Source organism: Prevotella bivia DSM 20514, assembly GCF_000262545.1.
Classification (GTDB): Bacteria; Bacteroidota; Bacteroidia; order Bacteroidales; family Bacteroidaceae; genus Prevotella; species Prevotella bivia.
In genome coordinates this window covers 512317-569987 of record NZ_JH660660.1, presented here as the reverse complement: position 1 = coordinate 569987, position 57671 = coordinate 512317, and the positions used below count along the sequence as shown (strand labels likewise).

Sequence of the window (57671 nt, the reverse complement as noted above, 5' to 3'; positions counted from 1 at the left end):
GTTGATAGTGGGCGGCTATGGGCTTGCTAAGTATCTAGTACCTATGATGATGTAGCTTTTTTTATTCATCTATTATATACCCATTCTGTTGCTTTATGTCCTCAATGAGTGAAGCAAAGAGTGGGTTTTGTTTTAATATAGCTTCGTTTCCTGTTAAAATCATTTGCTTGCGAGCACGCGTAATGGCTACATTCAATTTTCTATCAATAATGTGTTGATCGTTTTCTACAAACGAATTGGCTGTGAGAAACTCTAGTTGATAGGCGTTTTGAATGGTGAAAGAGTAGATAATTACATCGCGCTGACTACCTTGGTATCGTTCTACAGTGTCGATACTAATAGCTTCTAATGCGGGAATATTCAGCTTTTCTAGCTCCTTGCGTATCATTGCAATCTGGTTTCGGTAGGGAACAATTACTCCAACTGTCTTTTCGGCATCAAAGTTGGCTTTTGTTTGGTGGTAAATTCGCTCTAAAACATCTGCCACAATGCGTGCTTCCTCTATATTCGTTTTATCTGAATAATTGGGCTGTTTACAATATTTTGAAGGTATGAAAATCATGCGATGAGCCTTGATAAAGGTGTCTTTAGCATCACGGCTAGGCTCATAATATGGTAATTTTTCTTCTTTTTGATGTGCCAATGGTACACATTCTAGTTGCTCTTGGGCATAGAACATACGGTTAGGGAAACTTGCTATCTCTGGATGCATACGCCCTTGCTTGCGCAATGTGCCAATAAACTGTTGCCGTCCAGCCTTTCGTTCTGTCAATATGAGGCGTTCAAAGAGGGAATTTGCACAAGAGTAAAGCCCTATTTCTTGTAGTAGGGGGTTGTTTACCCTTGCATCTTGCTCGGGTTGTTGCACCACAGCAGGAAGCTGTTTATGGTCGCCAATGAGGATAAATTTCTTAATTGCAGAAGTTGAAAATTGAGAGTTGAGCGTTGAGCGTTGAGAATTATTGATGTGCCTTTGCTCCGATAAAATCCCAATAATGTTAGGTTCAAGGATCTGACTTGCCTCGTCAACAATGGCTAGATCGAAGCTTTTAAGGTTGAAAATATTGGTGTGAGAAGCAAGGGTCGAAGTGGTACAAACCATGATACGACTATTGATAATCGTATTTTTTATAGTTTCGAGTTGTGGATTTTGTGCAATCTTAGCCGCTAATAAATGGTTTTTAAATTGTGGATTACAGCTAAATTCGTTACCAATGCGGATATAATCAATATCGTTTTCTGAAAGCATACCGCAGATTTCGTCCACCGCACGATTGGTATAAGATAGCAAAAGGATATTGCTATCCTCCTTTTCCGCCAAAGTTTCTCGCACCAAAAACTGCAAAGCCATAGATGTTTTGCCTGTTCCCGGAGGTCCAATGAGGAGAAAATAGTCGTTGGCTTGTTTGGCTTTTAGTACGATCTCATCGTAAGTGGGGTGGTAGGAGCGAGTGAGTTGCTTTGTAAGGTCAGCCAATGGCTCGCATTGTCCTAGCAAAAGTGCTTTCCTTCTCTCGCTAGATGTTATGAAAGAGTACAACGAATGAAGGGCTGTAGTACCCATAATATCGCTTGAAGCATGCTCAATAGCAAAGAAATCGCCACTGATTATATCCTTGTTCTGTTGTCCATCGTTGAGGTGAATGGTAATTTCATCGGTGTGAATATCGGTCAACACGCCCTTAAAAAGGATGCTTTGCCGCACATCTGGTTCGTTTCCACGGCGGTAAGCATAAAGAAAAACCATGTCGCCACGGCGAAAGTTAGGGAGGAAATCTTCTGCTTGGGTGGGAATTTCCAATGTAATGGTGTCGTAACCATTAAAGATACCGCTCCTTTCTTTGCGTTTTATCTTCAGCTCTGTATAGATATTACCCGTATCTTTCTTGCTAGCAAGAGGCATATTCCATAAGTCGGCCGTGCTATTTCCTATCCCTTCTTGTAAACCTACTTTACTTATTACTTGCTCGCGAATAACAAAGGTAGCCATATTTGTAAAGTAGGCACGCTCTAAAGGTGTAAGTTTGTGGAGTGGGGCAAGCGTGTTAGTAAGCTCTGGTAGTTTGTATTCATAATAGAAACGATTAGCCATCTTCTCCACATTCAGTGTCTCGGGAGTAAACAGTGGTAGAAGTTTTGCAAATCCATTCTTTGCTATCCAAAACTCTGTGGCTACCACTTGATTGCGATATTTGATAGCTTCAAAGATGAGTTTTTGCAAAGGTTCAATCTCTATTAATCCGTCGGGTAGAGGATATTTTGAATAGAGCAAATGGATATTGGTCTTACGTGGGTTCAACTTAAAGTTGTATTGCAGAATGCCAAAGTAAAGTAATACCTGCACATAGTGTTTTTCTATGTGGATAGATCCATACTTATTACGCATTCCTTTGCGTTCTATGTAAGTATTTTTACCCGATTTTTGCTCCACTAACAGCTGCATATCTGTGGTCATTAGGTCAACACGTCCTTGCACACCGAGCTGCTCACAGACAAAAGAAGGTTCGAGAATAGCTTTCTCTCTATCGAAATGGGCGAAGAGATCCTCCACTATTTGTTGTATGTTCTTTACCTGTTGCTCTGCGTTTTGCTTAAATTCAGCACCATTAAAATCGGCTGCTGTCGCAAAGTCTAGGGCTTTATCGCGAAAGTTTGCACGAAAAGTGTCTGCAATATCAAAGTCAGATTTGTTGATAATATCGTCCAAAGCTGCGCCCGCAAAGTTACCTAAAATGGTGTATTTGTTACAGGGTTTTGCCTTCAAACGGTTCATCGTGTAGAGCAGTGGGTGATGTCCAAAGTATTCAAAGCAGTTGGCTATGGTGGAAATATCTAGGAGATAGTCAGGCTCTACCACGATGATACGGGGTAAAATCTTCTTTCCCTTTACCTCACAGTCTAGCAAATTGAGCTGCATACCTTCCCGAAGCAGCGTGGTAAGGTAGGCGAAATCTATATAATCGGGCGTATTCCTATAATCAATGGCTAAGAGTTCTTCCTCCGATTCCTGATTATGTACTAGAACATATATAAGTTTATCGTCCCACGAACGCACACTACAGCGAATATATTTATAGTTGGCAAGGGGCAAAGCAGTAGTAGCTTGCTGTGTGTTTGGTATCTTTCCTACAAGAAACGAAGGTATATCTTGGTGGAAAACGTAGGAAATAAAGAGTGCAAGCGCACGACAATCATATACTAAGTCATCGGGAAGAATAGGTGCCAACGTGTTGCTATGTCTCCGCATTCGTTGTATAGCAAGGGTGTCTTTAGCCGCGATATGATGATTGCGACATAATGCTTCCACTTGTGAAGATAGGTTTCCAAAGCTGTGATGCGTATCTTTCAGTCCTTCATGGCACACCAAGACGAGTGTTTCGTGTAGCAGTTTGTTTTGCAGTTGAGGCTCCACCTGCATTACTTCCAACACCTTTTTATATAGCTCTATTGCTTCCAACGGCTATTGTCCTCCTAGTCTTTCAAAGAAAGTTATTACCTCTTCCCATGTCTTAAACTCATCACTACCAAAAGGAATCGTTGTACCGAGGAAGTCTGTTTTATGGCTTGTGATGAGATAATCACCATAAAGCAAGTGCATTTGGTTGGTGTAAATCACACGGTTCCATGCTGGTGCGCTAAAAATATCTTCTATCCACGCTTGCGCTTTGCCTATAAATTCAAGGCTATTGGTAGGAGCTGGGACGGTAAAGAATACATTATAGTTTTCTAAAAGTATCTCATACGCTTTGTGAAGGCTCGACTTTGGTTTGCCATAATCGTCTGCTAAGGCACTTTGGTCTATGAAAATTGTTTTACGCTCTCTATCTTCTTGCTTGTCGTCAATCCATCTTATTACAGGTATAAGATAGTGATAGATCACCTTTTCAAGTAGCTGATGCCCACCATGAAAGTGGATTGCTTGTGAATAATGTTCTTGAAAGAGGTCGAAAGTGTGAACAACAGGATCGTTATCACCAAACAATCCATATACATGTGCCTGCTCTTCAGGGGTAATTTGTGCAAAACATAGTTCTGTAGTGTCGCGATATTCTTTTACAAGGCTCTTCGTTACAATAAATTCTTGTATTCCATCTTCACGTGGATTTTGAAAGGTTTGCTTGCCCATCATACTCTGTTCACCCATTGTAGAACCCATTTGGAAGGCTGGATTTACTAAGATACGGTCGTAACCATATAGCATTTCGGCATACATTCCTCCCATTGATGTACCTATAATGAGGTCGGGTTGCTCTGCTTTTACAAGGTTTCGGAGTAGCTCCATTGCATCGGCAGGGTGAATAGGGAGGTCGGGTGCTATTACGGTAGCATTTGGCATATACGTTCTTAGTATCACTGCCGTGTGTGTTGAGCCTGCCGATAGGAAGCCATGCACGTATAATATCTTCTTACCTGACATAAGGTCAGGGTATGTTTTCTTTTCCAATGTTTTTAAAGTTTGTAAGGTTTAAAAAGTATAAAGTAATATCTCAGAACCTCCAAGTTGTAACTCTCTACTCTCAACGTTTAACTTTCAATTCTCAACGCTCAATTCTCAACTCGTTAAATGATGGGCAAACTAATTCCATTTATCTTCTGATAGATGTCTAAAGCATAAATATCCGTCATTCCACTGATGTAATCGATTACTGCCATAATACGTGTTTCGAGGTCATTGCTTTGTATATCGTATTGTGAAGAGAAGCGTCTGATGAGCTGTTGGCTATGAAAATGATGAGGTTCAACGGCAGCTTCTATGAGCGACTCCATTAGCGTTTCCATTACCTTATATCCTGAAAGTTCAACATCTAGCACTGCTTTACTGCGGTAAATCTTCTTCACTGATACCTTGCTACACGCTTCGTAAGCCTTACGAGACAATTCTGGAATGTGCTTAATAAGCGATCCTTCGAATGTTCCTGCTAAAATATCTTCCTCGTTATCTACAAAAGCTTTCACACATTCCGACTCCAATTTACCCACAGCACATGCTCTGAAATATACCACTTGCTCATTTTCATCGGTAAGATCTTCGTCCTTTATGCGCTGAAGAATATCCATTTTTGTTTGTAAATCGAAAAAACCGAGTAGCAAGTCTTTGGTTTCTTCAAACGAAAGGAGTTTCAGTTTATGTGCATCTTCAATATCCATGATTTCGTAACAAATATCGTCTGCTGCCTCCATGAGGTAGACTAGGGGATGGCGAGCGTATGCCACACCGTCCTGATCGTCTTGTTTTTTGATGATACCCAGTTCGTTAGCAATGCGACGATAAATAGTTTCCTCTGTACTAAAGAAGCCAAACTTACCGTGCTTACCTGCCTTTGTCGCACTAAAAGGGTATTTCACGATGCTAGCAAGGGTGGCATAAGTCATCACAAAGCCACCTTCACGCCTGCCTAAAAATTTATGCGTAAGGAGTCGAAAAGCATTTGCATTTCCTTCAAAATGGGTAATATCTTCCCAAAAGCGCTTGCTAACTTTTTCTTGAATGGTCTTTCCACGCCCTTCAGTGAAGAATGTTTGTATGGCTTTCTCTCCGCTATGTCCAAACGGAGGGTTACCCATATCGTGGGCATAACATGCTGTTTGGACAATGGTACCTATCTCTTCAAACAGCGTGCCTATAAGTTCGGGATGCTTTTGTTTCAATATATGTGCCACATCATCGCCCAACGACTTTCCTAAACTTGCTACTTCTAGTGAGTGGGTCAATCGATTATGCACGAACACACTACCCGGAAGCGGAAAAACCTGTGTCTTATTCTGTAATCTTCTGAAAGGAGCCGAGAAGATAAGACGGTCAGAATCGCGCTTAAATTCTGAACGGTCATCTTTGCGCATGGTGTGTTTCACCTCTTGTCCAAGACGCTTATTCGATATAAGTTGTTGCCATTGCATACTATATTGCATATATTTCCTTCCTATTTTGTTTGTTTTTAAAGGGCAGAAAGCTCAATACAAAAGTAATTAAAATTGGCTAAAAATAGGGCTTTTTACTGCTTTAAATTCATTGTTTTGGGCTTTATTGCTTACTTTTGTATCTTACTAATAATGAAAAAGAGTATTCACAAAGAATATGATGAAAGTTAGAATTATCAATAAGGGGCATCATGCTTTGCCTGAATATGCCACCTCTCAGAGTGCAGGTTTAGATCTTCGTGCTAATATTGAATCACCTATTACGCTTCAGCCTATGGAGCGAAAACTTATCCCAACAGGATTGTTTATGGCTTTACCAGCAGGGTATGAAGCACAAGTTCGTCCTCGTAGTGGTTTGGCTTTGAAACATGGCATTACAGTTTTAAATACTCCCGGTACGATAGATGCCGACTATCGTGGCGAAATTATGGTCTTGCTTATCAATTTCTCAGCTGAGGATTTTATTATCAATGATGGTGAGCGTATAGCACAAATGGTGATTGCAAAACACGAACAAGTGGGCTTCGATGAAGTGGAAGTACTCGATGAGACTGAGCGAGGAGCAGGAGGCTATGGGCATACTGGAGTAAAGTAATAAGAAATTTAGGATTGAAAGCTGAAATGATAAAAAGGTTTTTTATAAATAAGATAATGTTAGTAGTGCTTCTTTTATGTGGTGTTACACCGATAAAAGCACAAACAGAAGACAGTTTGCTGCATGCTAGCTATTCCTTTTTAGAAGGTGTTCGCCAACAAGAAATGGGACATCTTAGTGCAGCTTTTGATCTTTATAATCGCGCTTTGGAACTAAATCCAAAGGGAGCAGAAACCTATTATAAACTGGCTGGATATTATTTCCATCTCAAAGATACTACATCCACACGAGAATATTTTGCTAAAGCAGCCGAGTTAAATCCCGATAACCCTGCTTATCAAGAAAAAATAGGGCAGATAAGTGCAGCTTCTAAAGATTACCCAAAGGCTATTGTAGCCTTTGAACGCCTTTATAATACCAGCAAAACACGCCAAGATATATTGCAAATGCTATTACAACTCTATGCGTTGACCAACAATTATACGATGATGATAGATGTTTTAAATCGTATGGAGGTACTCAACGGGTCGAGTGAGCAGATTTCTTTAAGTAAAATGCAAATCTATGAGCAAGCAGGCGATAAGAAAAAGGAGTATGAAGAATTGAAGACTTTGGTCGATAATCACCCTTTGGAGCTTAACTATAAGTTGATGATGGGCAATTGGCTTCTAAAAAAAGGTAAGAAAAAGGAGGCTTTAAAGCTCTACAATGAGGTGTTAAAGGAGGACGAAGAGAATGCTGCTGCAAAGCTATCTCTGCTTGATTATTATAAAGCCACTAACGATCAGAAGGCTATAGACCATCTGACGAGCGAACTATTGCGCTCTTCAAAGACAGAATTTGATACTAAATTAACAATTATTCGTCAAAATATAGCCACTTATCAATCGGCTAATATAAAAGACAGTAATAAGATATTCCGCCTCTTTAACGAAGCTCTCTCTGCTCCACAAGAGAATGCCGATATGTTGATGCTTAAAGCTGCATTTATGAATATGCTTAAAATGCCTGCCGATTCGCTTAACAAAGTATATATAGCAGCACTTAAAGTAGAGCCAGAAAACATCTCTGCACGTATCAACTTGATACAAAATGTGTGGATAGGACAAGACTTCGATCGTGTCATTGAGTTATGTAAACCAGCTCTGTTGTATAATCCAGAAGAGATTGCTTTCTATTATTTCCAAGGCTTTGCACAATTTCAAAAGCATCAAAACGATGCGGCTCTCGAAACCTTTAAGAAGGGAGTATCGAAAATTACATCGGAGAGCAACCCCGATATAGTGTCCGATTTCTATGCTATTATGGGCGACATCTTCCACGAAAAAGGATTAGATACTGAGGCTTTTGCAGCTTATGATAGCTGCTTACAGTGGAAACCAGAGAATTACCCTGCACTCAATAACTATGCTTACTACCTCAGTTTGCATAACAAAGACCTGCCACGTGCCGAGCAAATGAGCTATAAAACAGTGAAAGCAGAGCCTAAAAATAGCACTTACCTTGATACTTACGCATGGATTTTGTTTCAAGAAAAGCGTTATGAGGAGGCTAAAATATATATGGAGCAAGTGTTGTTATATGACAAATCGCCCGATAAAACCATACTAGAACATGCTGGTGACGTACATGCAATGGTAGGCGATATGGAAAAAGCCATCGGCTATTGGCGAAAGTCTCTTGAGAAAGGCAATACGAGTGAAGTGTTAAAGAAGAAATTACAAATAAGAAAATATATTGCAGAATGATAATTCGTAAATTATTTATAGTTAGTGTTGTTACACTAGCCTTTGCCGCTTGTGGTACACAAAAGAATGTTGTGAAGCCGACTTCTAGCGTGCCTTCAACTACCCCTTCTATATCAAAATCTACTTCAGATGCTAAGACCGCAAATACTGCAAAGCAACAATCGTTAGCTTTCCTACAGAAAGTTTACGATAAAGCACTTTATCAGAAGAACCTTGTTGCTGATCTTACCTTTACGCTTAACCGCAATGGTAGGAATATTTCGGTACCAGGCATACTTCACATGCGTAAAGATGAGGTTATTCGCTTGCAACTATTAATACCTTTATTGCGTAGCGAAGTAGGGCGCATCGAGTTTACAAAGGACTATGTTCTCTTTATCGACCGCATTCATAAGCAGTATGTTAAGGCTGCTTACAATGATGTAAGTTTCTTGCGGAATAATGGTATCGATTTCTATTCGCTTCAGGCTTTGTTCTGGAATGAATTCTTTGTGCCGGGGCAACAGGGCATAAATGAAGCGGCTTTGCAAAACTTTGATGTGAAGTTGGCTACACTTCAGGCGGGTCAGGTCAATGTGCCTGTAGTGTTAAAGGACAAGAGAATGACTTATACATGGCTTGTTTCAAATCCTGATAGCCAAATAAATAAGGCACAAGCAAGTTATGTTAGCACTAGTCATGGCACCTCTACGCTTATATGGGATTATGCTAATTTTAATAGCTTTGGCTCAAAACAATTCCCAGCCTTGCATGAAATCACAATAGAAACACAGGCTACAGCAGAGAAGAAGCGTATCAGAGCTAAGTTTGAGTTAAACGGATTTAGCGATCGATCAGACTGGGAAACTATTACTACACCCTCTAGCTCATACACAAAAGTGAGGGTAGAAGATATTCTTGGAAAACTAATGAATTTGTAAATGAGACGATATTTACTCTTAACGATTTGTTGTATAACAAGTGTTCTTACGTTGTTTGCTCAGCATACTAGCTCTGCAACAAAGCGTAAGACTACAACTACTAACGTACAAACAAAGACCACAAAGCGGATTGCTCCAGCAGCAAAGCCTACGGTAGAGCGTGTGCAAAACACTAATCAGCACACTCAAAAGGCAACTCCTAAGGCTGGCAAGAAGCCTCAACGTGTGGATCGTAAAGCACAACCAGCACAGCGTTCATCTAAAAAAGGTAAGAAAACAACTACTCCTATAAAGAGAAAAGCGGCTACTCCTAAGTATGTTACCACTTCTGCTATTAAGGATTTACAGAAGAAAAATCAGGAAATTCAAAAGGAAATATCCCAAAATGAAACGGAAGTCAAGGAAAAACAGAAAGATGTTGAGCAGCGTTTGCGAAAGATAATGCGGCTTGATACAGAAATAGGACAGCAACAGCAAACTATTAACCATATTGCCACTGATGTTAAAGGGCTAGACAATAATATAAGTATCTTGAAGGGACAACTGAAATCTCTCCAAGCACAATTAACCGAACGTCGTCGTCGCTTCATCTTGTCAATGCGCTATATGGCACGCCATCGCAGCATACAAGATAAGATGATGTTTATTTTCTCGGCAAAAAGTCTTTCACAGATGTACCGCCGTTTGCGCTTTGTGCGTGAATATGCTGCTTATCAACGTGCGCAGGGAGAACAATTAAAGGCAAAGCAGGCTCAAATAGATCATAAGCAAGTGCAGTTGCAGCAAGTACGTGTACAAAAGAGTACATTATTATATAAAGGGCGGCAAGCACATGCGCAGATGCAAAGCAAGCGTGTGGAACAACAGCAAGTGGTAAGTAGCCTTCAGAAGGATCAGCAGGCTTTGCAAGCGGTTATAGCACAGCGTCGCCAACAGCAACAAGCCATTAATGCACAAATCGACCGTCTAGTAACTATCGAAATACAAAAAGCACGTGCGCGTGCTCTTGCCGAAGCACGTGCGCAAGCAGCTGCTCGTGCTGCTGCAGCAAAGAAGCGTGCTGAGGAAATGGCACGTAAGCGTGCTGCTGCTATCAAGGCAGCACAAGAGAATGCTCGCCGTATTGCGGAAGCAAAAGCACGCGAGGCAAAGGCAAAAGCTGAGGCACAGGCTGCCGCTGCTGCTGCCGAGAAGGCTAAAAAAGAAGCGGCTGCTCGTGCAGAGGCTGCTCGTATAGCTGCTGAAAAGGCGCGTCAGGCTGCTGCTGCCGAGACTTCTTCTCGGAAAGAAGCAGCTCGTCGTAAGGCGGAAGCGGCAGAACGTAAGGCACGCGAAGCACAGCGAAAGGCAGAGGCAAAGGCTGCCGCCGATCGTGCGCGTGCCGATCAGTTGGCAAATGAGGCAGAAGCCAATCGTGTGGCAGCAGAGCGTAAAGCTGCTGCCGATCGAGAGCGTGCGGCTCGTGAGGCAGAGGCAGCGCGTAAGGCTGACGAGGTAGACAACAGTATGACCGCTGCCGACCGTGCTATGACGGGAAATTTTGCCAATAACAAGGGGCGTTTACCTATGCCTATGAGTGGCAGGATTGTAACTCATTTTGGTCAGTATAATGTAGCAGGAATGCACAATATTCGTCTCAATAGCGATGGTATAAATATTAAGGGTGCACCGGGAAGTCCTGTGCGTAGTGTTTTTATGGGTGAGGTAAGTGGTGTTTTCCATGCAGGTGGCTCTACGATCGTAATGGTGCGTCATGGTTTTTACATATCTGTTTATTGTAACCTTGCTGCGGTAAACGTGCATACTGGTCAGAAAGTGGGTACAGGTCAAACTCTCGGAACGGTTAATTCTACGGGTGTTCTCCAGTTCCAATTGCGCAACGAGCGAGCAAAACTTAATCCAGAGCAATGGCTTAGATAAGTGCTTAACCATTAGGCGTAGCACTCTTTAGAGGGCTTTAAGAATGGAGGTGATCTTTTGCAAGGAGCGGAGGATCACCTCTTTTTTATGGATAAGGCTGTCTTTGGAAGCATGTAAGCTCTTGCATAAACAGATACTCTTTTCGAGCTGCCACAGCCTTCACGATAATGTAAAATGGAAAAAGGGCATATTTAAAATAGATAAAGGTACGAAGAAAGTTCTCTTTCAAAAGAGTTATCGCAAAGTCTCAGCAGAAGTAAGTACATTCGACTTCCATATCCAAAGCTCGCCAACCTGAAATCGCACTTGTATTTTTGTACCAGCATCAATGAGAACATCGCCTCGCTCACCTTTCTGAAGCATAAACACTTCACCTGCATTGAGCTGTTTTATCAAGGTGGAGTCCTTTTTATTAATGGTTTGGGCAGTGGGTAACATATCTAAAGTTTCAGGATTTCTACTACCCAAACAGAATTCTTCTACCTTTACGTGCCTTAGTTTTCCTATAGAAAAGCCTGCATTATTTTCGTTTACTGCGCGAATACGCTCATCGCCATATTCATTTTGCTCTGCCCATATTACTTTTGTATTTGTAGTTTGGGCAGTATCCGATGTAGCTGAAGTTCCCATTTGTGATGACCGTTTTCCGCAACTATAAAGTGCTGTTATAAGTAAAGATATAAATAATATATTTCTCATCATAAACATTTTACCTGCCACAAATGTACAACTTTCTAATAAGATAATATGCCTTCGTTCATCTTTTTCGATATAGAGTTATGTGTATTTTAGATGATATGCGAGGAGTAATGCAATAGAATAGGTGCAAGGACAATAGTTACTATATAATAAAAAACGACCAAAACTATTTGACTTATATCAAAAAAATATTAAAACATAGAACTTTTCTTACCAAACTCTTGGATATGTGTGCGAACACACGTACCTTTGCATCATCAAAATAAAAGACATAGATTGTTCAGGTTAGTAGTAATATAGATTTAGGTTTTAGTTATTTAGGTAAAAGTAATTGATTGTTTTTAACATAATAGGAATTTAGTTATTAAGGATTTAGATTGTTACACAGGAATAACACACACAGAAGATTGTCTTCGGACAACCGAAAAAGGTGCACAACAAGGGATTTTTCCCTAAGTTGCGCACCTTTTTTTTATGACTAATATTTTGCTTTAAGCACGTATGTATATGGTTGCTTGAAAAAGCATTCTAAGATTTTTCAAAAAGGATATATATACTTTTAATCGTAAAAGCCATAACCAATCAACATAAAATAACAGCCATATTCACAATTATTTGGATTTTCAATTATCAACTATGTTGGTATTTCTGCCAAACTTCTTTTGTCTCATATTCTGAATAGTTTTTATTAATTACATCTGTGTGCAAAGGTAGAAAAAAGCTAGAAATGGGGGCAACTGAATAAAAAGTTACATGGATGAACAGAATTATTTGGTGTCATTTTATTGTTAGATTTATGTAGAAATAATTTGCAATATTCTCCTAAATTTACTTACTTTGCATCTGATCAAACTATTTTGATCAACAAAAAAATACCAATAGAGAATATTTAACATTAAATTATCACGGTGATAACTAAAAACATAAAGTATGGAAAAAGCAAGCAATGAAGCGTTAGTATGTGGTTTGAAAAGGGAAAATTTTCAGGCAAACATAGGTGGAAAAATGACCGACCTATATATCCTTCGTAATGCACACGGGTGCGAAGTGGCAGTAACCAACTATGGCGGAGCTATCGTAGCTATTATGATGCCAGACCGTGAAGGAAAGTTAGCAAATATCATTCAAGGACACGATAATATACATGATGTGGTGGCATCACCAGAACCTTATTTATCTACACTCGTAGGCAGGTATGGTAACCGCATTGCACGTGGGCGTTTTCAGCTAAATGGAAAAGAATATCATCTAGCCATCAATAACGGTCCAAACTCGCTGCACGGTGGTAAGAAGGGCTTTAACGCTAAGGTGTGGGATGCTAATCAAGTAAACGATCATGCTGTAGTACTAAAGTATATATCACCTTATGGTGAGGAAGGGTATAGAGGTGAGTTAGCAGTTTGGGTGGCTTATTCTCTCACCGATGACAATGAGCTAGTAATAAAATACTTGGCAAAGACCAATAAGAAAACCATCATCAACCTAACTAGTCATGGCTTCTTCTCATTAGCAGGAATAGCTAACCCTACTCCAACTATTGATGATTTAGAGTGTGAGATCAATGCTAACTTCTTTTTACCTATTGATGATACATCTATTCCTACGGGTGAGATATTAAAGGTAGAAGGCACACCATTCGACTTCCGCACCTCTAAACCAGTGGGTAGAGACATTGATGCTGATGATGAACAAATAAAGAATGGTGCAGGATATGATCATTGCTTTGTACTCAACAAGCAAGAAGAAGGCGAACTATCATTTGCAGCACGTATCAAAGAACCTAAGAGCGGACGTACAATGGAAGTATGGACTACCGAACCGGGCGTACAGGTATATACAGACAACTGGGCTGACGGTTATGTTGGTCAGCACGGAGCAACTTTCCCACGCCGCAGTGCTATTTGCTTCGAAGCACAACACTTCCCCGACTCTCCAAACCATCCTTATTTCCCATCTGTAGTACTCAATCCAAATGAAGAATATAAGCAAAAAACTATTTATAAATTTGGTGTAGAAAGATAAAATTAGTAATATTGCTTACGGAAATAGCGGCTTTGCCGGGATTAATGGCTAAAAGCATAGCTATAAACTATAAAAAGTAAGATTATAAATAACTCATTATTCGACAATAATAAATAAAATAAATAAAAACAAAAGATGAGTAACACAAAACAAAATGGTAGTATCATTGCAATCATCACGATGATGTTTCTGTATGCAATGATCTCGTTCGTAACAAACTTGGCTGCACCTATTGGTGTCATTTGGAAGAGTACGTTCACAGGTGATAGCGCAAACACTGTGGGTATGCTTGGTAATATGGCTAACTTCTTGGCTTACCTCTTTATGGGTATTCCTGCTGGTAAATTGCTAACAAAGATTGGTTACAAGAAAACTGCTCTTTTTGGTATTGGTATCGGTTTTATAGGCGTATTAATCCAATATCTTTCAGGTTTCTTTGGAAAAGGAGAGCCTGTAATAGGTTTTGCAGTTTACCTTCTTGGTGCTTTCATCGCAGGCTTCTGTGTATGTACCTTGAATACTGTAGTTAATCCAATGTTGAATTTGCTTGGTGGTGGTGGTAATCGTGGTAACCAGTTGAATATGATCGGTGGTACATTAAACTCTCTTTCTGGTACTTTAACACCTTTATTCGTAGGAGCTTTGATCGGTCAAGTAACAAAAGATACTGCTATTGCCAATGTTAATCCTGTGCTTTACATTGCTATGGGAGTATTCTTAGCAGCTTTCGTGATACTAACATTTATCCCAATCAAAGACCCTGAGATAGGAAAGACTACCGATAATACTGTTTTCGAGGCTAGTCCATGGGCTTTCCGCCATTTCGTTTTAGGTGCTATTGCTATCTTCATCTATGTGGGTGTAGAAGTAGGATTACCTGGAACGTTGATTTTCTATCTATCAGATGTAACCGAGAAGGGGGCTAACCTTGATCCAACCACTGCTACAAAGATAGCTGGAGCAGTAGCTGCAACCTATTGGTTTTGTATGTTGATTGGACGTTTTGTTGCTGGTTTCATTGCGGATAAGGTTTCCTCTAAAACCTTAATGACAGGTGTTACCGTTGTAGCAATGGCATTGCTTGTTGCTGCAATGATGCTTGGCAAGTCGTCAACCGTTACCATGCCAGTATTTACAGGTTCTGCATTCAATATGGTTAGCGTACCAGTAGCTGCACTATTGATTGTACTTTGCGGTCTTTGCACCTCTGTTATGTGGCCTTCTATCTTCAACCTTGCAACAGAAGGATTGGGTAAATACACTGCTGCTGCATCAGGTATCTTTATGATGATGGTAGTGGGCGGAGGTATCCTTCCATTGCTTCAGAACTTCATTGCTGACAACACAGCTTACTTAGTATCTTACATCGTACCGCTAGCAGGTATCGCTTACATGTGCTTCTATGCTCTTGTGGGTAGCAAGAATGTAAATAAGGATATTAAGGTAGATTAATAATAAACAAGCTATGCCCTCTTTTCACGAATATGGAAGGAGGGCTTTTTATATCTATATCTAATAACTAAACTACAAAAATCGTATGGACATAGAATTTGTACGCTCTCGTTTTATCAAGCATTTTGATGGTAAAACTGGTAATATCTATTTTTCACCTGGTCGTATAAACCTTATTGGCGAACACACCGATTATAACGGTGGCTTCGTATTTCCGGGTGCAGTAGATAAAGGTATTATGGCAGAAGTCAGACCAAATGGTACTGACACAGTAATGGCTTACTCTATCGACTTAAAAGATCGTGTAGAGTTTAAGGTAACCGACCCTGAAGGCCCTCGTGCTACATGGGCACGTTTCATCTATGGAATGGTGCGCGAGTTCCAAGCTTTAGGTGTTGATGTAAAAGGTTTCAATATTGCCTTTGCAGGTGATGTGCCATTGGGCGCAGGTATGTCGTCATCGGCTGCTATGGAGAGTTGCTTTGGTTGTGCGCTCAACGATCTCTTTGCTGACAACAAAATATCAAAGTGGGACATCGTTCTTGCTGGTCAGGCAACAGAGCATAAATACATTGGCGTGAACTGTGGTATTATGGATCAGTTTGCTAGCGTCTTTGGAGAAGAAGGCAAACTCATGCGCTTAGATTGCCGTAGCCGTGAATTTGAGTATTTCCCTTTCCACCCACAAGGCTACAAACTTGTATTGCTTAATTCTAAGGTAAAGCATGAACTAGTAGGCAGTCCTTACAACGATCGTCGCAAATCGTGCGAAAACGTTGTAGAAACTCTAGGCAAACACTTTCCTGAAAAGAAGTTTGAAACCCTTCGCGATGCCGAGATGAATGAGCTAGAAGCAGTAAAGGCAGAGGTAAGCGCAGAAGATTATCAGCGTGCCCACTTCGTTCTTGGCGAAAAAGAGCGTGTACTTACAGTTTGCAACGCTTTGGAAAAAGACGATTACGAAACAGTAGGTAAAATGATGTTCGCCACCCATTATGGGTTAAGCAAGGAGTATGAGGTAAGCTGCGAGGAACTAGACTACCTTGTAGAAATAGCTCAAGAATGTGGTGTAACTGGTTCACGCATCATGGGCGGAGGCTTTGGCGGATGCACTATCAACCTTGTAAAGGACGATCGTTATGATCAGTTTATCCACACTGCTACCGAGAAATTTACCACAAAATACGGTCATGTGCCTGAAGTTTATCCTGTAATTATCAGCCAAGGATCGCATAAGGTAATGTAAAGATTGAAAGTTGAGGGTCGAAAAAAAATCTTAGCTACTATCCTAGGCGTATACGGACAACTGTCAATGTTTAGTGTAAAAGTATCAATACACACTTTCATAAAGGTAAAGGATTTAGCGATTTCAAATGAGATTTTATATTTTCAACTCTCAACTTTCAACTAAAAAAACGCTCATTACCTATTGACACTTATGAATATTTTGTGTATTTTTGTAATCATTTTAATTTGCTATATTGTAAACAAGCGTCTTTATTTATAAGTCAAAGGTATGAAAATACTCTCTTTAATGATCTATATGCTCTGCATGATTGATATTTGCTGGAGCTTTGGTGCTGTTTTGCGCTGCCTTATGGAAGGAGATTTTAAGCATCTCTTCTTTCATTTTCTACTTACTATGATAGGAATCATCATACTGATAGGCTTTCAATATTTATATTAGCAGGAAAGTTTTATAGATAAAATATTGTATTATTTCCTAAAAGAAATTAATTTATTGAATAAAACTGATACGACATTATTTTTTTTCCGTAATATTGCATCAGACAATTAAAAGGCATTCCAAATAGTTATTGGTTTGGTAAATGATTGTTTTAGGTATTTATTAAAAATAAAAGAATTATGAAGAAATTATTTTTAGCCATTATGGCAATGGGAGTGATGTCAGTGGCATCAGCAAATATAGTTTGTCAAAGTAACAAGCCTGTTACAGAAAAACAATGTTGCAAACAAAGTGGTAAGAGTTGTGCCTGTGGTAAGAAAGCATGCTGTAAAGACCAAAAACAATGTGCTGACGGCAAGAACGCATGTTGCAAAGATCAGAAGCAATGTGCCTGTGGTAAGCAAGCATGCTGCAAGGAGCTAAAGAAATGCACTAAGGGCAAGAAGGCATGCTGCAAACAGCAGAAGAAGAATGCTAAGGGAATGAAAGCATAACTATTTGTAAGAGTAATAACAAAAAACGGCAACAATCATTTTTTTTGATTGTTGCCGTTTTTTTTTATTCGTTTTTATTGTTTATCATTGCTATTCCCAATAGTGATTTCTCCAGCTTTTCTATGTCATAACCCTAGCCTTAGATGGGGTTATCTTTACTGTAATAGCGCGTTTAGTGTGCTTGTGTTAATGGATAAAAGTCCTCATTAACATATTTTCCCTTTCTTTATTCCTTTAAAAATTTGCTAGATAATAAAAAATTCATTACCTTTGAAGGCAAATTAAATACTAGAGGGATTGAAATCAGCTTTTTTACATCGCAACTTACAGTATTACTCCAAAAACTCTTTGGGGCAAGTTGTGCTGCAAAGAAAAACCAATCTTCTTTATTTTTTTAACACAAATTATTTGGTAGTACCAAATAATTTTGTTCTCTCTCTCTCTCTCTCTCTCATATAGTAGGTATATCTTCTCTTATACCCCTTACTGCGTACGCTACTTTAGTGCGCAGCGATGCGTCGTGCCTGCTCGTGTAAGGCACTTTTTATCTTGCCTTTATGAATTTTGTATATTCAAAAAATAAAAGTAATAATAAAGAATTATTATAACGTTATGAGTAAAATAGAAACAGATGCCGCAGGTATAAAGGCGGCTTACATTTGTCCTAGCATAGCTTGCTTTGCAGTAGATTTTTCACTTTGTGCTGGAAGTCCTCCTTTCGGGGGCGGACATAAAGAGGCTGAAAGTGGTGGTATTTGGGATGAGCAAGGTGATACTAGCGGTGGCGCTAGCGTTGCAGACTCTGGTGGCACGAGGACAGAAAAACCATAAGTTCTTTTTTAGCTAGCTATAGTCTTTATGCATAGCATCTTGTCTCAAGCGCTCTCTTAGCTATTCTTGGTAAGAACCAAACCAAAAACGAAATAAGAAAACAAAATAATTTATCAAACAATTGAAAATGAAGATAATATCATTCATTACATTCGCAGCTTGCGTGACTGCCTCTGCGCTGATGAGTAGCTGTTCTAACGAAGAGAACGCTGCTACTAATGGTCAGCTTACTGCCTTTACAGGTGGTATCGTTACTGAAGCTCCTATGAGTTGCGTACAGCTTGGTGCTTCTGAAAGCTCAACCGTAGCTCCAGGCTTCCTCACTCGTACCTCAATGGAGCGTCCAGCGATCGGTGGTAAAGGTACTTTCTTTTGGGAGAAAGGTGATGTCATCTATGTACAGGATGACAACAATAAGTTTTTCCAGAGCCAAAGCAATATTGCTGATAAAACAGCTCGTAATACATTCTTAGTAAACGGTGCCTATGGTGCTAATACTTCTTACGATGTATATTATAATGGTACCCAGTCTGGTTCTGATCCTAAGAAGGTAGTTATTGCAGCTACACAGGAGCAGGCAGCGTTTAATGATACGAAGCATTTTGGTGCTTCTGGCGATTGCGGTGTGGCTAAAGCAGAGAAGAATACAGAGGCTGGTAAGAGTGGTTATAAATTCGACTTGGAGCACAAGGCATCTTACCTTTGCTTCCTTCCTTATATAACTTCTAAGGAACAGCGTGAAAACTATAAGATTCAAAGTATCGAGCTGACTTCTAACAATAACATCGCTGGTACTTATGACCTTTCTTCTACTGGTCTTTCTGGTGAAGGTAGTTCTAAGACCATTACGCTTCGTGCAGGCGAAAACGGTCTTTTGCTTGCCGATAAAACTGTTAATACACAAAATATCACTAATTCTCTTTATATGGTCGTAGCTCCTGGTGAGTATACCATTAAGGTGAAGTACACGCTCTTTGATACTAAGACAAATAAAACTCTTACTCTTACTAAGAGTTATGGTTCTCGCACGTTAGCGGCTAATACTATTTATGATATTCCTGTCAATCTTAATATGGCAACTTCTTCTGATGGTGGTCATAACTATTATATGTGGGATGCAGCAGAGAATTATTGGTCTGGTCACGAATGGGACTCTACGGACCCTTGGCAGCCAATAAAGGAAGATGCACCAACAAACGATAAAGACCCTAAGTCTAAAGAGGCAGATGCTTCTCGTTGGTATCACGAAGGTGGCGGTTCTTTCGAGGCTTCTGTTAATCCTCTTTTTAAGAAACTTCCTAACGCTAACGAAATGGCTTGGTACGTAATGAAGGGTGATCCTCATTGGGATAATACTACTCAGTGGGAGGCATTCGGTGAGAAGCATACTGGTGGTATTTGGCTTAAGAAGCTTAGCGTCATCGCTAACGAAAATAATAAGCAGCTTGCTGACTTAAAACTTAAGAACCACGAGAATATTGATATGCGTGCTACTTACAAGACTTACAACTCTCTTCTTATATCTGGCAAGCCAAAAGATAGCGAGATTAACAATTACTTCTTCCTCCCTGCGTTGGGCCATTACGTTATCGGTCAGCTTGGCGATCTCGGTTCTCTCGGTTTCTACTGGTCGTCGAGTGCTCACCCTAGCGATAGTAGTTACGCTTACTACCTGAACTTCGGCAGTAGTAGCGTGTACGTGTACAACGGCTACCGCAACTACGGGCTCGTGGCGCAGCCCTTCGAGTAGTCTCCCCGATTGTTTTATTGATAAAAATAAAGCAAGAAAATAATGATATAAAAGACTACTCCTTATCGCAGTGAAAAAAGTATATTAACTTTCCCCGAAAAGTTAATGTACTTTTTGAAGAAAGTTAATACTCTTTTAGGGGAAAGTAAAAACACTTTTTCGCTATGGTAATATCCCTTTAATAGATATAGGGAAGCGATCATAAAAAAGGGACGTGGGTTTTGATGAAAACCCACGTCCCTTTTTGGGAAAATCCACGTCCCTTTTGATATAACACTAAGATGTTCCTATTTCCTCATTCCAAGCACGACTACAAACTGCTGGTATAGGCTCAAAAGTATTAACAACCGTGAGTAGAAAAGTGGTAATAATTATTTTTGGTTTTATATATAAGAAATCATTTGTTTTATAATCGTCCGTCTTCACAGTAAGAATAATAGGCACCATCGGTAATGATAACATGGTCGACAAGATGAATACGAAGCAATTCTGCCCCTTTTTTTAGTTGTTCGGTGAGCCTATCATCCTGACTACTAGGTTTTATATTATTGCTAGGATGGTTATGGCAAAAGGCTATAACTGTAGCATTCTTTAATAAAGCTTCTTTCAGAATAAGGCGTACATCAACAGCTGTTTCAGTTATCCCACCACACGAAATTCGTTTCGCTTCTATGAGTTTATAATTCTGATTCATCAAGAGAATCCATGCTTCTTCCACGGGTGCGTCTTGCAACTTAGGGTGCATATAGTTATAAATAGCAACAGCCGATCCTAAATCGGGGCGCACTTCTTGCTCGGTAGCTTGTCTTCGCTTACCCAATTCGCAAGCAGCAAGGAGGGTAATAGCCTTAGCTGGTCCAATACCTTTATATTGCTCTAGCTCGTGCTGAGATAGCTTTCCTAATGTGTTAAGATTATTATTACAGTCGCTCAATACATGTTGCATCAGTTCTACAGAACTCTCTTCTAGGGAACCCGAGCCTATCAAAATGGCAAGTAGCTCGGCATTACTGAGAGCTTCTGCACCCAATCGCATCATTTTTTCGCGAGGGCGATCATCAAGAGAGAGGTTATTAATTTTCATCAATGAAAGAAAGATCTAAAGATTTCATAAAGAGTTTTGGGTATTTATGAATATCCTCAACGCAATAACTCCTAAAAATTATTTATAAAAGTTCTTTTCGTATGCTTGAAATTCATTCTGTCCACGAATGCAGCGTCTCCACCATGCCTGCAAAAAGCCACAGCCATAGCCCATAAGCTGAACAAAAGAGGCTACAATAGAGCGTAGTCCCACACTAAAACGCTTATTCTTAATTGTAGCATCGATAAAAATAATGATGGAATAGAGCAACAAAGGACTCAGTCCTAGCACCATTAAGCATAAGCCTATAGTATAAAGGAAAAATCCCCATCCACTTTCTGCTGAGGGGAAGGATATAAGCGCTTGGAGAGCATAAAAAACTATTCCTGTTAGCATTGCAAAACAGCAAAAAACCACACCCAAAGTGAACACCATTGGTAGAAGATGTACTAGCTTCAAACTCTCAGGATATTTCTTATAAAGGTTGATCCGTGCAATACCTGAATTAAAGACCTGTCGCCAAAATTTACGGAAGTCGGTGCGCCGCTTGTGATATACCCATGCATCAGGGAAAAGACGACATTTCTTGCCTGCCTTAAAAATACGAATAGAGAAGTCGATGTCCTCACCAAATCGCATCTTTGAGAAGCCCCCTAGTTCTGCATAGACATCACGACGAATGCCCATATTAAAAGAACGAGGATAAAACTTATCTAGTTTTTTCTTTCCACCACGAATACCACCTGTTGTAAAAAACGAGGTCATGGAGTAAGAAATAGCTTTTTGAGTATTCGTAAACGAGCTATCGGCACGATCAGGGCCACCAAAGGCATCGGCATACTCCGCCGAAAGTTCCTTAGTAACCGCTAGAAGATACCCCTTAGGCACCACGACATCTGAGTCGAGGATTAATAAATATTCGCCTTGAGCGCGTTCAGCACCATAGTTACGGCTCTGTCCTGGCCCTGAATTTTCTTTAAAGTAATAATGTAGGTCGAGCTGGCTACGATAATGTTCGCATATCTCACGACATAGTTTCTGCGAACCATCTTCAACGATAATCACTTCAAAATCGGTCGTCTCTTGATGTAAAAGGCTCTCTAATAGCTCTTCCACTTCGTCAGGACGATTGTAAACTGGGACTATGATGCTATATTTCATGACTAAAAAGCTTAGTAATTACAGGTTTTTAGCTAAAGAAAAAGGCAAGAAAGAAAGCTTAGACCCTATACTAGTGTCTACATCTTCTTTCTTGCCTTCGTATTATTTACCGAAGTGGGTTAAGCATTTACACGACCTAAATAGCTACCATCGCGTGTATCAATCTGAATTGTTTCGCCCTCGTTAATAAACAAAGGAACGCGAACAACTGCACCCGTTTCTACTGTAGCTGGCTTGGTAGCGTTAGTTGCTGTATTTCCCTTTACACCAGGCTCACTATGTGTGATCTTCAAAGTGGTTTTTGCAGGCATTTCAGCAGAAAGGATTGTGCCATCAGAAGTGTCGGTTACAACCTCTACCACATCGCCTTCCTTCATATATGCAAAACCATCAATTTGGTGTTCAGAGATAGGAATCTGCTCGAAAGTTTCCTGGTTCATAAAGATGTAACCAGTAGGGTCTTGATAAAGATACTGGAAAGGACGACGCTCAACACGTACATCTTCCAACTTAAAACCAACTTGGAACGTACGCTCTAGCACGCGACCATCGGCAACATTTTTAAGCTTGGTAATCATAACGGTGTTACCCTTACCTGGCTTACGGTGCTGAAAGTCAATACATGTCCAAATTTTACCATCAAGACGGATACATGTTCCGATTTTGATTTCCTGAGAATTAATCATAATTTCTTGTTATCTAATTTATTATTTTATATTCTTTTCTTTTTCTATTTAAACGCTGCAAAGTTACTGAAAATATACAAAAAACATAAATTATTGGTGCAAAAATCACTTAATTCTTGGTTATTCCAAAAAGATTAATTAATTTTGCAGTCCGAAAAAGTGGTGTTCTTCGATGCCGCTGGAATATAAATTGCACAATAACAAATAAATAAATAAGAAAATGAAAAGAACATTTCAGCCTCATAACCGTCGCCGTGTAAACAAGCATGGTTTCCGCGAGAGAATGGCTACAAAGAATGGACGCCGCGTTTTGGCATCTCGTCGTGCAAAGGGTCGTAAGAAGTTAACTGTTTCTGACGAGCATCACGGCAAGTAGCGCGCCTATTTCCTTGAGTAAAGGATTTAATGCTAAACGGAAAGAAGTAGAGTGTAAACTTTGCTTCTTTCCGTTTTTTTGTATACCTTTGCCACATTATTATATATAATAATCGACAAACATGAGTTCGGGAAACGTCTTTAAAAAACTAAGCTGTACATACCTTTGGGGGAATGTACTAGCAATTGTTATCATCATACTTATCTTTGCCATCGGCGTTAAATATGGCATTGACCTTTATACCCATCATGGGGAATCGATTGTTGTTCCTAATATTATTCATAAACAATATGATGAGGCTGCAAGCATTATGGAGAAAGCTGGGCTCACTATTGAGGTAACCGATACGGGTTATGTCAAGGAACTTCCCCCCGACTGTATTTTAGAGCAAACTCCTCTAGGTGGTAAGCGTGTAAAATCGACACACGTTATTTACGTTACAATCAATGCTGCTAGTGTGCCAACGCTTGTTATTCCTGATATTATTGATAATAATTCCCTGAGAGAAGCTACAGCACAATTGCTCTCGCAAGGCTTTAAAGTGGGCGAACCTGAGTATATCCCTGGTGAAAAAGACTGGATTTATGGCATCATTGTAAATGGTAAGCATGTACAAAAAGGAGAGCGTGTGCCTATTGATGCAAAGATCATTCTTCAAGTGGGTGATGGAACGCGTGAAGTAGGACCAAACGAAACCCTCAATGAACCACAATACGAAGACATAGAAGTAGAAAAGAAAGCTCCTGAATATGATGAAGTTTACGAGTATGTTGAAGTGCCTGTAGATGAGAATGGAAATGAAATTAAGCCAGAACAGAATCACACGGTACCTTCTATTCCACCACCATCGAAAGAAGCTGTACCTAGCGAGAAACCAGCAGAAGAGTAATCTATAATTTCTATTATAGAAGTTTTTACTGATAAAAAGATATAAGCACACTTCCTTTTAAAAACGAAAAAGATGAAGAAAGTGGCTGTGCAAAGGATATATGAAAGAATTTGAAGACGACGATTTGTTGCTAGATGAGGAAGAAATCTTAGCTGACGGCAACCCATCTGATGATCCCGAACTATTTGAACACTTCAAGATAGAGGTTGACAAAGGGCAAGAGAAGGAACGTATTGACAAGTTCCTCTTTGAACGTATGCAACACTCTAGCCGTAACCGTATACAAAAAGCTGCCGACTCTGGCTTCATTCATGTAAATGGTCAGCCTGTAAAGAGCAACTATAAAGTGCGTCCATTGGATGTTATTACTCTTATGCTCGACCGTCCTAAGCATGATAACACTATTGAACCAGAGGATATTCCACTTGATGTAATATATGAAGATGATGACTTAATGGTGATAATGAAACCAGCAGGACTCGTTGTTCACCCAGGTGCAGGTAATTTTCATGGTACGCTCATCAATGCTATTGCATGGCATTTGAAAGATCTTGCATCGTTCGATGCTAATGACCCCGAAGTAGGGTTAGTACATCGTATCGACAAAGATACTAGTGGATTGCTGCTTATAGCTAAAACACCAGAGGCAAAAACAAAGCTAGGCAAGCAGTTTTTCAATAAGACTACCCACCGCAGCTACATCGCTTTGGTGTGGGGAAATTTTGTAGAAGATGAAGGGCGCATCGAAGGGAACATTGCTCGTGATCCTAAAGATAGGCTTCGTATGACAGTATTTCCACCCGACTCTGAAATAGGTAAGCATGCTGTAACTCATTATAAGGTGATCGAACGTTTTGGCTATACAACGCTCATTGAGTGTATTCTCGAAACAGGTCGCACTCATCAGATTCGTGCTCACATGAAATATATTGGGCATCCACTATTTGGTGATGAAAGATATGGTGGTAAAGAAGTGTTACGTGGTACGCGATCAAGCACCTATAATGCTTTTGTAAAAAATGGATTTAAGCTCTGTCCGCGACAAGCCTTGCATGCAAAGACACTCGGCTTTGTTCACCCTACAACGGGCAAACAGATGGACTTCACGAGCAAGTTGCCAGCCGACTTGGAGGCTTTAATAGAAAAATGGCGAGGCTTTATAAATGGCTTTCAAGGCTCAATAGAAAACGATTAAACTTTGGCACAACAACGGAAATAAAGAATCTTATAAATAATAGATAAAGAAATGAAAGACTTAAAGAGAACTATCGCCATTGTTTGTGGCGGCGACTCATCAGAACATGATGTATCATTGCGCTCGGCTCAAGGTATCTATTCCTTCTTCGATAAAGAGCGTTATAACATATATATTGTTGATGTTAAGGGAACAGATTGGTATGTTAATTTACCCAACGGTGATACAGCTCCTATTGATAAGAACGATTTTTCTTTTGTATTCGAGGGTAAAGCGGTTGTTTTCGATTATGCTTATATCACAATTCACGGTCAGCCAGGTGAAAATGGTGTGATGCAAGGTTATTTTGAACTTATCCATTTACCTTACTCTACTAGTGGAGTGTTGGTTGAAGCGATGACTTTTGATAAGTTTGTACTTAACAATTATTTACGTGGCTTTGGCTTTAATGTAGCCGATAGCATACTTGTTCGTCGTGGTGAAACCATCAACGAAAAGGAAATTGAGGAGCGTTTGGGTATGCCTTGCTTCGTAAAACCAGCTGCCGATGGTAGTAGTTTCGGGGTATCAAAGGTGAAGAATGCCGACCAATTAGCACCTGCCCTTCGTGTTGCTTTCATGGAAAGTAGTGATGTTATGATAGAGAAATTCCTTGATGGAATGGAGATTTCACAAGGGGCTTACAAGACAAAGGATAAGGGTGTCGTAGTTTTTCCTGCAACAGAGGTCGTTACAAAGAATGAATTCTTCGACTATAACGCTAAGTACAATGGTGAGGTAGAGGAGATAACACCTGCCCGCATGAACCCAGAGACAGCTAAGAAAGTAGCTAAACTTACGGCTCAAATCTATGAAATTCTTCATGCTAATGGTATCATTCGTATTGATTATATTATCTCAAAGGATGCTGAAGGTAAAGATGTTATCAATATGCTTGAAATTAATACCACCCCTGGTATGACCCCAACGAGCTTCATACCCCAGCAAGTGCGTGCAGCAGGACTTGATATTAAGGAGGTCTTGACAGAGATAGTAGAAAACCAATTCTAAGCTATTCCGTTAATAAGAAGAAAATGAAGAAGCAAATAATCATAGGATTTTTAGCATTAACCGCAATAGCTTGTCGGCACGATTATTATGAAACTGGCGACTCTGCTTTGTCGTATCTACACACAGAGTTTGTTGATGCGACAACCAACTATGCTCAAGCCTTTGCTTCTGCCATAACAGACGACAACACATCGCTAACACTTTCGCCAGCAATCGCTGCAAAATGGGCTACTACGCCCGATTCCACTTACCGTGCAATGCTCTATTATAATAAGGTAGAAAATGGCATAACGGAACCTATTGCTATAAAAAGAGTACTCACACTAAAGCCTACTCTGATAAGCGAAGCAAAGCAACAGAACACTGACCCACTCACACTTGAGAGTGCATGGATAGGCAAGAACAAGAAGTATCTTAACCTAAGTCTTATCATTAAGACTGGGATAGCCGACGATGAGAAGGCTATTCAATCGGTAGGATTACTCCAAACAGTAAGTCGCCTGCAAAAAAATGGTACAAGTAAAGCCTATTCTTTTACACTTGCTCATAATCAAGGAGGTGTGCCAGCGTATTATAGTTCAAAGGTATACGCTAGTATTCCGCTAAGCACATACCAACAAGGCGACTCCCTTTACGTTACAATCAACACCTATAAAGGTGTCGTAACAAAAACATTTAAACTTTAGATTAAGACGAATAAAAAAAAAGATGTACTTCGTGTGGAGTACATCTTTTTTTATCTTTTAGTTTCGATTATTTCAAAACACCAAGTTCTTTGCCCACCTTAATAAATGCTGCAATACACTTGTCAAGATGTTCGCGCTCATGACCAGCAGATAGCTGAACACGAATACGAGCTTGCTCCTTTGGTACTACTGGATAGTAGAAACCTGTAACATAGATGCCTTCTTCCTGCATCTTGCTAGCAAATATCTGTGAAAGCTTAGCATCATACAACATAACAGCACAGATAGCACTCTGTGTAGGCTTAATATCAAAGCCTGCTGCAAGCATCTTATCACGGAAGTAATTCACGTTTTCTACAAGCTTATCATGCAATTCGTTACTCTCTTTCAACATCTTGAATACTTCTAGCGAAGCACCAATGATAGAAGGAGCCAAAGAGTTAGAGAATAAATAAGGGCGACTACGCTGACGCAATAAGTCTATGATTTCCTTGCGACCAGTAGTAAAACCACCTAGCGCACCGCCAAAAGCTTTACCTAAAGTACCTGTGTAAATATCTACACGACCGTACGTCTTGCACAATTCGCTAACACCATGACCAGTAGCACCGACCACACCAGCAGAGTGAGACTCATCAACCATTACTAACGCATCGTACTTCTCTGCCAAATCACAAATCTTGTCAATAGGAGCCACATTGCCATCCATAGAGAATACACCATCTGTAACAATGATGCGGAAACGCTGCGCTTGAGCCTCTTTTAGGCAACGTTCAAGATCCTCCATATCAGCATTCTGATAGCGATAACGCTTTGCCTTGCAAAGACGTACACCATCAATAATAGAAGCATGATTCAAAGAGTCGCTAATAATAGCATCTTGATCTGTAAACAAAGGCTCGAACACACCACCATTTGCATCGAAACATGCAGCATAAAGAATGGTATCTTCTGTTTGGAAATAATCGCTGATAGCTGCCTCAAGCTCTTTGTGAATATCTTGCGTACCACAAATAAAGCGCACTGATGACATACCGAAACCACGACGATCCATCATCTTTTTAGCACCTTCTATCAAGCGTGGGTGGTTAGATAAACCTAGGTAGTTGTTAGCGCAGAAGTTAAGCACCTCTCCACCTTTTACACTAATAGCAGCCTTTTGAGGACTCTCTATCAATCGCTCCTCTTTATATAGGCCAGCTTCGCGAATCTCAGACAAAGTCGTGCTGAGAAAGTCTTTCATTTTTCCGTACATAAGGTTGGGTTTTAAGTTAATTATTACTGCAAAGTTACTACAAAAAAGTGAAATGCGGAAAGATATAGTGATAGAATTGAGTTACAAGGGTTTTGGTTGAAGTGGCGATAATCCGTGAAGCCATTACAATCCCTGCCGAAGCCAAATCCTGACGCCGCTACGTTACTTGTTCGTAACCATGCCCGAAAATGCGACAAACGGGTACGAATAGCGAAACAAGGCTCTAAGGAATAGTGAGTTATCCATAACTCATGCGAAAAATCAGGTTACGGAAAAAGATTGCGCCGTTCCTCCCCGTTTTGCGTACCAACACCGGACTCTTCACCAACTAATTTTGAAACCCAAAAATTAAGGACAATGAAGAGTACATTTTCAGTAATCTACTACCTCAAGCGTCAGGTAGTGAAAAAGGACGGGACAGTTCCCGTCATGGGACGCATCACGGTGGACGGCAGCCAGACACAGTTCAGCTGCAAACTGACTGTCGATCCGAAACTGTGGGACACCAAAGGTGGACGTGTCACGGGCAGAAGCACGGCGGCACTCGAAACGAACCGTATGCTTGACAAGATGCGGGTACGCATCAACAGGCATTATCAGGAAATCATGGAGCGTGACAACTTCGTCACGGCGGAGAAGGTGAAGAACGCCTTTCTCGGACTGGAACACCGCTACCACACGCTGATGCAGGTGTTCCGCCAGCACAACGAGGACTACGAGAAGCAGGTGGAGGCAGGCATGAAAGCCAAAGGCACGCTGCTGAAGTACCGCACCGTTTACAAGCACATGCAAGAGTTCCTCGACATCCGCTACCATGTGAAGGACATCGCCCTAAAAGAGCTTACCCCGGCTTTCATCTCCGACTTCGAGATGTTCCTGCGCACGGACAAGCACTGCTGCACCAATACCGTGTGGCTGTACGTCTGCCCGTTACGGACGATGGTATTCATCGCCATCAACAACGAGTGGCTGACGCGCGACCCGTTCCGCGAGTATGAAATCAAGAAGGAGGAAACAACACGCAGTTTCCTGACCAAAGATGAGATCCGCCTGCTGATGGAGGGGAAACTGAAAAACGCCAAACAGGAATTGTACCGCGACCTCTACCTGTTCTGCGCCTTCACGGGGCTGTCGTTCGCGGATATGCGCAACCTTACGGAAGAGAATATCCGCACCTACTTCGACGAACACGAGTGGATAAACATCAACCGCCAGAAAACGGGCGTGGTGTCCAACATCCGCCTGCTCGACATCGCCAACCGCATAATCGGCAAATACCGGGGACTGTGCGGGGACGGCAGGATATTTCCCGTTCCGCATTATAACACGTGCCTTGCCGGTATCCGTGCCGTCGCCAAGCGTTGCGGCATCACCAAGCATATCACGTGGCATCAGAGCCGCCACACGGCAGCCACGACGATATTCCTCTCCAACGGTGTTCCCATCGAAACGGTCAGCTCCATGCTCGGACACAAGAGCATAAAGACGACGCAGATTTACGCAAGTGCGCCCAGAATGGTCGCTTAATAAATACTTCTTTAGCAAGAAGTTAGGATTGGGTTCGATATAGTCCTATCGTCAATCAGTTTATCCAAAAGGGAAACCCGATGGAGAGTGTAGCATACTGATTAAAGCTCCAAGTCCACTAATAGTCAGGTGGCGACTGAGGGGCAAGACGAAAAGACATACATAAGGATGAAGCCTTGATTGGTTGAATGATAGTTCAGTGGTACCAAATCTTGCAACAACGGAAGACTATTATACATACGTTGTTTCATAGTACTCTGCCTATTTTGTGCGTTAGTGCAGAGCATAAAGAACCGACTATGACACAGCCGCAATAAGCGGACAAGAACGAAAGTCACATCCGACAGTATGTCGTGCTAATAGTTATTAAGAGAACTAACTGGGGATTACCTAAGTCGGAACGCTGGAACAAACAGCTATAAAGAAAGCTTTTGAATATCCGATATGGTAACGGAACTTCCGTAGTAGTCTGAGCAAGGGAAAGCCTTGTACATGGCGAAGGGAAGTAGTCTGTAACTTTAATACAAACAACGGAAAACGTGAGAGACGTATGAGAAATCCAGAGCAAGTATTAAACATTTTAGCTGGACACAGCAATGAGCCCGAGTATAAATACGAAAGGCTTTACCGTATTCTATTCAATGAACAGATGTTCTTTGTCGCCTACCAACGTATGTATGCAAAGCCGGGCAACATGACACCCGGCACAGATGGCAAAACTGAGGATGAAATGAGCATTGATAGGATAAACAAACTCATAGAGAGTATAAAGGATGAGACTTATAGTCCCAATCCTGCAAAGAGAACTTACATTCCGAAAAAGAATGGGAAGATGCGTCCGCTAGGAATACCGTCTTTTGAAGACAAATTGGTTCAAGAGGTAGTAAGAATGGTGCTTGAAGCCATATATGAGGGACACTTTGAGTGGACATCGCACGGTTTCAGACCAAACCGAAGCTGCCACACAGCACTGAAAAGTCTACAAAACAATTTCAACGGTGCAAAATGGTTCATTGAGGGAGATATAAAAGGCTTCTTTGACAACATAGACCATAATGTGCTGATAGAAATAATGAAAGGCAGAATAGCAGACGACAGATTTCTTCGTCTGATACGGAAATTCCTCAATGCAGGGTACATGGAAGAGTGGCAATTCAACAAGACTTATTCAGGGACACCGCAAGGTGGTATCATAAGCCCTATTTTGGCAAACATATACCTAGACAAGTTCGATAAGTACATGGATGAATATGCCAACAAATTCAATAAAGGGACAGCAAGAAGCCGCAACAAGGATATTTGCAAACTCAACAGCAGAGTACACTACCTAAAACGTAGGATAAATGAAGTAGAGGATGTAAACGTAAGAACAAGGACGGTAGAAGAACTGCACGAAAAGCAGAAGCTGATACTTACAATGCCAAGTGGCAATGATATGGATGTAAACTTTCGCAGGTTGAAATACGTGCGCTATGCCGATGATTTTCTTATCGGAGTTATCGGAACGAAAAACGAATGTGAGACAATCAAAGCTGACATCACTAAGTTTATGCAGGAAAAGTTAAGGCTGGAGATGTCACAGGAAAAGACTTTGATTACAAATGCACAAGACAGCGCAAAATTTTTGGGTTACGAAATATATGTCCGTAAAGACTATGCCACAAAGAGAAACAGTAACGGAACAGTGCGCAGATACTTCAACGGGAATGTGATACTACACGTTTCAAGAGAAGTAATCAAGAACAAGCTGCTCAGCCTCGAAGCCATGAAAGTTGTCACCAAACACGGCAAGGAGACATGGGTGTCAAAAGGCAGGACTTATATGATTGACAATGAAGCGCACGAGATTGTATCTCAGTTTAATACCGAAATACGAGGGTTCTACAACTATTACTCAATAGCAAACAATGCATCGGCTTTGGGACGCTCTTTCGGCTGTATTATGAAGTTCTCCATGTACAAAACTCTTGCTCAAAAGCTGAATATGTCAGTGAGAAAAGTCATTGAAAGATACCGCAAGGACAATCTCTTTGCAGTGCCTTTTGTAAACAAGGGAGGAGAAACCAAGTACAGGGTATTCTATAATGAGGGATATGCCCGCAAAACGGATTGTGAAACAGCCCCAAGTGACAATCTGCCGTACATGTTCAAAACGCCATCGTTGAGTCTGATAGAAAGGCTTACAACAAAAACGTGCGAACTATGTGGCAAGCACGGAGAAGTGGTAATGCACCATGTCCGCACACTCAAAGAGTTAAAAGGTAAAAATGACTGGGAACGCAAAATGCTCTACATGCACAGAAAGACTTTGGTTGTATGTGCGGAGTGTAACGCAAAAATCCAGAGATGTGTCAAGTAAGATGATGTTACAGATGGAGAGCCGTATACATGGAGACGTGTAAGTACGGTTCGGGGGCAGGTAAGCGAAAACCTACCGCTGTAAAGCGGAAAGGCGTTGTTTGCCGAGCCTACAGATAACCAAAGAGAAGCTCAATCAGGACATGGAGAACCTTGCCGCAAGATTGAACGGCGTCGAGGAATTTGCAGGTTGCACCATCTAAAAAGAAAAGCCATGAAACGTGACACAATCATCATCGAGGACAAGGCAGTCAGCGTAACCGGTAACGACGTGTGGATGACCGCCACCGAAATAGCCGGATTGTTCCATACGACCGTCCCGGCAGTGAACGCCGCCATCAGAGCCGTCCGCAAGTCGGACGTGCTGAACGACTACGAGGTGTGCCGCTACATGCAGCTTGAAAACGGGCTGCACGCGGACGTGTACGCCCTTGAAATCATCATCCCGGTCGCTTTCAGGGTGAATACCTACAACACCCACCTGTTCCGCACATGGCTGGTGGGAAAGGCACTCTCACAAGAGAAACGGCAGACATACGTGATGTTCATACAGAACGGAAAAGCCGGGTATTGCTGATTGCACATACCCCATAAGACAAGTAAACGGGTAGCACCACAAAAGGTGTCACCCGTTTACTTTTTCATGAAACCGCCTCACTCCAGCGGCTTGCGGTAGTTCGCTTCCAGTACCCCGCGCAGCCCCGTTTCCGGGTAAAGCACCTTCCCTCCCAAAAGTATGAAGGGCAACACGCGGTTGTTGCGGTATTCCTGCAAGGTGCGCCGGCTCACACGGAGCAGTTCCGACACCTCGCCGTCCGTCAGGTAACGTTCCCCGTCCAGCGGAGGACGGTAGCTTTCCAGAAATGCGGACAGCCATTTCGAGCCTTTGCGCATATCCTGCACCACAGAGGCTATCGGCTCGTCTTCCATCGTAAAAACATCGTTGTTCTCGTTCATCATAACTTCGGATTCAGTGGGTGAATAAATCAAATCATCTGCCGTGCGGATAGAGCGTGCCGACAAGCGGTATCAGCCGCTTCACCTCCTCTGGCTTGTAATAGAACCTGCGGTTTATCTGCGAGTAGCCGATAAGCCGCCTGTCACGCAGCGTCTGCAACGTGCGCGGGCTTATTCTCAACTGCCCGCAGACCTCCTCGCCCGTGAGCCATCTTTCCATGCGCCCCGTGTCGCTTTTGCGCCTCAGGGCGGCGACCTTCTCCGAGAGTGCGCCGAATGCCGCCACCATCATCTCGAAAGTCTTTTTCTCGATAGATACTATTTCCATATTCATGTCATTTAGAGTTTGCCGCAAAGGTAACGAAACGGCATACAAGACGTATCGTTTTCCGCTGAAAGGCTGCCTGTTGCGCCGTTTGACCGGGTTACGGAGCCATCTTCCGCAAAAATCTTACGTGAGTCACGTAGTGAGTTGTTAAAGCCCCTTTTGTTTATTGCCGAATTTTGTCGCAGAAACAAAAAGAAAGGACTGAACATGAAAGTGATAACAATGGAAAGTTCCGCCTACAAGGAGATGATGGCGCAGATTGCGAACATCGCAGGGTACATCCGCGAGGCAAGGGACGAGAAGAAACGGAAGCGGGAAACCGAAGACAAGCTGCTTGACACGGCACAGGCGGCGAAGATGCTCAACGTGAGCAAGCGCACCATGCAGCGTATGCGCACCGACCACCGTATCGAGTATGTGGTGGTACGCGGAAGCTGCCGCTACCGCCTTTCCGAGATACTGCGGCTATTGGAGGACAACACAGTAAGGAACGAGGAAGGGACAATAGACACCCTGTTCCACAACCACACGCTGCGCACGGGCGGCAAACCAAAAGGAAGGAGGACATAGGTCATGGAACTGCTCACACGAAACAACTTCGAGGGCTGGATGCAGAAGCTGATGGAACGGCTCGACCGTCAGGACGAACTGCTGCTGGCGATGAAGGCTGAGGGGAAACAGCCCACTATCACGGAAAGCATCCGCCTTTTCGACAATCAGGATTTGTGCATGTTGCTCCAGATAAGCAAACGCACCCTCCAACGCTACCGCAGCGTAGGCGCATTGCCCTACAAGACGCTGGGCAAGAAGACCTATTACAGCGAGGAGGACGTGCTGACATTCCTTTCCAACCATATCAAGGACTTCAAAAAGGAAGATATAGCCTTCTACAAGGCTCGTATCCATAATTTCTTTCATAAATAACCCATTAAAACATTTTTCAGATGGCAAAGAAAAAAGACGAAAAGGACGTGCTGGTAGTCCGTGACGAGAAGACAGGCGAGATCAGCGTGGTAGCCGGGCTGAACGCGGACGGCACACCCAAGCGCACCCCCGCAAAAGCGGAGAACGCGCAGAGTTTCCTGCAATTCGACCGACATGGCGACGTGCTGGACAACTTCTTCAAGAACTTCTTCCGGCAGTGCAAGGAACCCAGCCGCTTCGGTTTCTACCGCATTGCGGCAGACCAAGCTGAAAATCTCTTAGAGGTGATGAAGCAACTGCTGAAAGACCCCGAAGCGAACAAGGAGCTGCTCGCCCCTCACAAGGTGGACACCTCCGACTATGAGAAGAAGGTGCAGGAAGAGATGGCAGCACAACAGACAGAGAAACAAGAACCTCAAAAACAGGAGAACATGGAACAACGGAAAGAACAGCAACAGGACAAATCCGAACAGATGCAGGGCAAACGTGGCTACCAGCCCATCGACGAGAGTAAAATCAACTGGCAGGAGCTGGAGGACAGATGGGGCGTAAAGCGGGACAACCTTGAAAAGTCCGGCGACCTTACGAAGATGCTCAACTATGGCAAGTCCGACTTGGTAAAGGTCAAACCGACCTTCGGCGGCGAATCATTCGAGCTGGACGCCCGCCTCTCCTTCAAGAAGGACGGTGAGGGAAACATCAGCCTCGTGCCGCACTTCATCCGCAAGGAGCAGAAGCTGGATGAGTACAAGGAACACAAATTCTCCGACAATGACCGGAAGAACCTCCGCGAAACGGGCAATCTCGGTAGGGTCGTGGACATTGTGGACAGGGAAACGGGCGAGATCATCCCCTCCTACATCAGCATCGACCGCAAGACGAATGAAATCACGGACATTCCGGCAAGCAGGGTGCGCATCCCGGAGCGCATCGGCAAGACGGAAATCACCACGCAGGAGCGGGACATGCTCCGCGCCGGACTGCCCGTACGCGACAAGCTCATCGAGCGCAACGACGGCAGAAAGTTCGTCACCACCCTGCAAGTGAACGTGGAGCAGCGCGGCGTGGAGTTCGTGCCGGGAACCGGCAAGTCGCCCCGTACCGCACAGACACAGGAAACCAAAGGCGACACATCGAAAAGTCAGGCGCAGGGCGGGGAAAATGCCGCACAGACCAAGAAGGAGCAACGCCGCAACACGTGGACGAACGAGGACGGCAGCATCCGCCCCATCAGCAAATGGAGCGGCGTGAGCTTCACCGACCAGCAGAAAGCCGACTATGTGGCGGGTAAAGCCGTGAAGCTGGAGAACGTGACCGACAAGCAGGGCTTCCATGCCACGATGTATATCAAGTTCAACCCGGAGAAGGGACGCCCGTACCGCTACGACACGAACCCTGACAATGCACAGCAGGTTGCTCCGTCCAACGAGAGCCGCACGCAGGTGGCGGTGAACAACGATGGCAAGACCAACGAGGCTACAAAGAATCTGAGAGAGCCGTTGCAGAAAGGTCAGACCAACCCGAAGGACGCCCGCCAGCAACAGCAGCAGGAGAAGCCGCAGAAGAAAACGGGCAAGGGCATGAAAATGTAATCCCGTGTCCGCCACTGAATCCAAAATAAAATCCAAAGTATCAACAAAAAAGAAGAAGACATGAAGACAATCATTGCAGAAAAGCCCTCCGTGGCACGTGAAATCGCCCGCATCGTGGGCGCGACAAAGAGAGAGGAAGGATATTTCGAGGGAGGCGGTTATGCCGTGACATGGGCATTCGGACACCTCGTTCAGCTTGCCATGCCCGACGGCTACGGCGTGCGCGGATTTGTCCGTGACAACCTCCCGATTATTCCCGACACATTCACGCTCGTCCCCCGTCAGGTCAGGACGGAGAAAGGTTACAAGCCCGACAGCGGCGTGGTGTCGCAGATAAAAGTCATCAAAAGACTGTTCGACACAAGCGAACATATCATCGTGGCGACCGATGCCGGACGCGAGGGAGAGCTTATCTTCCGCTACCTCTACCACTATACGGGTTGCACCACTCCTTTCGTGCGCCTGTGGATCAGCTCTCTCACCGACAAAGCTATCCGCGAGGGACTGCGGAAACTCGAAGACGGCAGCAAATACGACAACCTCTACCTCGCCGCCAAAGCGCGGAGCGAATCCGACTGGCTCGTGGGCATCAACGGCACACAGGCGTTATCCATCGCCGCCGGACACGGCACGTATTCCGTGGGGCGGGTGCAGACACCAACGTTGGCTATGGTATGTGAACGCTACTGGGAGAACCGCCGCTTTACGTCCGAAGCATTCTGGCAGCTCCATATCGCAACGGACGGTTGCGACGGCGAAGTCGTGAAATTCTCATCCTCCGAGAAATGGAAAGAGAAAGAACCGGCGATGGAACTATATAATAAGGTAAAGGCGGCAGGTTGCGCCACTGTCACGAAAGCCGAGCGCAAGGAGAAGACGGAGGAAACTCCCTTGCTCTACGACCTGACCACGCTCCAGAAAGAAGCCAACGCCAAGCACGGCTTCACGGCGGAACAGACGCTTGAAATCGCGCAGAAACTCTACGAAAAGAAGTTGATAACCTATCCGAGAACGGGAAGCCGCTACATCCCCGAAGACGTGTTTGCCGAAATTCCCAAACTGCTCGCTTTCATCGGCACACAGCCCGAATGGAAAGACAAGGTGCGGGCAAAAGCCGCCCCGACACGCCGCAGCGTGGACGACGGCAAGGTGACAGACCACCATGCCCTGCTCGTCACGGGCGAGAAACCGCTCTTCCTCTCCAAAGAGGACAATACCATCTATCAGATGATTGCCGGGCGCATGGTCGAGGCATTCTCTGAGAAATGCGTCAAGGATGTGACCACTGTCACGGCGGAATGTGCCGGAGTGGAGTTTACCGTAAAAGGCAGCGTCGTGAAGCAAACCGGATGGCGTGCCGTCTATGGCGAGGAAAAAGAGGAAATTACCATCCCCGGCTGGCAGGAAGGCGACACGCTGACACCGAAAGGCTCGTCCATTACCGAAGGAAAGACCAAACCCAAGCCGCTGCATACCGAAGCCACCCTGCTCTCGGCAATGGAAACGGCGGGCAAGGAAATTGAGGACGACGCACTGCGGCAGGCGATGAAGGACTGTGGCATCGGTACTCCCGCCACACGCGCCTCCATCATCGAAACGCTTTTCAAGCGCGGTTACATGGAACGCTGCAAGAAGTCGCTTGTTCCCACCGAAAAAGGACTTGCCCTCAATTCCGTCGTCAAGACGATGCGCATCGCCGATGTTGCCATGACGGGCGAATGGGAAAAGGAGCTGGCGCGTATCGAGCGCGGGGAACTGTCCGACGACACCTTCCGCAAGGAGATAGAGGCGTACACACGTGAGATAACCTCCGAACTGATCTCGTGCGACAAGCTCTTCGGCAGCCGTGACTCCGGCTGCGCGTGTCCCAAGTGTGGCACGGGCAGGATGCGGTTCTACGGCAAGGTGGTACGCTGCGACAACACGGAGTGCGGACTGCCCGTGTTCCGGCTGAAAGCGGGACGCACCCTGTCCGACGATGAAATCAAAGACCTGCTCACCGAAGGGCATACCAAGCTGCTCAAAGGGTTCAAGAGCAAACAGGGCAAGAGTTTCGATGCTGTTGTCGCCTTTGACGGGGAATATAACACGACTTTTGTGTTCCCGGAGGCTAAAAAGGACAAGAAATTTTCAGGACGGAAGAAATAGTATTAACTTTGCCACTTGTTCAGAGTAATGAATTGTTCTTCGATACCGGATTACACTCATACTTTGGATTTAGTGGTGGCACTCGGAGGGATACCGAGTGCCTTTTTCTTCCTTTTTCCAACCGATTATCCCGTTAATTATCAATCCGCTAAATCCAAAGTAATGAACAACAAGAAGAAAAACGAGGGTCAGACCGACTTTTCCTATTACGGTCTGTACCTGCTGGACTATCTCCGCACGAACAAGTTTGAACAGGCTGACGACACCGCTTTCATACGGGAACGGGCCGACCGTGCCGCCGAAACGTATGAGAGGGCACGGCTTGAAGGCTATCCCGCCGATGGTGCGCAGGAACTGGCGATGGACACGCTGCTGCGCGGGCTGCATTATTCCCGTTACGCCATCCTCCGCGAAGTCGTGGAAAACGAGTTTGCCGATGAAGTGCCGGAAGAGAAGCGTGAAGCCTTTGTCCTGAAACTGCTGCCGCTTGTCGGCAACGTGTTCTCCGTCTATGACCTCTCGGATGACAATTTCGCCCTGTCTTCCGATTACGACCTGCTCTACACGGAGCTGACGGGAGCAACCGTCCTTTACTTAGACGAATATGGCGTTTAACCGCAAACAGAAACTGCGGGACAACATCGAGGCGATACGGACGGCATTCATCCTTGACAGGGAAAATAGGACAGCGACAACCGAAGAGCGTGCCATACTTCAAAGGTACTGCGGTTTCGGCGGTCTGAAATGTATCCTCAACCCTGCAAAGGAACTGACGGATGCCGTCCGGTGGGCGAAATCCGACCTCGAACTGTTCGCCCCGACGGTGGAGCTGCACAGGCTTATCCGTGAGAACAGCAAGGACGAAACAGAGTACAAGCGGTTTGTGGATTCGCTGAAAGCGTCCGTGCTGACCGCTTTCTACACCCCCAAAGAGATAACCGACACCATCGCGGACGTGCTGGCAGATTACAGCGTCCGCCCCGCCCGTATGCTCGAACCGTCGGCAGGTGTCGGCGTGTTCGTGGATTCCATGCTGCGGCACAGCCCCAATGCGGATGTGATGGCTTTCGAGAAGGATCTGCTCACGGGTACAATCTTGAGGCATCTCTATCCCGACCAGAAAATGCGCACCTGCGGTTTTGAGAAAATCGAAAGACCGTTCAACAATTATTTCGACTTGGCGGTGTCCAACATTCCGTTCGGTGACATTGCCGTGTTCGACGCGGAGTTTCAGCGGAGCGACTCTTTCGGCAGACGCTCCGCCCAGAAAACCATCCACAACTATTTCTTTCTCAAAGGACTGGATGCCGTGCGTGACGGCGGTATCGTGGCGTTCATCACCTCGCAAGGGGTATTGAATAGCACCAAGACCTCCGTGCGTAACGAGCTGTTCAGTCAGGCCAATCTGGTATCCGCGATACGCCTGCCCAACAACCTGTTCACGGACAACGCGGGCACGGAGGTGGGCAGTGACCTGATTGTCCTGCAAAAGAACCTCAGCAAGAAGGAAATGTCGCAGGACGAGCGGCTGATGACCGTGATACAGACGGACACGAAAACCGCCCTGACCGACAACGCCTATTTCATCCACCACCCGGAACGCATCGTGCATACGATGGCGAAACTTGACACAGACCCCTACGGGAAGCCCGCTATGGTTTATCTGCACGAGGGCAAGGCAGCAGGCATCGCCGGGGATTTGCGCCGTATGCTCGACGAGGATTTCCATTACAGGCTTGCCATGCGCTTGTATTCGGGTTCAATCCGGCAGGCAGGAACGGAAGAAAAAGTTGCCGTTCAAAATAAAGTAGAGCGTCCTGCCATAAAATTGGAAACAGTATCCTCGGCGCAGACGGTGGAAACTCCGACAGAAAAGCCGCAACCCGCAGATGAAAAGCCGGAGATAGAACCGCGCCCGCAATATTCCGCAGGCGTGCAGCTCACCCTGCTTGACCTCTGGGGGATGACGGAAGAGGTCAGCCAACCGAAAACCTCCAAAAAGAAAAAGACGGTGAAAAAGGCAGTTACGGCAAAGTCCACTCCGCCCAAACCGAAAGTCACGGTTACACCGACAGCTCCAACTGCAAAACCCGCAATGGAGAATAAGGAGGTGAAAGCGGAGAACACCGCCAAGCCTGCCGACCCGGACGACATCTATGCCACACTGGACTGGGATACCAATCCTCCCATCAACGGTTTCTATGAAATGATGATGGGTTTGACGCCGGAGCGTAGGAAAGAACTTCGGGAACTGGCAAGGCAGCATAACGAGAAACAAGTGGCGGAAAAGACGGAAGTGAAAGCCGTGCCGGAAACTTCCCGTGAGCAGCCACGACAGGAGGAAACACAGCCGGAGGCAGTCGCCGCACCTGCCGTTACAGATACCCCATCGGAAGCGGTGGGGACTTTCCTTTTCCCCGACATCGAAGCGGAAAAGCCGAAGGAGGAAGTCGTGGACCTTTCTCCGCGTGCCTACCACCGCACGCCGGAGATGCACCTGCGCGAAGGGTCGCTGGTGGCTGACCGGGGGCGTCATAACATCGGCTACCTGAAAGACATCACGCCATACGGGGCGACATTCCAGCCGCTCGACCTGAAAGGATACCAGAAGGAAAAGGCGTTGTTGTATGTGTCGCTGCGTGACGCCTACGAGCGTCTGTACCGTTATGAATCGCTCCGGCGCGAGGCAAATGTTCCGTGGCGAGAGCATCTGAATACCTGTTACGATGAGTTTGTCATGCGCTACGGCAACCTCAACGCCAAGCAGAACGTGAAGTTAGTGATGATGGATGCGGGCGGGCGCGACATCCTTTCGCTGGAACGGATGGAAAACGGAAAGTTCGTCAAGGCGGACATCTTCGAGCATCCTGTTTCCTTCGCGGTGGAGAGCCATGCCAACGTAGGCTCTCCCGAAGAAGCCCTGTCTGCGTCGCTCAACAAATATGGTACGGTCAATCTCGACTATATGCGGGAGATAACCGACAGCACGGCGGAGGATTTGCTCACTGCCCTGCAAGGGCGCATCTACTACAATCCGCTCGTGACCGGTTACGAAATCAAAGACCGTTTCATCGCCGGAAATGTCATAGAGAAAGCGGAACGCATAGAGGCATGGATGGGTGACAATCCCGAAAATGAGCGTATGCCGGAGGTGAAGCAGGCGTTGGAGGCTCTGAAAGATGCCGAGCCGCAGCGCATCGCCTTCGAGGATCTGGACTTCAATTTCGGGGAACGCTGGATTCCGACGGGTGTCTATGCCGCCTACATGAGCCGGCTGTTCGACACGGAGGTGAAAATCGCCTATTCCGCAAGCATGGACGAGTTTTCGGTGGTGTGCGGCTACCGCACCATGAAAATCACGGACGAGTTTCTGGTGAAGGGGTATTACCGGAACTATGACGGTATGCACCTCCTAAAACACGCCCTGCACAACACCTGCCCTGACATGATGAAGTCCATCGGCAAGGACGAGCATGGCAACGACATCAAGATGCGCGACAGCGAGGGAATACAACTCGCCAACGCCAAGATTGACGAGATACGAAACGGCTTCTCCGAATGGCTCGAAGAGCAGTCGCCGCAGTTCAAGGAGCGGCTTGTGACGATGTATAACCGCAAGTTCAACTGTTTCGTGCGCCCGCGCTACGACGGCTCCCATCAGACCTTTCCCGACCTCAACCTGAAAGGGCTGGCAAGCCGGGGTATCAAGAGCGTCTATCCCTCACAGATGGATTGCGTCTGGATGTTGAAACAGAACGGCGGCGGAATTTGCGACCACGAGGTGGGAACCGGTAAGACGCTGATAATGTGCATCGCCGCGCATGAGATGAAGCGTCTGAATTTGGCACACAAGCCGATGATTATCGGGCTGAAAGCCAACGTTGCGGAGATTGCAGCCACCTATCAGGCGGCATATCCCAACGCACGTATTCTGTACGCTTCGGAGAAGGACTTTTCGACCGCCAACCGTGTGCGCTTCTTCAATAATATAAAGAACAACGACTACGATTGCGTCATCATGTCGCACGACCAGTTCGGCAAGATACCGCAGTCGCCGGAATTGCAGCAGCGCATCCTGCAAGCAGAGCTTGACACGGTGGAGGAAAACCTCGAAGTGCTACGGCAGCAGGGAAAGAACGTGTCGCGGGCGATGCTGAAAGGATTGGAGAAGCGCAAGCACAACCTTGAAGCGAAGCTGGAGAAGGTGGAACACGCCATAAAGTCACGCACGGACGACGTGGTGGATTTCAAGCAGATGGGCATCGACCACATCTTCATAGATGAGAGCCACCAGTTCAAGAATCTGACTTTCAACACGCGCCACGACCGTGTGGCGGGATTGGGAAACAGCGAGGGAAGCCAGAAGGCACTTAACATGCTCTTTGCCATACGCACCATACAGGAGCGCACAGGAAAAGACTTGGGTGCGACCTTCCTCTCCGGCACGACTATCAGCAACTCACTGACTGAATTGTACCTGCTGTTCAAGTACCTGCGCCCGAAGGAGCTGGAACGGCAGGACATAAGGTGTTTCGACGCTTGGGCGGCGATATTTGCCAAGAAGACGACGGATTTTGAATTTAACGTGACGAACAATGTGGTCCAGAAGGAGCGTTTCCGCTACTTCATCAAAGTGCCGGAGCTTGCCGCCTTCTATAATGAAATCACGGACTACCGCACGGCGGAGGATGTGGGCGTTGACCGTCCTGCCAAGAACGAGATACTGCACCATATACCGCCCACGCCGGAACAGGAGGACTTCATACAGAAACTGATGCAGTTCGCCAAGACGGGCGATGCCACCTTGTTGGGCAGGCTGCCGCTTTCGGAAACGGAAGAAAAGGCGAAGATGCTCATCGCCACGGACTATGCCCGGAAAATGGCACTCGACATGCGCATGATAGACCCGAATTACGAAGATCATCCCGACAACAAAGCGAGTCACTGTGCCAAGATGATCGCGGAGTATTATCAAAAATACGACGCCCAGAAAGGCACGCAGTTCGTTTTCTCTGATTTGGGGACATACCAGCCGGGCGACGGGTGGAACGTCTATTCGGAAATCAAGCGCAAACTGACGGAGGACTACGGTATACCGCCAAGCGAGGTGCGCTTCATTCAGGAGTGCAAGACCGACAAGGCGCGGAAGGCGGTGATAGACGCCATGAACGCCGGGACGGTGCGTGTGCTGTTCGGCTCTACCTCTATGCTCGGAACGGGTGTGAACGCCCAGAAACGGTGTGTGGCTATCCATCATCTCGATACGCCTTGGGTGCGACATGAAGTCGCATAGATAATTGTTAGAATGATACTTACGAGTATCAGCTTTAACCCGCTGTTCCGTCAGCGGTAGCCTACCGACCAATGCACCTTAATGTTGTATTAAGCGGTTGTGACAAAGTACACTTTCCGAAAGGACAAGACAGAACCGTGAGGGAAAGTCAAGTGCGGTTAGTATCATACCGTAGAGTGGCGAGGCTGGATAGTATGGTTAGCGTAAGCGAACTGTTAGTAAACTTCGTAATGTCGTAAATGAGTGTAAGATACTGGTACACTCTTCCCAAAAGGGAAGCGGTCAGTTAATCCTCTCCATGGTAGGATTACACGGATATAAGCACCGCCGGAGGATGAGACAGAACCTAACCTATCCGTTAGTTATCTATGTGGAACATGGTAAGCCTGTATATCTCCTGTCATGTCAAAGTGGCAGGTAAGCTGACAGCAATGGAAGCTGAACGGTGTGCAGGTATAAGATAACAGAAAAAGCGAATGCCGTTCTGTAATGGAACGGATACGGATTGAGCCGACATCACGAGTTGATTTGGGCGACATCACCCGACACGAAAGTGGGCAGACTTCTGTGACAATATTCGGGAGGCAAGATACCCGACTGTTGTCTAATGGTAATTCTTTACAATTAACTTTTAGAACTTTCAAAAGAAGGAATGCAAATGAACGAAAACAAAACATCGTGTGCACCTGCTGACAATCAGCTGACACTTTGGGACAGCATAGACTGGACCAAGGCAGAGTTGGCTGTCAGAAAGCTACAAGCACGTATTGTAAAGGCTCAAAAGGACGGCAGACACAATAAGGTGAAAGCCTTACAGTGGACGTTGACCCACTCTTTTTACGCAAAAGCCTTAGCCGTAAAGAGAGTAACTTCTAACGGAGGTGGCAACACCCCTGGGGTTGACATGGAGACATGGGATAAACCCGAAACAAAAATGCAAGCAATAAACGACCTCAGACGCAGAGGCTATCAGCCGAAGCCCCTGAGAAGAGTTCACATCAAAAAGAGCAATGGCAAACTGCGCCCATTGGGAATACCGACAATGAAAGACAGAGCCATGCAAGCACTCTACCTCATGGCATTGGAACCAGTGTCCGAAACTACAGCCGATACTCGTTCATACGGGTTCCGCAAGGAACGCCGCTGTATGGACGCTGTAATGCAATGCCATAATATTCTCCGAAAAGGCTATTCTCCCGAATGGATTTTGGAGGGTGACATCAAAGGATGCTTCGACCATATCAGCCACGAATGGCTACTCGCCAACATCCCTATGGACAAGGCGATGCTCCGCAAATGGTTGAAATGCGGCTATATCTTCAACAAACAGATGTTCCCGACGGAGGAGGGTACACCACAAGGAGGTATAATCTCCCCGACGCTTGCCAATATGGCATTGGATGGATTGCAGAAAGTTCTCGCAGAGAGGTATAAAAGAAGAACCATAAAAGGGAAACATTATTCCCCCATGGTGAATTTGGTACGCTATGCCGATGATTTTATCATCACCTGCGAGAACAGGGAAACGCTTGAGAACGAAATCAAACCATTGGTTGCCGAATTCATGGCTGAAAGAGGTTTAACCTTATCAGAAGAAAAGACTGTGATAACCAATGTCCGTGACGGGTTCGATTTTCTCGGTTTCAACATCCGCAAATACGGCAATGAAATATTGACCAAGCCGACCAAGAAAGCCGAAAAACGCTTTATGGAGAATATTCGTAAGGTGATAAAAGGCAACAAGGGTTGCAGGCAGGAGTCCTTAATCAGAATGTTGAATGCTAAAATCCGAGGATGGGGAGCATACTATCAGCATGGTGCAACGCGTGATTCCTTTCACAGAATTGACCATCAGATATTCCTCTCCCTATGGCAATGGGCTAAACGTCGCCACTCCAAGAAAGGAAAGCGATGGATTAAAGACCGCTATTGGCATAATATCCGAGGTAACAGTTGGACTTTTGCAGCCAAGTTCAAGAAATCAAATGGAAAGGAAGACCAACTAACACTGTTGACTTTGACTTCCTCGTTCCCCTTTCTGCAATATACGCAGATAAAAGGAGATATGAATCCGTTTGACGTGGACTGTCGTTTATACTTCAACCAAAGAATGAAGTCGAAAATGCTTGTTTCACTGAAAGGGCGTAAGTCTTTGCTTCACCTATGGGAAAAGCAGGGTAGAAAATGTCCAATATGTGGTGAGCCGATAAACACGCACAAGGCATGGAATGTGATGCCTACCGTCCAAAACGGACGAAAATGCAACCTATTGGTTCATGACGAATGTTTCAAATTATCCCGCAAATCCAATGACAACAACAAGAAGTAATATGAGCCGGTCTCTATATAAGAATAGGGATTTAGAAAAGCTTGAGCCGTATGAGAGGAAACTCTCAAGTACGGTTCTTAGGGGGGAAGAGGGCAGTAATGCCCTTGACCTACCCGATCGACCGTCCGACTTGCAACAGCGTGACGGACGCGGAGTTAGGGCAGGTAATGAGATTGCCAAACATTTCGCCGGGAACAACGTGGATGTAATCATCTACGCGGTGGAGAAGTCACTGGACAGCTACAAGTTCAACCTCCTGCACTGCAAGCAGACTTTCATAAGCCAGCTCAAAAGCGGTGCGATGGGTGCGCGTACCATCGACGAGGGGGCAATGGACGAAAAATCGGGCATGAATTTCTCGGAATACATGGCGTTGCTCTCCGGCAATACCGACCTGTTGGACAAGGCGAAACTGGAAAAGCGGATCGCATCGCTCGAAGGGGAACGCAAGTCGTTCAACAAGGGCAAGCGTGATTCGGAGTTCAAGCTGGAGTCAAAGACCGGCGAGTTGCGCAACAACACGGCTTTCATAGATGCCATGACGGAGGACTGGAACCGCTTCCTGTCGGTGGTGCAGACCGACAAGGAGGGCAACCGCCTTAATATAATAAAGGTGGACGGAGTGGATTCCGCCGATGAGAAGGTCATCGGAAAGCGTTTGCAGGAGATAGCCAAGAATGCCACGACCGGAGGGTTGTACACGCAGGTCGGTGAACTTTACGGTTTTCCGATAAAGGTGGTGAGCGAAAGGATACTCAAAGAGGGATTGGAGTTCACCGACAACCGCTTCGTGGTCGAGGGGAACTACAAGTACACCTACAACAACGGGCATCTGGCGATGGCTGACCCGTTGGCCGCCGCCCGCAACTTCCTCAACGCGATGGAGAGGATACCCTCCATCATCGACCAGTACAAGGCGAAGAACGAGGTGCTGGAGATGGAGATACCGCAGTTACAGGAGATAGCGGGTAAGGTGTGGAAGAAGGAGGACGAGCTGAAGCAGTTGAAGTCCGAACTTGCCGCCCTTGACCGAAAAATTCAGCTGGAGCTTGCGCCACCCACGCCCGAAGTCGCAGAAAAGGAGAATGAAGGGCAACAGCTCAAGCCGGAAGCGGAAGATGTGAGGAACAGGCAGGCGCAATATCCCGAAAATGCACCGCCGCAGATACGCAGTCCGGCGGATAGTATCGTTGCCAACCATGTCATAATCGGGCGTCCGGGACTGTATGCCAAGGAGGAAACCCGGTCCAAAGGATTGAAAATATAACCTAAGGAATTTTATCTGAAGTATTAATAAGGGCTATCCCAAAAGGTCTAAAAGTAAATTTTATCCTTTCTGCAAGTATCTATAGGATGGCAACTGCATTTTTTTCTTTTTGGGCAGCCCTTATTAAAATTTATTCTTATTTTAGGTTATATACATTCATGTCCATTTATGTAAAAAATTCCTGCTGACCTTGTTTATGTCTTGTCAGTCACCATTTGCAAAACCATATTTGACCCTCAAAGAGGCTGAATTTGATAAGTAACTTGCTACATACTCATAATAAGGAGCTAAATAGAACACGAATGGGAAATACACAAATGCTAAACTAAAGAAGATATTGGCCAAAATAAACGCTATACCGAGAGAGAAACTTGATTTTTCAACTTCCTAAAACGGTGTTGTTCAAACATTTCTACTTATTTGTACTTGCCAGTTGAACCTACGCTTCCCTAATAAAATGTCTATGGTAAAAAGTTAAAAAATCCTCCCACTTTTGTTAGATATATTTTTTTGTGTAATTTTGTAATCGTTATGCGGCAGTAATAATATACATATTAATACGAGTTAGTAATCCTGTAGTTCTCATATGCTACGAGGAGGTATTAAAAGGTGCGTTTCGACAATGCATCTACTGTAGTATATTATTGCTTAATCCAAATGAATATTATAAATTTAGGAATTCTTGCTCACATTGATGCAGGAAAAACTTCCGTAACCGAGAATCTGCTGTTTGCCAGTGGAGCAACGGAAAAGTGCGGCCGTGTGGATAATGGTGACACCATAACGGACTCTATGGATATAGAGAAACGTAGAGGAATTACTGTCCGGGCTTCTACGACATCTATTATCTGGAATGGAGTGAAATGCAATATCATTGACACTCCGGGACACATGGATTTTATTGCGGAAGTGGAGCGGACATTCAAAATGCTTGATGGAGCAGTCCTCATCTTATCCGCAAAGGAAGGCATACAAGCGCAGACAAAGTTGCTGTTCAGTACTTTACAAAAGCTGCAAATCCCGACAATTATATTTATCAATAAGATTGACCGTGCCGGTGTGAATTTGGAGCGTTTGTATATGGATATAAAAACAAATCTGTCGCAAGATGTCCTGTTTATGCAAACTGTTGTCGATGGATCGGTTTATCCGGTTTGCTCCCAAACATATATAAAGGAAGAATACAAAGAATTTGTATGCAACCATGACGACGATATATTAGAACGATATTTGGCGGATAGCGAAATTTCACCGGCTGATTATTGGAATACGATAATCGCTCTTGTGGCAAAAGCCAAAGTCTATCCGGTGCTACATGGATCAGCAATGTTCAATATCGGTATCAATGAGTTGTTGGACGCCATTTCTTCTTTTATACTTCCTCCGGCATCAGTCTCAAACAGACTTTCAGCTTATCTCTATAAGATAGAGCATGACCCCAAAGGGCATAAAAGAAGTTTTCTTAAAATAATTGACGGAAGTCTGAGACTTCGAGACGTTGTAAGAATCAACGATTCGGAAAAATTCATCAAGATTAAAAATCTAAAGACTATTTATCAGGGCAGAGAGATAAATGTTGATGAAGTGGGTGCCAATGATATCGCGATTGTAGAAGATATAGAAGATTTTCGAATCGGAGATTATTTAGGTGCTAAACCTTGTTTGATTCAAGGATTATCTCATCAGCATCCCGCTCTCAAATCCTCCGTCCGGCCAAATAAGCCCGAAGAGAGAAGCAAGGTGATATCCGCTCTGAATACATTGTGGATTGAAGACCCGTCTTTGTCCTTTTCCATAAACTCATATAGTGATGAATTGGAAATCTCGTTATATGGTTTGACCCAAAAGGAAATCATACAGACATTGCTGGAAGAACGATTTTCCGTAAAGGTCCATTTTGATGAGATCAAGACTATCTACAAAGAACGACCTATAAAAAAGGTCAATAAGATTATTCAGATCGAAGTACCACCCAACCCTTACTGGGCCACAATAGGGCTGACTCTTGAACCCTTACCGTTAGGGGCAGGGTTGCAAATCGAAAGTGACATCTCCTATGGTTATCTGAACCATTCTTTTCAAAATGCCGTTTTTGAAGGGATTCGTATGTCTTGCCAATCTGGTTTACATGGATGGGAAGTGACAGATCTGAAAGTAACTTTTACTCAAGCCGAGTATTATAGCCCGGTAAGTACACCTGCTGATTTCAGACAGCTGACCCCTTATGTCTTCAGGCTGGCTTTGCAACAGTCAGGTGTGGACATTCTCGAACCGATGCTCTGTTTTGAGTTGCAGATACCCCAAGTAGCGAGTTCCAAAGCTATTACAGATTTGCAAAAACTGATGTCTGAGATTGAAGACATCAGTTGTAATAATGAGTGGTGTCATATTAAAGGGAAAGTTCCATTAAATACAAGTAAAGACTATGCCTCAGAAGTAAGTTCGTACACTAAGGGCTTAGGCATTTTTATGGTTAAGCCATGTGGGTATCAAATAACAAAAGACGGTTATTCTGATAATATCCGCATGAACGAAAAAGATAAACTTTTATTCATGTTCCAAAAATCAATGTCATTAAAATAATGGAGCGGTCAGGAAATTTCTATAAGGCAATACGGTTGGGATATATACTTATCTCCATTCTTATCGGATGTATGGCATATAATAGCCTCTATGAATGGCAGGAGATAGAAGCATTAGAACTTGGCAATAAAAAAATAGACGAGCTCCGAAAAGAAATAAACAATATCAATATTCAAATGATAAAATTTTCTCTATTGGGTGAAACAATACTGGAATGGAACGATAAAGATATCGAGCATTACCATGCACGGCGTATGGCAATGGACAGTATGCTCTGCCGTTTCAAGGCCACCTATCCAGCAGAGCGCATCGATAGTGTGCGCAGTCTTTTAGAGGATAAGGAACGACAGATGTTCCAGATAGTCCGGTTAATGGATGAACAACAATCTATTAACAAGAAGATAGCCAATCAAATTCCGGTTATTGTACAGAAAAGTGTGCAGGAACAGTCCAAAAAGCCAAAACGAAAAGGTTTCTTAGGCATATTCGGCAAAAAAAAGGAAGTAACTCCAGCAGTATCAACCACTATCCTTCATTCGGTCAATAGAAACGTAATCAGCGAACAGAAAGTGCAGGATCGCCAATTGTCGGAACAAGCCGACAGCCTTGCAGCTCGTAATGCAGAACTTAACAGACAACTGCAAGAATTGATTTGCCAAATAGAAGAAAAGGTACAAACCGAACTGCAAAGCCGGGAAAACGAAATAGTTGCCATGCGTGAAAAGTCATTTATGCAAGTAGGCGGTTTAATGGGATTCGTTCTTCTATTGTTGTTAATTTCCTACATCATCATACATCGTGATGCAAAAAGCATTAAACAATACAAGCACAAGACAACTGATTTGATAAGGCAACTGGAACAATCCGTACAACGGAACGAGGCACTGATAACGTCAAGGAAGAAGGCGGTACATACTATCACCCATGAACTGCGCACACCGCTGACAGCAATAACAGGCTATGCCGGACTGATACGGAAAGAACAGTGTGAGGATAAGTCCGGGCAGTATATCCAAAACATACTGCAATCCTCCGACCGTATGCGGGATATGCTTAACACTTTGCTTGACTTCTTCCGCCTGGACAACGGCAAGGAACAGCCCCGTCTGTCACCCTGCCGGATTTCAGCAATCACGCACACACTTGAAACGGAGTTCATGCCTGTTGCCGTGAACAAAGGGCTGTCCTTGTCCGTGAAGACTGGACACGATGCCATTGTATTGACCGACAAAGAGCGAATAATACAAATCGGGAATAACCTGCTGTCAAACGCTGTCAAGTTCACAGAAGAAGGCGGTGTTTCTTTGATTACTGAATATGATAATGGAGTTCTGACACTGGTCGTTGAAGATACAGGTACAGGCATGACAGAAGAGGAACAGAAACAAGCGTTCGGTGCGTTTGAACGTCTATCAAATGCCGCCGCAAAGGAGGGTTTCGGGCTTGGGCTTGCCATAATGCGTAATATTGTGTCGATGCTTGGCGGAACAATCCGTTTAGACAGCAAGAAAGGGAAAGGCAGTCGTTTCACAGTTGAAATTTCTATGCAGGAAGCTGAAGAACAGCTTGGATATACAAGCAATACACCTGTTTATCATAACAATAAATTCCATGATGTTGTCGCCATTGACAATGATGAGGTATTACTTCTGATGCTGAAAGAGATGTATTCCCAAGAAGGAATACACTGCGACACTTGCACCGATGCTGCGGCACTGATGGAAATGATACGCCAGAAAGAATACAGCCTGTTGCTGACAGACTTGAATATGCCCGATATAAACGGTTTCGAATTGCTGGAACTGTTGCGTTCGTCCAACGTGGGCAATTCACCAACAATCCCGGTGGTTGTGGCAACCGCTTCGGGCAGTTGTAACAAAGGGGAACTATTGGCAAAAGGCTTTGCCGGATGCCTGTTCAAACCGTTCTCCATATCGGAACTGATGGAGGTTTCCGACAGGTGTGCCATAAAAGCGACACCGGACGGGAAACCGGACTTTTCCGCCTTATTGTCCTATGGCAATGAAGCCGTCATGCTGGAAAAGTTGATAACTGAAACAGAAAAGGAAATGCAGGCGGTACGGGATGCAGCAAAAGAAAAAGACCTGCAAAAGCTGGATTCCCTGATCCACCACCTGCGCAGTTCGTGGGAGGTGCTCCGTGCCGACCAACCGCTGAATGTACTTTACGGATTGCTTCGTGGCGATGCTCTCCCGGATGGTGAAGCGTTAAGCCATGCCGTGACTGCCGTGCTGGATAAGGGAGTGGAAATAATACGGTTGGCAGAAGAGGAAAGGAGAAAATACGAAGATGAATAAGACAAAAATAATTGTGGTGGAAGACAACATCGTGTATTGCGAATATGTCTGCAATATGCTGTCACGGGAGGGCTACCGCAATATGAAGGCTTACCACCTCTCAACCGCGAAGAAACATCTGCAACAGGCAACAGATAATGATATCGTGGTTGCCGACCTGCGTCTGCCTGACGGCAGTGGCATAGACCTTTTGTGCTGGATGCGAAAGGAGGGAAAGATGCAGCCCTTCATCATTATGACCGACTACGCCGAAGTTAATACCGCCGTGGAAAGCATGAAACTCGGCTCGATAGACTATATTCCCAAACAGCTTGTGGAGGATAAACTTGTCCCCCTGATCCGTTCCATACTGAAAGAACGTCAGGCAGGACAACGCCGTATGCCTATATTCGCCCGTGAAGGTTCCGCCTTTCAGAAAATCATGCACCGCATAAGGCTGGTAGCCGCCACCGATATGAGCGTGATGATATTTGGTGAGAACGGCACGGGCAAGGAGCATATTGCCCACCTGTTGCATGACAAGAGCAAACGTGCAGGCAAGCCATTTGTGGCGGTGGACTGCGGTTCACTCTCCAAAGAGCTTGCACCGTCGGCTTTCTTCGGACACGTCAAAGGTGCATTTACAGGTGCGGACAATGCCAAGAAAGGATATTTCCATGAGGCGGAAGGCGGCACGTTGTTTCTGGACGAGGTAGGAAACCTCGCGTTGGAAACCCAACAGATGTTGCTCCGTGCCATACAGGAGAGGCGGTATCGCCCGGTCGGAGACAAGGCAGACCGGAATTTCAATGTCCGCATCATCGCTGCTACCAATGAAGATTTGGAGGTATCGGTGAATGAAAAGCGTTTTCGGCAGGATCTTCTGTACCGCCTGCACGACTTCGGGATAACCGTTCCTCCGTTGCGTGACTGTCAAGAAGACATTATGCCGCTGGCAGAGTTCTTCCGTGATATGGCAAACAGAGAGCTGGAGTGTAGCGTGAGCGGGTTCAGTTCCGAAGCACGTAAAGCGTTGCTGACACACGCATGGCCAGGCAACGTGCGGGAACTTCGGCAGAAAGTTATGGGTGCTGTATTGCAGGCGCAGGAAGGTGTTGTCATGAAAGAGCATCTGGAACTTGCCGTGACGAAACCGACCTCTACTGTCAGCTTCGCCTTGCGCAATGACGCGGAGGATAAGGAGCGGATATTGCGTGCGTTGAAACAGGCAAACGGCAACCGGAGTGTCGCCGCAGAACTGCTCGGCATAGGCAGGACAACACTATACAGCAAACTTGAAGAGTATGGACTTAAATATAAATTCAAGCAATCATAGCCCGTAATTCACTGAATTTGGCTATCTTTGCATAACATTTGAGAAAAACGGCGATTGGCAGGAGCTTTTCGCCGCCAACATATAGGATAAGACCGCAAGGCGTTTCAAGCGAAAATCTGGTAAATTGGAACTACGGAGACGATTGCGTGATGCTTATGCTATGCTTACGCATAGCGTGCATTCACGTACTCTCCGTAAAGGCTTTACCAGAGCCATCGCTTGAAGGTAGTGTGAATTGCACGCTACTTTTTTACCCTTGCCTAACGAAAGGAAACGATTATGGGTAAAGTTCAGATTCTCGCCGTACTGACGATGGACGGATGTCTTTCTTCAGAGTTATATGATAAAGCACATCAGGATTTGTGCCTTGACCGTTGCGGTCTTGATGAAATCAGGAAGAAAGCCTTTTACCGTGTGACACCGGACTATTCCATTTCAATGCTGCACGAATGGAGAAAAGACTGCACAAACATCCGTTACCTCGCGGAAGCCACACCGGACACGGCAGACTATATAAACGGACTGCTGCGGATGCACGCTGTGGATGAAATCATACTATACACCGTTCCTTTCATATCCGGAAGCGGACGACATTTTTTTAAGTCGGCTCTGCCAGAGCAACACTGGACGCTTTCCTCTTTGAAAAGCTATCCCAACGGTGTATGTCGCATTATCTATATCCTTGATAAAAAAGCAAGATAGCCAAAATGTGCGGCAAGCATACATTTCTATTTTCAGGAATAGAATAAATGTTCCGATTACAAACAATTTAAGTCGGAGATAATTTGTCCTTGTGAAAAAATACTGAATTTTATACCTCTGAAATCCAGCACTTTGTAAAATTGAGTGTTGGATTTTTTATTTTCTGCCGCGTTTTTTGCCAATTATATTCATGTGCGCACGCAGAAAACAAAGTGTAATTTTCAAAATTGACAGAACCATGAATTATTTCTTGCTGGCGGAAACCGACTTTTTCCGCCTGATAAACGAAGCCGGCGACTGCAATATGGAAACGGCATACACGGCTTTCGCCACCCAAGTGATCGAACTGTGCAACGGCGGCATGGACATGAACCTTACCGTCATCGCGCTTGCCTACATCGAAATCGAGTTGCAGCACCATCCCGTACGTAATCTGTCAGAAGAAAAAAGAGAGATTGCCGCCTACGTCAGCAAGGCTCTGTCTTTCGTAAGAAAGATGCAGAAATTCCTTGCCACGCCCCAAGTGCCACCACTAATATCCGCCAACAACGCAACAGAAACCACCGCCAGCCTTCTTCAATGGACGGGCAATGCCATCGACCTCGTGGAACTTATCTACGGCATAGACGTGATGGGCTGCATCAACAACGGCAATATGCCGCTCAAACAGCTCGCCCCACTTCTCTATAAGATATTCGGGGTTGATTCTAAAGACTGCTACCGCTTCTACACTGATATCAAACGCCGGAAGAACGAAAGCCGCACCTATTTCATTGACAGGATGCAGGAAAAACTGAACGAGAGAATGTTGCGTGATGAGGAGTTGGAGCGGATGAGAAAATAAAAAAATATCCATTACATATGAGAAGACAGGAATACTCGTATCCTGTCTTTTTATTTTCATTTAATTATATATTAATTAGCACAATATATGTGAGTTTTTCATTCCTATAAGGACAAATTTCAGAAACGTATGTCTGGTAAATTATTGAGTCATCATAGTATGAACATATATCATTACTAAAAACAATGAAACAACTTCCATAAGATTGTGGTTGTAAAAATCGCCATTTAATAGCCCGTTTTTTTTGTAAAATTCGCCAATTAAAAAAATATGATTATCTTTGCATTATATTTTATAAGGTATGGAAACAGTAAATAGAATACTTCAAGAGAAGATTACAGCACGAATCGCGCCCAATAAAGCAGTACTGATTTTTGGTGCTCGCCGTGTTGGTAAAACGGTAATGATGCGTAAAATTGTGGACAACTATTCAGGTAGGACGATGATGCTCAACGGCGAAGACTACGACACATTAGCACTATTGGAGAATCGCTCAATAGCCAATTATCGGCATTTATTGGATGGTATTGATTTGCTGGCTATTGATGAGGCACAGAACATACCACAAATCGGTAGTATTCTGAAGTTGATAGTTGATGAAATACCGGGAATAAGTGTCTTGGCAAGTGGTTCTTCGTCATTCGATTTGCTGAATAAGACTGGTGAACCGTTGGTCGGCCGCAGTACGCAATTTCTCCTTACACCATTCTCGCAACGGGAAATCGCACAGACGGAAACGGCACTTGAAACCCGCCAGAACCTCGAAGCGCGCTTGATTTACGGTTCCTATCCCGAAGTAGTAATGATGGAGAACTATGAACGTAAAACAGACTACCTACGTGATATTGTCGGTGCATACCTGCTTAAAGATATCTTAGCAATTGACGGCTTAAAAAATTCGAGCAAGATGCGCGATCTACTGCGATTGATAGCTTTTCAGTTGGGCAGCGAAGTTTCTTACGAAGAGTTAGGTAAACAACTCGGCATGAGCAAGACGACCGTTGAAAAATACCTCGACCTATTGGAAAAGGTCTTCGTTATCTATCGTCTGGGGGCTTATTCGCGTAACCTACGCAAGGAGGTTACAAAAGCTGGCAAGTGGTACTTCTACGACAACGGCATTCGCAATGCCATTATCGGGGCTTTCTCACCGCTGGCCATTCGGCAGGATGTCGGTGCGCTGTGGGAGAACTACATCATCGGAGAGCGGCGCAAAGCGAACTTCAATGAGGGACTGCACAGGGAGTTCTATTTCTGGCGCACCTACGACAAACAGGAAATCGACCTGATTGAGGAGAGTGCCGACAGTCTTACCGCCTTGGAGTTCAAGTGGGGAAATAAAATGCCGGCCGCACCGAAAGCCTTCCAAGAAGCCTATCCCTATGCCGAGTTTCATGTGGTAAATCGGGAGAATTATTTGGAGTTCGTATAATCAATAAATTACGTATATGGAAACAAAACTACAATCCAAACAGCAATATCCGCGGTTTATCCAAAATAAACCGTGTGGTATTGACAAATTCGATGGAGGTTCGCAAGAAAGGTTGGCAAAAACTATTGCTCGCCATTTTTGTCAGAATGATTCATTGGATGAGGAATGTACTTTACCTCGAATTATCGGCATCGAAGGTATTTGGGGATCTGGAAAATCCAACGTGGTTAAAATGTTGGAACGTGAATTATCAGACGACTATTACTTTTTTGAGTATGACGCATGGGGACATCAAGAGGACTTGCAACGCCGCTCTATATTGGAATTGCTTACAAGCAAACTTATTGATGATGGTATCCTATCTGGAAATGCAACAATAAAAGTCAAAGGTGGAGGTACGAAAACCGTATCATGGTCTGAAAAGCTGAAATATTTATTAGCCCGTAAAACGGAGACCGTAACCGAAAAATATCCCCTTATCAGTAATGGTATGGTTGCGGCATTTTTGGTTGCAGTTTTAACTCCGATATTTACATTTATTGCGTATGCAGTAAAACCTACACCCACAACATGGTGGTTTTCTTTATTGTCTATTATCATAGCTGCACTGCCAGTTCTTATTGCATTGTGCGTTTGGAAATGGGCATATAGCAAAGATCATAAATATGGATGGAGTTATATGTTAGCTATTTATCAAGATAAAGTCGAAAAGGACGTTTGCTATGAGACTTTGAGCGAAGACGAACCAACGGTTTACGAGTTCAAAACATGGATGCAAGACATTTCTGATTTTATCAAGGAAAAAGGACAACGTAAATTAGTCCTTGTTTTTGACAACATGGATCGTCTCCCCGCTGAAAAAGTAAAAGAATTATGGTCTTCTATCCATACGTTCTTCGCCGATAGCGGTTTTGAAAATGTTTGGGCTGTTATTCCTTTCGATGAAACACATTTAGCTTGTGCATTCGGAGATGAGACCGACGAACAAACGAAACAACTGACCAAGTATTTTATCAATAAAACTTTCCCTATTGTTTATCGTGTTGCTCCTCCTGTTATTACCGACTATCGAAGTATATTCAACAAACTGTTTGTTGAAGCATTTGGAGAAACAGAAAATGAAGCGAAAGAAACTATAAATCGGATATTCAGATTGGTAAATCCTAATGCCAATGTTAGGGAAATTATATCATATATCAATGAGATGGTCGCTCTTAAACAAGAGTGGTGTAACGAAATTTTGATGATAAACATAGCATTGTTCTGTTTGAAGAAGACGGATATTCTGGCAAATCCAGTAGAACAAATATTGTCCGGCGACTATCTGAATGGCAT

42 protein-coding genes and 2 pseudogenes (2 of these 44 only partly in view) are annotated in these 57671 nt (G+C 44.3%); 34 read left to right on the top strand and 10 right to left on the bottom strand.

The genetic code is table 11. The features are described 5' to 3' along the window. Positions 1 to 55, top strand: the 3' portion of a protein-coding gene (locus PREBIDRAFT_RS04745; protein WP_004338851.1) for a YeiH family protein. It extends 980 nt beyond the left edge of the window; only the last 55 of its 1035 coding nucleotides appear in the window; its start codon lies off the left edge, out of view; it ends in the stop codon at positions 53 to 55. A 6-nt stretch (positions 56 to 61) separates the two neighbouring features. Here PREBIDRAFT_RS04745 and PREBIDRAFT_RS04740 read toward each other — a convergent pair whose 3' ends face one another. From PREBIDRAFT_RS04740 to dgt, 3 genes are all read right to left on the bottom strand, one after another. Beyond that, positions 62 to 3418, bottom strand: coding sequence for an AAA domain-containing protein (locus PREBIDRAFT_RS04740; protein WP_004339354.1), 3357 nt, complete (start codon positions 3416 to 3418; stop codon positions 62 to 64). A 42-nt stretch (positions 3419 to 3460) separates the two neighbouring features. Next, positions 3461 to 4417 (bottom strand): YqiA/YcfP family alpha/beta fold hydrolase, encoded by a 957-nt coding sequence (locus PREBIDRAFT_RS04735; RefSeq protein ID WP_004338853.1) that lies wholly within the window; start codon positions 4415 to 4417, stop codon positions 3461 to 3463. A 143-nt stretch (positions 4418 to 4560) separates the two neighbouring features. Next, a complete protein-coding gene (gene dgt / locus PREBIDRAFT_RS04730) occupies positions 4561 to 5898 on the bottom strand; it encodes a dGTP triphosphohydrolase (RefSeq protein WP_036861431.1) in 1338 nt (445 codons plus the stop codon). A gap of 178 nt (positions 5899 to 6076) precedes the next feature. Between dgt and dut the strand changes: the two genes are divergently transcribed. The 4 genes from dut to PREBIDRAFT_RS04710 are packed head-to-tail and all read left to right on the top strand — an operon-like array spanning position 6077 to position 11102. After that, positions 6077 to 6514, top strand: coding sequence for a dUTP diphosphatase (dut, locus tag PREBIDRAFT_RS04725; RefSeq protein ID WP_004339352.1), 438 nt, complete (start codon positions 6077 to 6079; stop codon positions 6512 to 6514). Between the two features lie 26 nt (positions 6515 to 6540). Next, positions 6541 to 8262 carry a tetratricopeptide repeat protein gene (locus PREBIDRAFT_RS04720; RefSeq protein ID WP_407918600.1) on the top strand — a complete coding sequence of 574 codons (1722 nt, stop codon included), beginning with the start codon at positions 6541 to 6543 and terminating at the stop codon, positions 8260 to 8262. Continuing rightward, positions 8259 to 9182 carry a DUF4292 domain-containing protein gene (locus PREBIDRAFT_RS04715; protein ID WP_004338857.1) on the top strand — a complete coding sequence of 308 codons (924 nt, stop codon included), beginning with the start codon at positions 8259 to 8261 and terminating at the stop codon, positions 9180 to 9182. Before PREBIDRAFT_RS04720 ends, PREBIDRAFT_RS04715 begins: the two co-directional genes overlap by 4 nt. Further along, complete coding sequence (locus tag PREBIDRAFT_RS04710; protein ID WP_004339350.1) at positions 9183 to 11102, top strand: murein hydrolase activator EnvC family protein; 1920 nt, start codon at positions 9183 to 9185, stop codon at positions 11100 to 11102. A gap of 234 nt (positions 11103 to 11336) precedes the next feature. On the opposite strand, the gene PREBIDRAFT_RS04705 is transcribed toward PREBIDRAFT_RS04710, so the two are convergent. Beyond that, a complete protein-coding gene (locus PREBIDRAFT_RS04705; protein WP_004339349.1) occupies positions 11337 to 11732 on the bottom strand; it encodes a hypothetical protein in 396 nt (131 codons plus the stop codon). A gap of 999 nt (positions 11733 to 12731) precedes the next feature. Between PREBIDRAFT_RS04705 and PREBIDRAFT_RS04700 the strand changes: the two genes are divergently transcribed. From PREBIDRAFT_RS04700 to PREBIDRAFT_RS04675, 6 genes are all read left to right on the top strand, one after another. Further along, positions 12732 to 13823 (top strand): aldose epimerase family protein, encoded by a 1092-nt coding sequence (locus tag PREBIDRAFT_RS04700; protein WP_004338860.1) that lies wholly within the window; start codon positions 12732 to 12734, stop codon positions 13821 to 13823. A 135-nt stretch (positions 13824 to 13958) separates the two neighbouring features. After that, positions 13959 to 15275, top strand: coding sequence for an MFS transporter (locus PREBIDRAFT_RS04695; protein WP_004339347.1), 1317 nt, complete (start codon positions 13959 to 13961; stop codon positions 15273 to 15275). Between the two features lie 85 nt (positions 15276 to 15360). Then, the gene (gene galK / locus PREBIDRAFT_RS04690) at positions 15361 to 16521 is read left to right on the top strand and encodes a galactokinase (protein ID WP_004336870.1); all 1161 of its coding nucleotides are present in this window, start codon (positions 15361 to 15363) and stop codon (positions 16519 to 16521) included. Between the two features lie 620 nt (positions 16522 to 17141). Further along, positions 17142 to 17456 carry a hypothetical protein gene (locus PREBIDRAFT_RS04685; RefSeq protein ID WP_004336872.1) on the top strand — a complete coding sequence of 105 codons (315 nt, stop codon included), beginning with the start codon at positions 17142 to 17144 and terminating at the stop codon, positions 17454 to 17456. A gap of 612 nt (positions 17457 to 18068) precedes the next feature. Beyond that, positions 18069 to 18287, top strand: a complete 219-nt coding sequence (locus PREBIDRAFT_RS04680; protein ID WP_004336908.1) for a hypothetical protein — start codon at positions 18069 to 18071, stop codon at positions 18285 to 18287. Between the two features lie 127 nt (positions 18288 to 18414). Continuing rightward, on the top strand, positions 18415 to 20037 hold the full coding sequence (locus PREBIDRAFT_RS04675) for a hypothetical protein (RefSeq protein ID WP_004336907.1): 1623 nt from the start codon (positions 18415 to 18417) through the stop codon (positions 20035 to 20037). Between the two features lie 406 nt (positions 20038 to 20443). Here the strand turns inward: PREBIDRAFT_RS04675 and radC are convergent, their stop codons facing one another. From radC to efp, 3 genes are all read right to left on the bottom strand, one after another. Next, positions 20444 to 21121, bottom strand: a complete 678-nt coding sequence (radC, locus tag PREBIDRAFT_RS04670) for a RadC family protein (RefSeq protein ID WP_004336905.1) — start codon at positions 21119 to 21121, stop codon at positions 20444 to 20446. Positions 21122 to 21199: 78 nt separating this feature from the next. Next, entirely contained in the window at positions 21200 to 22282 is a 1083-nt protein-coding gene (locus tag PREBIDRAFT_RS04665; protein WP_004336904.1) for a glycosyltransferase, read from the bottom strand. Positions 22283 to 22401: 119 nt separating this feature from the next. After that, positions 22402 to 22968, bottom strand: coding sequence for an elongation factor P (efp, locus tag PREBIDRAFT_RS04660; RefSeq protein WP_004336903.1), 567 nt, complete (start codon positions 22966 to 22968; stop codon positions 22402 to 22404). A 220-nt stretch (positions 22969 to 23188) separates the two neighbouring features. On the opposite strand from efp, the gene rpmH reads away from it, so the two are divergent. The 5 genes from rpmH (at position 23189) to PREBIDRAFT_RS04635 (ending at position 27164) form a co-directional block, all read left to right on the top strand. Further along, positions 23189 to 23344, top strand: coding sequence for a 50S ribosomal protein L34 (rpmH, locus tag PREBIDRAFT_RS04655; RefSeq protein ID WP_004336902.1), 156 nt, complete (start codon positions 23189 to 23191; stop codon positions 23342 to 23344). A gap of 121 nt (positions 23345 to 23465) precedes the next feature. Next, positions 23466 to 24233 carry a PASTA domain-containing protein gene (locus PREBIDRAFT_RS04650; RefSeq protein ID WP_004336901.1) on the top strand — a complete coding sequence of 256 codons (768 nt, stop codon included), beginning with the start codon at positions 23466 to 23468 and terminating at the stop codon, positions 24231 to 24233. A 199-nt stretch (positions 24234 to 24432) separates the two neighbouring features. Beyond that, the gene (locus PREBIDRAFT_RS04645; protein WP_394330217.1) at positions 24433 to 25428 is read left to right on the top strand and encodes an RluA family pseudouridine synthase; all 996 of its coding nucleotides are present in this window, start codon (positions 24433 to 24435) and stop codon (positions 25426 to 25428) included. Between the two features lie 51 nt (positions 25429 to 25479). Beyond that, positions 25480 to 26478: a D-alanine--D-alanine ligase gene (locus PREBIDRAFT_RS04640; protein WP_004336899.1), complete on the top strand. Its 999-nt coding sequence runs from the start codon at positions 25480 to 25482 to the stop codon at positions 26476 to 26478. Positions 26479 to 26501: 23 nt separating this feature from the next. After that, positions 26502 to 27164, top strand: coding sequence for a NigD1/NigD2 family lipoprotein (locus PREBIDRAFT_RS04635; protein ID WP_004336898.1), 663 nt, complete (start codon positions 26502 to 26504; stop codon positions 27162 to 27164). Positions 27165 to 27231: 67 nt separating this feature from the next. Here the strand turns inward: PREBIDRAFT_RS04635 and kbl are convergent, their stop codons facing one another. Continuing rightward, on the bottom strand, positions 27232 to 28419 hold the full coding sequence (gene kbl, locus PREBIDRAFT_RS04630) for a glycine C-acetyltransferase (protein ID WP_004336896.1): 1188 nt from the start codon (positions 28417 to 28419) through the stop codon (positions 27232 to 27234). Between the two features lie 357 nt (positions 28420 to 28776). Here kbl and PREBIDRAFT_RS11095 point away from each other — a divergent pair, with 357 nt between their 5' ends. The 3 genes from PREBIDRAFT_RS11095 (at position 28777) to PREBIDRAFT_RS04610 (ending at position 32881) form a co-directional block, all read left to right on the top strand. Continuing rightward, on the top strand, positions 28777 to 29946 hold the full coding sequence (locus PREBIDRAFT_RS11095; RefSeq protein ID WP_004336895.1) for a site-specific integrase: 1170 nt from the start codon (positions 28777 to 28779) through the stop codon (positions 29944 to 29946). Positions 29947 to 30496: 550 nt separating this feature from the next. After that, the gene (locus tag PREBIDRAFT_RS04615) at positions 30497 to 32305 is read left to right on the top strand and encodes a reverse transcriptase/maturase family protein (protein WP_004336894.1); all 1809 of its coding nucleotides are present in this window, start codon (positions 30497 to 30499) and stop codon (positions 32303 to 32305) included. Positions 32306 to 32518: 213 nt separating this feature from the next. Next, on the top strand, positions 32519 to 32881 hold the full coding sequence (locus PREBIDRAFT_RS04610; RefSeq protein WP_004291423.1) for a hypothetical protein: 363 nt from the start codon (positions 32519 to 32521) through the stop codon (positions 32879 to 32881). A 77-nt stretch (positions 32882 to 32958) separates the two neighbouring features. Here PREBIDRAFT_RS04610 and PREBIDRAFT_RS04605 read toward each other — a convergent pair whose 3' ends face one another. Both PREBIDRAFT_RS04605 and PREBIDRAFT_RS04600 read right to left on the bottom strand, forming a co-directional pair. After that, a complete protein-coding gene (locus PREBIDRAFT_RS04605) occupies positions 32959 to 33264 on the bottom strand; it encodes a helix-turn-helix domain-containing protein (protein ID WP_004291424.1) in 306 nt (101 codons plus the stop codon). Positions 33265 to 33295: 31 nt separating this feature from the next. Next, a complete protein-coding gene (locus tag PREBIDRAFT_RS04600) occupies positions 33296 to 33595 on the bottom strand; it encodes a helix-turn-helix domain-containing protein (protein ID WP_004291426.1) in 300 nt (99 codons plus the stop codon). Positions 33596 to 33733: 138 nt separating this feature from the next. Between PREBIDRAFT_RS04600 and PREBIDRAFT_RS11085 the strand changes: the two genes are divergently transcribed. From PREBIDRAFT_RS11085 to PREBIDRAFT_RS04530, 15 genes and pseudogenes are all read left to right on the top strand, one after another. Next, entirely contained in the window at positions 33734 to 34159 is a 426-nt protein-coding gene (locus tag PREBIDRAFT_RS11085) for a helix-turn-helix domain-containing protein (RefSeq protein WP_004291432.1), read from the top strand. Between the two features lie 3 nt (positions 34160 to 34162). Continuing rightward, complete coding sequence (locus tag PREBIDRAFT_RS11080; protein WP_004291454.1) at positions 34163 to 34513, top strand: helix-turn-helix domain-containing protein; 351 nt, start codon at positions 34163 to 34165, stop codon at positions 34511 to 34513. Between the two features lie 20 nt (positions 34514 to 34533). Next, positions 34534 to 36105 carry a DUF3945 domain-containing protein gene (locus PREBIDRAFT_RS04590; protein ID WP_004291455.1) on the top strand — a complete coding sequence of 524 codons (1572 nt, stop codon included), beginning with the start codon at positions 34534 to 34536 and terminating at the stop codon, positions 36103 to 36105. Positions 36106 to 36165: 60 nt separating this feature from the next. Continuing rightward, positions 36166 to 38253, top strand: coding sequence for a type IA DNA topoisomerase (locus tag PREBIDRAFT_RS04585; protein WP_004291456.1), 2088 nt, complete (start codon positions 36166 to 36168; stop codon positions 38251 to 38253). 162 nt (positions 38254 to 38415) lie between these two features. Then, positions 38416 to 38868 carry a DUF1896 domain-containing protein gene (locus tag PREBIDRAFT_RS04580; protein WP_004304266.1) on the top strand — a complete coding sequence of 151 codons (453 nt, stop codon included), beginning with the start codon at positions 38416 to 38418 and terminating at the stop codon, positions 38866 to 38868. Next, positions 38858 to 43525, top strand: a pseudogene (locus PREBIDRAFT_RS04575) (N-6 DNA methylase); the annotation flags it as partial. The gene PREBIDRAFT_RS04580 and the pseudogene PREBIDRAFT_RS04575, both read left to right, overlap by 11 nt. Positions 43526 to 44204: 679 nt before the next feature. Further along, positions 44205 to 45875: a group II intron reverse transcriptase/maturase gene (ltrA, locus tag PREBIDRAFT_RS04570; RefSeq protein ID WP_004339342.1), complete on the top strand. Its 1671-nt coding sequence runs from the start codon at positions 44205 to 44207 to the stop codon at positions 45873 to 45875. A 103-nt stretch (positions 45876 to 45978) separates the two neighbouring features. Further along, positions 45979 to 47142: pseudogene (locus PREBIDRAFT_RS04565) on the top strand (DNA methylase); the annotation flags it as partial. A gap of 657 nt (positions 47143 to 47799) precedes the next feature. Beyond that, on the top strand, positions 47800 to 49725 hold the full coding sequence (gene tet(Q) / locus PREBIDRAFT_RS04560) for a tetracycline resistance ribosomal protection protein Tet(Q) (protein ID WP_004291466.1): 1926 nt from the start codon (positions 47800 to 47802) through the stop codon (positions 49723 to 49725). After that, positions 49725 to 52043, top strand: a complete 2319-nt coding sequence (locus PREBIDRAFT_RS04555) for a hybrid sensor histidine kinase/response regulator (protein WP_004291467.1) — start codon at positions 49725 to 49727, stop codon at positions 52041 to 52043. Before tet(Q) ends, PREBIDRAFT_RS04555 begins: the two co-directional genes overlap by 1 nt. Then, positions 52036 to 53358, top strand: coding sequence for a sigma-54-dependent transcriptional regulator (locus PREBIDRAFT_RS04550; protein WP_004291471.1), 1323 nt, complete (start codon positions 52036 to 52038; stop codon positions 53356 to 53358). Before PREBIDRAFT_RS04555 ends, PREBIDRAFT_RS04550 begins: the two co-directional genes overlap by 8 nt. A gap of 279 nt (positions 53359 to 53637) precedes the next feature. Next, the gene (locus PREBIDRAFT_RS04545) at positions 53638 to 54060 is read left to right on the top strand and encodes a dihydrofolate reductase family protein (RefSeq protein WP_004291474.1); all 423 of its coding nucleotides are present in this window, start codon (positions 53638 to 53640) and stop codon (positions 54058 to 54060) included. Positions 54061 to 54298: 238 nt separating this feature from the next. Beyond that, positions 54299 to 54904 carry an RteC domain-containing protein gene (locus tag PREBIDRAFT_RS04540; RefSeq protein WP_004304269.1) on the top strand — a complete coding sequence of 202 codons (606 nt, stop codon included), beginning with the start codon at positions 54299 to 54301 and terminating at the stop codon, positions 54902 to 54904. 301 nt (positions 54905 to 55205) lie between these two features. Beyond that, on the top strand, positions 55206 to 56336 hold the full coding sequence (locus tag PREBIDRAFT_RS04535; RefSeq protein WP_004291480.1) for an ATP-binding protein: 1131 nt from the start codon (positions 55206 to 55208) through the stop codon (positions 56334 to 56336). Positions 56337 to 56352: 16 nt separating this feature from the next. Next, positions 56353 to 57671: the 5' end (the start) of a P-loop NTPase fold protein gene (locus PREBIDRAFT_RS04530; protein ID WP_004291481.1), read on the top strand. Its footprint extends 1936 nt past the window's final position; 1319 of the gene's 3255 nt are visible here — the first part of the coding sequence; its start codon is at positions 56353 to 56355; the stop codon falls past the right edge of the window.

What these genes read in the sequence shown, in the direction of transcription:
- galK (WP_004336870.1), top strand. Translation starts at nt 15,361, where the DNA reads ATGGACATAGAATTTGTACGCTCTCGTTTTATCAAGCATTTTGATGGT.
- PREBIDRAFT_RS04680 (WP_004336908.1), top strand. Translation starts at nt 18,069, where the DNA reads ATGAGTAAAATAGAAACAGATGCCGCAGGTATAAAGGCGGCTTACATT.
- PREBIDRAFT_RS04555 (WP_004291467.1), top strand. Translation starts at nt 49,725, where the DNA reads ATGGAGCGGTCAGGAAATTTCTATAAGGCAATACGGTTGGGATATATA.
- ltrA (WP_004339342.1), top strand. Translation starts at nt 44,205, where the DNA reads ATGAACGAAAACAAAACATCGTGTGCACCTGCTGACAATCAGCTGACA.
- PREBIDRAFT_RS04635 (WP_004336898.1), top strand. Translation starts at nt 26,502, where the DNA reads ATGAAGAAGCAAATAATCATAGGATTTTTAGCATTAACCGCAATAGCT.
- PREBIDRAFT_RS04720 (WP_407918600.1), top strand. Translation starts at nt 6,541, where the DNA reads ATGATAAAAAGGTTTTTTATAAATAAGATAATGTTAGTAGTGCTTCTT.
- PREBIDRAFT_RS04590 (WP_004291455.1), top strand. Translation starts at nt 34,534, where the DNA reads ATGGCAAAGAAAAAAGACGAAAAGGACGTGCTGGTAGTCCGTGACGAG.
- PREBIDRAFT_RS04710 (WP_004339350.1), top strand. Translation starts at nt 9,183, where the DNA reads ATGAGACGATATTTACTCTTAACGATTTGTTGTATAACAAGTGTTCTT.
- PREBIDRAFT_RS04650 (WP_004336901.1), top strand. Translation starts at nt 23,466, where the DNA reads ATGAGTTCGGGAAACGTCTTTAAAAAACTAAGCTGTACATACCTTTGG.
- PREBIDRAFT_RS04550 (WP_004291471.1), top strand. Translation starts at nt 52,036, where the DNA reads ATGAATAAGACAAAAATAATTGTGGTGGAAGACAACATCGTGTATTGC.
- PREBIDRAFT_RS04615 (WP_004336894.1), top strand. Translation starts at nt 30,497, where the DNA reads ATGAGAAATCCAGAGCAAGTATTAAACATTTTAGCTGGACACAGCAAT.
- PREBIDRAFT_RS04540 (WP_004304269.1), top strand. Translation starts at nt 54,299, where the DNA reads ATGAATTATTTCTTGCTGGCGGAAACCGACTTTTTCCGCCTGATAAAC.
- dgt (WP_036861431.1), bottom strand. Translation starts at nt 5,898, where the DNA reads ATGCAATGGCAACAACTTATATCGAATAAGCGTCTTGGACAAGAGGTG.
- PREBIDRAFT_RS04600 (WP_004291426.1), bottom strand. Translation starts at nt 33,595, where the DNA reads ATGAATATGGAAATAGTATCTATCGAGAAAAAGACTTTCGAGATGATG.
- radC (WP_004336905.1), bottom strand. Translation starts at nt 21,121, where the DNA reads ATGAAAATTAATAACCTCTCTCTTGATGATCGCCCTCGCGAAAAAATG.
- PREBIDRAFT_RS04695 (WP_004339347.1), top strand. Translation starts at nt 13,959, where the DNA reads ATGAGTAACACAAAACAAAATGGTAGTATCATTGCAATCATCACGATG.
- PREBIDRAFT_RS04675 (WP_004336907.1), top strand. Translation starts at nt 18,415, where the DNA reads ATGAAGATAATATCATTCATTACATTCGCAGCTTGCGTGACTGCCTCT.
- rpmH (WP_004336902.1), top strand. Translation starts at nt 23,189, where the DNA reads ATGAAAAGAACATTTCAGCCTCATAACCGTCGCCGTGTAAACAAGCAT.
- PREBIDRAFT_RS04585 (WP_004291456.1), top strand. Translation starts at nt 36,166, where the DNA reads ATGAAGACAATCATTGCAGAAAAGCCCTCCGTGGCACGTGAAATCGCC.
- kbl (WP_004336896.1), bottom strand. Translation starts at nt 28,419, where the DNA reads ATGTACGGAAAAATGAAAGACTTTCTCAGCACGACTTTGTCTGAGATT.
- PREBIDRAFT_RS04610 (WP_004291423.1), top strand. Translation starts at nt 32,519, where the DNA reads ATGAAACGTGACACAATCATCATCGAGGACAAGGCAGTCAGCGTAACC.
- dut (WP_004339352.1), top strand. Translation starts at nt 6,077, where the DNA reads ATGATGAAAGTTAGAATTATCAATAAGGGGCATCATGCTTTGCCTGAA.
- PREBIDRAFT_RS04580 (WP_004304266.1), top strand. Translation starts at nt 38,416, where the DNA reads ATGAACAACAAGAAGAAAAACGAGGGTCAGACCGACTTTTCCTATTAC.
- PREBIDRAFT_RS04685 (WP_004336872.1), top strand. Translation starts at nt 17,142, where the DNA reads ATGAAGAAATTATTTTTAGCCATTATGGCAATGGGAGTGATGTCAGTG.
- PREBIDRAFT_RS04715 (WP_004338857.1), top strand. Translation starts at nt 8,259, where the DNA reads ATGATAATTCGTAAATTATTTATAGTTAGTGTTGTTACACTAGCCTTT.
- PREBIDRAFT_RS04605 (WP_004291424.1), bottom strand. Translation starts at nt 33,264, where the DNA reads ATGATGAACGAGAACAACGATGTTTTTACGATGGAAGACGAGCCGATA.
- PREBIDRAFT_RS04705 (WP_004339349.1), bottom strand. Translation starts at nt 11,732, where the DNA reads ATGGGAACTTCAGCTACATCGGATACTGCCCAAACTACAAATACAAAA.
- PREBIDRAFT_RS04700 (WP_004338860.1), top strand. Translation starts at nt 12,732, where the DNA reads ATGGAAAAAGCAAGCAATGAAGCGTTAGTATGTGGTTTGAAAAGGGAA.
- PREBIDRAFT_RS11080 (WP_004291454.1), top strand. Translation starts at nt 34,163, where the DNA reads ATGGAACTGCTCACACGAAACAACTTCGAGGGCTGGATGCAGAAGCTG.
- efp (WP_004336903.1), bottom strand. Translation starts at nt 22,968, where the DNA reads ATGATTAATTCTCAGGAAATCAAAATCGGAACATGTATCCGTCTTGAT.
- PREBIDRAFT_RS04640 (WP_004336899.1), top strand. Translation starts at nt 25,480, where the DNA reads ATGAAAGACTTAAAGAGAACTATCGCCATTGTTTGTGGCGGCGACTCA.
- PREBIDRAFT_RS04665 (WP_004336904.1), bottom strand. Translation starts at nt 22,282, where the DNA reads ATGAAATATAGCATCATAGTCCCAGTTTACAATCGTCCTGACGAAGTG.
- PREBIDRAFT_RS04535 (WP_004291480.1), top strand. Translation starts at nt 55,206, where the DNA reads ATGGAAACAGTAAATAGAATACTTCAAGAGAAGATTACAGCACGAATC.
- PREBIDRAFT_RS04740 (WP_004339354.1), bottom strand. Translation starts at nt 3,418, where the DNA reads ATGCAGGTGGAGCCTCAACTGCAAAACAAACTGCTACACGAAACACTC.
- PREBIDRAFT_RS04735 (WP_004338853.1), bottom strand. Translation starts at nt 4,417, where the DNA reads ATGTCAGGTAAGAAGATATTATACGTGCATGGCTTCCTATCGGCAGGC.
- PREBIDRAFT_RS11095 (WP_004336895.1), top strand. Translation starts at nt 28,777, where the DNA reads ATGAAGAGTACATTTTCAGTAATCTACTACCTCAAGCGTCAGGTAGTG.
- PREBIDRAFT_RS04545 (WP_004291474.1), top strand. Translation starts at nt 53,638, where the DNA reads ATGGGTAAAGTTCAGATTCTCGCCGTACTGACGATGGACGGATGTCTT.